General features: G+C 63.6%; 56 protein-coding genes (2 of these 56 cut by a window edge). 28 read left to right on the forward strand and 28 right to left on the reverse strand.

Annotated elements, in window-relative coordinates; genetic code table 11:
• Both ugpA and ugpB read right to left on the reverse strand, forming a co-directional pair.
• Positions 1-697, reverse strand: the 5' portion of a protein-coding gene (ugpA, locus tag DT070_RS10625) for a sn-glycerol-3-phosphate ABC transporter permease UgpA (protein WP_122955370.1). It extends 185 nt beyond the left edge of the window; only the first 697 of its 882 coding nucleotides appear in the window; its start codon is at positions 695-697; its stop codon lies beyond the left edge, outside the window.
• Positions 698-841: 144 nt separating this feature from the next.
• Positions 842-2,155 (reverse strand): sn-glycerol-3-phosphate ABC transporter substrate-binding protein UgpB, encoded by a 1,314-nt coding sequence (ugpB, locus tag DT070_RS10630; RefSeq protein ID WP_122955371.1) that lies wholly within the window; start codon positions 2,153-2,155, stop codon positions 842-844.
• A 234-nt stretch (positions 2,156-2,389) separates the two neighbouring features.
• Between ugpB and DT070_RS10635 the strand changes: the two genes are divergently transcribed.
• The 17 genes from DT070_RS10635 (at position 2,390) to DT070_RS10720 (ending at position 20,457) form a co-directional block, all read left to right on the forward strand.
• Positions 2,390-6,322 carry a DUF3683 domain-containing protein gene (locus DT070_RS10635; protein WP_194965931.1) on the forward strand — a complete coding sequence of 1,311 codons (3,933 nt, stop codon included), beginning with the start codon at positions 2,390-2,392 and terminating at the stop codon, positions 6,320-6,322.
• 101 nt (positions 6,323-6,423) lie between these two features.
• Entirely contained in the window at positions 6,424-6,837 is a 414-nt protein-coding gene (locus DT070_RS10640; RefSeq protein ID WP_122955372.1) for a gamma-butyrobetaine hydroxylase-like domain-containing protein, read from the forward strand.
• 167 nt (positions 6,838-7,004) lie between these two features.
• Positions 7,005-7,736: a bifunctional demethylmenaquinone methyltransferase/2-methoxy-6-polyprenyl-1,4-benzoquinol methylase UbiE gene (gene ubiE / locus DT070_RS10650; RefSeq protein WP_122955374.1), complete on the forward strand. Its 732-nt coding sequence runs from the start codon at positions 7,005-7,007 to the stop codon at positions 7,734-7,736.
• 58 nt (positions 7,737-7,794) lie between these two features.
• Positions 7,795-8,790: a Tim44 domain-containing protein gene (locus DT070_RS10655; protein ID WP_122955375.1), complete on the forward strand. Its 996-nt coding sequence runs from the start codon at positions 7,795-7,797 to the stop codon at positions 8,788-8,790.
• 338 nt (positions 8,791-9,128) lie between these two features.
• Positions 9,129-9,749, forward strand: coding sequence for a hypothetical protein (locus tag DT070_RS10660; protein WP_122955376.1), 621 nt, complete (start codon positions 9,129-9,131; stop codon positions 9,747-9,749).
• Positions 9,746-11,299 (forward strand): ubiquinone biosynthesis regulatory protein kinase UbiB, encoded by a 1,554-nt coding sequence (gene ubiB, locus DT070_RS10665; protein WP_122955377.1) that lies wholly within the window; start codon positions 9,746-9,748, stop codon positions 11,297-11,299. Before DT070_RS10660 ends, ubiB begins: the two co-directional genes overlap by 4 nt.
• A 127-nt stretch (positions 11,300-11,426) precedes the next feature.
• Positions 11,427-11,795 (forward strand): FmdB family zinc ribbon protein, encoded by a 369-nt coding sequence (locus DT070_RS10670; protein WP_122955378.1) that lies wholly within the window; start codon positions 11,427-11,429, stop codon positions 11,793-11,795.
• Positions 11,795-12,424, forward strand: coding sequence for a DUF502 domain-containing protein (locus DT070_RS10675; RefSeq protein WP_122955379.1), 630 nt, complete (start codon positions 11,795-11,797; stop codon positions 12,422-12,424). The genes DT070_RS10670 and DT070_RS10675 overlap by 1 nt, the downstream gene beginning before the upstream one ends.
• 52 nt (positions 12,425-12,476) lie before the next feature.
• The gene (gene aspS / locus DT070_RS10680) at positions 12,477-14,282 is read left to right on the forward strand and encodes an aspartate--tRNA ligase (RefSeq protein ID WP_122955380.1); all 1,806 of its coding nucleotides are present in this window, start codon (positions 12,477-12,479) and stop codon (positions 14,280-14,282) included.
• 40 nt (positions 14,283-14,322) lie between these two features.
• Positions 14,323-14,769, forward strand: a complete 447-nt coding sequence (nudB, locus tag DT070_RS10685) for a dihydroneopterin triphosphate diphosphatase (protein ID WP_122955381.1) — start codon at positions 14,323-14,325, stop codon at positions 14,767-14,769.
• A gap of 134 nt (positions 14,770-14,903) precedes the next feature.
• Positions 14,904-16,130 carry a cardiolipin synthase ClsB gene (gene clsB / locus DT070_RS10690; protein WP_122955382.1) on the forward strand — a complete coding sequence of 409 codons (1,227 nt, stop codon included), beginning with the start codon at positions 14,904-14,906 and terminating at the stop codon, positions 16,128-16,130.
• 98 nt (positions 16,131-16,228) lie between these two features.
• On the forward strand, positions 16,229-16,951 hold the full coding sequence (gene folE, locus DT070_RS10695) for a GTP cyclohydrolase I (protein WP_122955383.1): 723 nt from the start codon (positions 16,229-16,231) through the stop codon (positions 16,949-16,951).
• Positions 16,952-16,953: 2 nt separating this feature from the next.
• Positions 16,954-17,376 (forward strand): BLUF domain-containing protein, encoded by a 423-nt coding sequence (locus DT070_RS10700; protein WP_092129065.1) that lies wholly within the window; start codon positions 16,954-16,956, stop codon positions 17,374-17,376.
• Between the two features lie 26 nt (positions 17,377-17,402).
• Entirely contained in the window at positions 17,403-18,284 is an 882-nt protein-coding gene (locus tag DT070_RS10705; protein ID WP_122955384.1) for an EamA family transporter, read from the forward strand.
• A 7-nt stretch (positions 18,285-18,291) separates the two neighbouring features.
• A complete protein-coding gene (locus DT070_RS10710) occupies positions 18,292-19,113 on the forward strand; it encodes a DUF429 domain-containing protein (RefSeq protein ID WP_122955385.1) in 822 nt (273 codons plus the stop codon).
• Between the two features lie 188 nt (positions 19,114-19,301).
• Entirely contained in the window at positions 19,302-19,799 is a 498-nt protein-coding gene (locus tag DT070_RS10715; RefSeq protein WP_240642545.1) for a thermonuclease family protein, read from the forward strand.
• Between the two features lie 151 nt (positions 19,800-19,950).
• Positions 19,951-20,457, forward strand: a complete 507-nt coding sequence (locus DT070_RS10720; protein WP_122955387.1) for a BON domain-containing protein — start codon at positions 19,951-19,953, stop codon at positions 20,455-20,457.
• Between the two features lie 209 nt (positions 20,458-20,666).
• Here the strand turns inward: DT070_RS10720 and DT070_RS10725 are convergent, their stop codons facing one another.
• The 6 genes from DT070_RS10725 to DT070_RS10750 all read right to left on the reverse strand — a co-directional run bounded on the left by DT070_RS10725 (position 20,667) and on the right by DT070_RS10750 (position 24,267).
• On the reverse strand, positions 20,667-20,981 hold the full coding sequence (locus DT070_RS10725; RefSeq protein WP_122955388.1) for a BON domain-containing protein: 315 nt from the start codon (positions 20,979-20,981) through the stop codon (positions 20,667-20,669).
• A gap of 126 nt (positions 20,982-21,107) precedes the next feature.
• On the reverse strand, positions 21,108-21,557 hold the full coding sequence (locus tag DT070_RS10730; RefSeq protein WP_122955389.1) for a hypothetical protein: 450 nt from the start codon (positions 21,555-21,557) through the stop codon (positions 21,108-21,110).
• A 39-nt stretch (positions 21,558-21,596) separates the two neighbouring features.
• Positions 21,597-21,962, reverse strand: coding sequence for a hypothetical protein (locus DT070_RS10735; protein ID WP_122955390.1), 366 nt, complete (start codon positions 21,960-21,962; stop codon positions 21,597-21,599).
• A 35-nt stretch (positions 21,963-21,997) separates the two neighbouring features.
• A complete protein-coding gene (locus tag DT070_RS10740; RefSeq protein ID WP_122955391.1) occupies positions 21,998-22,381 on the reverse strand; it encodes a hypothetical protein in 384 nt (127 codons plus the stop codon).
• Between the two features lie 132 nt (positions 22,382-22,513).
• On the reverse strand, positions 22,514-22,678 hold the full coding sequence (locus tag DT070_RS10745) for a DUF1328 domain-containing protein (protein WP_092129048.1): 165 nt from the start codon (positions 22,676-22,678) through the stop codon (positions 22,514-22,516).
• Between the two features lie 248 nt (positions 22,679-22,926).
• Positions 22,927-24,267, reverse strand: coding sequence for a CHASE3 domain-containing protein (locus tag DT070_RS10750; RefSeq protein WP_228778524.1), 1,341 nt, complete (start codon positions 24,265-24,267; stop codon positions 22,927-22,929).
• Positions 24,268-24,404: 137 nt separating this feature from the next.
• Here DT070_RS10750 and DT070_RS10755 point away from each other — a divergent pair, with 137 nt between their 5' ends.
• Positions 24,405-25,037: a response regulator transcription factor gene (locus DT070_RS10755; RefSeq protein ID WP_007867910.1), complete on the forward strand. Its 633-nt coding sequence runs from the start codon at positions 24,405-24,407 to the stop codon at positions 25,035-25,037.
• 2 nt (positions 25,038-25,039) lie between these two features.
• On the opposite strand, the gene DT070_RS10760 is transcribed toward DT070_RS10755, so the two are convergent.
• Complete coding sequence (locus DT070_RS10760; RefSeq protein WP_122955393.1) at positions 25,040-25,420, reverse strand: response regulator; 381 nt, start codon at positions 25,418-25,420, stop codon at positions 25,040-25,042.
• A 246-nt stretch (positions 25,421-25,666) separates the two neighbouring features.
• Between DT070_RS10760 and DT070_RS10765 the strand changes: the two genes are divergently transcribed.
• Entirely contained in the window at positions 25,667-27,805 is a 2,139-nt protein-coding gene (locus tag DT070_RS10765; protein ID WP_228778523.1) for an AsmA family protein, read from the forward strand.
• 15 nt (positions 27,806-27,820) lie between these two features.
• On the opposite strand, the gene DT070_RS10770 is transcribed toward DT070_RS10765, so the two are convergent.
• The 3 genes from DT070_RS10770 to gpmA all read right to left on the reverse strand — a co-directional run bounded on the left by DT070_RS10770 (position 27,821) and on the right by gpmA (position 31,011).
• Positions 27,821-28,594: a HesA/MoeB/ThiF family protein gene (locus DT070_RS10770; protein WP_122955395.1), complete on the reverse strand. Its 774-nt coding sequence runs from the start codon at positions 28,592-28,594 to the stop codon at positions 27,821-27,823.
• Between the two features lie 61 nt (positions 28,595-28,655).
• Positions 28,656-30,095, reverse strand: a complete 1,440-nt coding sequence (locus DT070_RS10775; protein ID WP_122955396.1) for a S41 family peptidase — start codon at positions 30,093-30,095, stop codon at positions 28,656-28,658.
• A 172-nt stretch (positions 30,096-30,267) separates the two neighbouring features.
• Positions 30,268-31,011 (reverse strand): 2,3-diphosphoglycerate-dependent phosphoglycerate mutase, encoded by a 744-nt coding sequence (gene gpmA, locus DT070_RS10780; protein WP_122955397.1) that lies wholly within the window; start codon positions 31,009-31,011, stop codon positions 30,268-30,270.
• 146 nt (positions 31,012-31,157) lie between these two features.
• Between gpmA and DT070_RS10785 the strand changes: the two genes are divergently transcribed.
• From DT070_RS10785 to DT070_RS10800, 4 genes are all read left to right on the forward strand, one after another.
• Positions 31,158-31,568: a rhodanese-like domain-containing protein gene (locus tag DT070_RS10785; protein WP_122957354.1), complete on the forward strand. Its 411-nt coding sequence runs from the start codon at positions 31,158-31,160 to the stop codon at positions 31,566-31,568.
• 121 nt (positions 31,569-31,689) lie between these two features.
• Positions 31,690-31,953: a glutaredoxin 3 gene (grxC, locus tag DT070_RS10790; protein WP_122955398.1), complete on the forward strand. Its 264-nt coding sequence runs from the start codon at positions 31,690-31,692 to the stop codon at positions 31,951-31,953.
• A 209-nt stretch (positions 31,954-32,162) separates the two neighbouring features.
• Positions 32,163-32,633 carry a protein-export chaperone SecB gene (gene secB, locus DT070_RS10795; RefSeq protein WP_122955399.1) on the forward strand — a complete coding sequence of 157 codons (471 nt, stop codon included), beginning with the start codon at positions 32,163-32,165 and terminating at the stop codon, positions 32,631-32,633.
• A 55-nt stretch (positions 32,634-32,688) separates the two neighbouring features.
• Positions 32,689-33,714 (forward strand): NAD(P)H-dependent glycerol-3-phosphate dehydrogenase, encoded by a 1,026-nt coding sequence (locus tag DT070_RS10800; protein WP_122955400.1) that lies wholly within the window; start codon positions 32,689-32,691, stop codon positions 33,712-33,714.
• A 141-nt stretch (positions 33,715-33,855) separates the two neighbouring features.
• On the opposite strand, the gene DT070_RS10805 is transcribed toward DT070_RS10800, so the two are convergent.
• The 4 genes from DT070_RS10805 to panC all read right to left on the reverse strand — a co-directional run bounded on the left by DT070_RS10805 (position 33,856) and on the right by panC (position 36,127).
• The gene (locus DT070_RS10805; RefSeq protein WP_092129515.1) at positions 33,856-34,185 is read right to left on the reverse strand and encodes a cupin domain-containing protein; all 330 of its coding nucleotides are present in this window, start codon (positions 34,183-34,185) and stop codon (positions 33,856-33,858) included.
• A gap of 79 nt (positions 34,186-34,264) precedes the next feature.
• Positions 34,265-34,723 carry a GNAT family N-acetyltransferase gene (locus DT070_RS10810; protein ID WP_122955401.1) on the reverse strand — a complete coding sequence of 153 codons (459 nt, stop codon included), beginning with the start codon at positions 34,721-34,723 and terminating at the stop codon, positions 34,265-34,267.
• Between the two features lie 25 nt (positions 34,724-34,748).
• Positions 34,749-35,171, reverse strand: coding sequence for a GNAT family N-acetyltransferase (locus tag DT070_RS10815; RefSeq protein WP_228778522.1), 423 nt, complete (start codon positions 35,169-35,171; stop codon positions 34,749-34,751).
• Between the two features lie 107 nt (positions 35,172-35,278).
• Complete coding sequence (gene panC, locus DT070_RS10820) at positions 35,279-36,127, reverse strand: pantoate--beta-alanine ligase (protein ID WP_122957355.1); 849 nt, start codon at positions 36,125-36,127, stop codon at positions 35,279-35,281.
• Between the two features lie 256 nt (positions 36,128-36,383).
• On the opposite strand from panC, the gene DT070_RS10825 reads away from it, so the two are divergent.
• Positions 36,384-38,030 carry an inverse autotransporter beta domain-containing protein gene (locus DT070_RS10825; RefSeq protein ID WP_122955402.1) on the forward strand — a complete coding sequence of 549 codons (1,647 nt, stop codon included), beginning with the start codon at positions 36,384-36,386 and terminating at the stop codon, positions 38,028-38,030.
• 60 nt (positions 38,031-38,090) lie between these two features.
• Here the strand turns inward: DT070_RS10825 and panB are convergent, their stop codons facing one another.
• The 6 genes from panB to panD form a co-directional block, all read right to left on the reverse strand.
• Complete coding sequence (gene panB / locus DT070_RS10830; protein ID WP_122955403.1) at positions 38,091-39,005, reverse strand: 3-methyl-2-oxobutanoate hydroxymethyltransferase; 915 nt, start codon at positions 39,003-39,005, stop codon at positions 38,091-38,093.
• Between the two features lie 87 nt (positions 39,006-39,092).
• Complete coding sequence (bioB, locus tag DT070_RS10835; protein ID WP_122955404.1) at positions 39,093-40,124, reverse strand: biotin synthase BioB; 1,032 nt, start codon at positions 40,122-40,124, stop codon at positions 39,093-39,095.
• 59 nt (positions 40,125-40,183) lie between these two features.
• Complete coding sequence (bioF, locus tag DT070_RS10840; RefSeq protein ID WP_369973855.1) at positions 40,184-41,422, reverse strand: 8-amino-7-oxononanoate synthase; 1,239 nt, start codon at positions 41,420-41,422, stop codon at positions 40,184-40,186.
• Positions 41,413-42,105 carry a dethiobiotin synthase gene (gene bioD / locus DT070_RS10845; protein ID WP_122955406.1) on the reverse strand — a complete coding sequence of 231 codons (693 nt, stop codon included), beginning with the start codon at positions 42,103-42,105 and terminating at the stop codon, positions 41,413-41,415. Before bioD ends, bioF begins: the two co-directional genes overlap by 10 nt.
• Entirely contained in the window at positions 42,098-43,432 is a 1,335-nt protein-coding gene (locus DT070_RS10850; RefSeq protein WP_228778521.1) for an adenosylmethionine--8-amino-7-oxononanoate transaminase, read from the reverse strand. The genes bioD and DT070_RS10850 overlap by 8 nt, the downstream gene beginning before the upstream one ends.
• 64 nt (positions 43,433-43,496) lie before the next feature.
• Positions 43,497-43,877 (reverse strand): aspartate 1-decarboxylase, encoded by a 381-nt coding sequence (panD, locus tag DT070_RS10855; protein ID WP_007867856.1) that lies wholly within the window; start codon positions 43,875-43,877, stop codon positions 43,497-43,499.
• 160 nt (positions 43,878-44,037) lie between these two features.
• Here panD and nadC point away from each other — a divergent pair, with 160 nt between their 5' ends.
• From nadC to pabB, 3 genes are read left to right on the forward strand one after another with little or no spacing between them, the layout of a single operon-like run.
• A complete protein-coding gene (gene nadC / locus DT070_RS10860) occupies positions 44,038-44,904 on the forward strand; it encodes a carboxylating nicotinate-nucleotide diphosphorylase (protein WP_122955407.1) in 867 nt (288 codons plus the stop codon).
• Positions 44,905-44,917: 13 nt separating this feature from the next.
• The gene (gene nadA, locus DT070_RS10865; protein ID WP_122955408.1) at positions 44,918-46,042 is read left to right on the forward strand and encodes a quinolinate synthase NadA; all 1,125 of its coding nucleotides are present in this window, start codon (positions 44,918-44,920) and stop codon (positions 46,040-46,042) included.
• Between the two features lie 13 nt (positions 46,043-46,055).
• The gene (gene pabB / locus DT070_RS10870) at positions 46,056-47,831 is read left to right on the forward strand and encodes an aminodeoxychorismate synthase component I (RefSeq protein WP_122955409.1); all 1,776 of its coding nucleotides are present in this window, start codon (positions 46,056-46,058) and stop codon (positions 47,829-47,831) included.
• Here the strand turns inward: pabB and nadB are convergent, their stop codons facing one another.
• The 6 genes from nadB to DT070_RS10900 form a co-directional block, all read right to left on the reverse strand.
• Positions 47,832-49,523: an L-aspartate oxidase gene (nadB, locus tag DT070_RS10875; RefSeq protein ID WP_122955410.1), complete on the reverse strand. Its 1,692-nt coding sequence runs from the start codon at positions 49,521-49,523 to the stop codon at positions 47,832-47,834. It abuts the gene before it with no gap.
• A gap of 169 nt (positions 49,524-49,692) precedes the next feature.
• Positions 49,693-50,232, reverse strand: a complete 540-nt coding sequence (locus DT070_RS10880; protein WP_194965930.1) for a L,D-transpeptidase — start codon at positions 50,230-50,232, stop codon at positions 49,693-49,695.
• 275 nt (positions 50,233-50,507) lie between these two features.
• Complete coding sequence (locus tag DT070_RS10885) at positions 50,508-52,745, reverse strand: filamentous hemagglutinin N-terminal domain-containing protein (protein ID WP_122955411.1); 2,238 nt, start codon at positions 52,743-52,745, stop codon at positions 50,508-50,510.
• A 50-nt stretch (positions 52,746-52,795) separates the two neighbouring features.
• Positions 52,796-54,457 (reverse strand): ShlB/FhaC/HecB family hemolysin secretion/activation protein, encoded by a 1,662-nt coding sequence (locus DT070_RS10890; protein ID WP_228778520.1) that lies wholly within the window; start codon positions 54,455-54,457, stop codon positions 52,796-52,798.
• A 222-nt stretch (positions 54,458-54,679) separates the two neighbouring features.
• Positions 54,680-55,561: a ScpA family protein gene (locus tag DT070_RS10895; protein WP_122955413.1), complete on the reverse strand. Its 882-nt coding sequence runs from the start codon at positions 55,559-55,561 to the stop codon at positions 54,680-54,682.
• Between the two features lie 92 nt (positions 55,562-55,653).
• The gene (locus DT070_RS10900) at positions 55,654-55,881 is read right to left on the reverse strand and encodes a DUF3460 family protein (RefSeq protein WP_122955414.1); all 228 of its coding nucleotides are present in this window, start codon (positions 55,879-55,881) and stop codon (positions 55,654-55,656) included.
• A gap of 117 nt (positions 55,882-55,998) precedes the next feature.
• Between DT070_RS10900 and bamE the strand changes: the two genes are divergently transcribed.
• A protein-coding gene (gene bamE / locus DT070_RS10905) for an outer membrane protein assembly factor BamE (protein WP_122955415.1) crosses the window boundary here: on the forward strand, positions 55,999-56,152 show its 5' portion. 368 nt of this gene lie beyond the right edge of the window; 154 of the gene's 522 nt are visible here — the first part of the coding sequence; it begins with the start codon at positions 55,999-56,001; its stop codon lies off the right edge, out of view.

Consider the following 56,152-nt stretch of genomic DNA (forward strand, 5'->3'; position numbering starts at 1 on the left):
CGATGGCAAAGGTGTCGAAGAAGGCATAAACCACGTTGATGACCAGCAGGAAGAAGGTCGTGGGCGAGAGCAGCGGGAACTGGATGCTCCAGAAGCGGCGCCAGGGTTTGGCACCGTCAATCGCGGCGGCTTCAATCAGCGACTTGGGAATTGACTGCAGCCCTGCCAGGAAGAACAGGAAGTTGTACGAGATCTGCTTCCACACCGAAGCCATCACGATCAGCGTCATGGCGTGGCCCGAATCGAGCAAATGGTTCCAGTTGATGCCTATCTTGCCCAGCGCATAGGCGACCACGCCCAGTGAAGGCGAGAACATGAACACCCACAACACGGCCGCCACGGCGGGGGCCACGGCGTAGGGCAGCACCAGCATGGTCTTGTAGAACATGCCGCCGCGCACGATGCGGTCGGCAAAAACGGCCAGCACCAGCGACAGGCTGATGCCAATGCCGGCGACCATCACCGAGAAAAACGCGGTGGTCTTGAAAGACTCCACATAGCTCGGGTCGTCCAGCAATTGCCTGAAGTTGGCCAGCCCGACAAATTCGACGGAGGTGCCGAAAGGGTCTTGCTGCTGCAGCGACTGCAGCAGGGCCTGCGCCGCCGGCCAGAAGAAGAACACCAGAATGACCGCCATTTGCGGCAGCAGCAGCAGCCAGGGCAGCCAGCTGGATCGAAAGACAACGCGTTTTTCCATAGGGCCTTCGTTGGGCAAAATTCAGTGGCAGAAACGGGTGAGTGCTAAAACATAAAAACCCGCCGGGCCGTCCCCTTTGAGGGGGAGAGGGCGCAGCGGGCCGAGTTTAGCCCGCCGTGCGGGCCTGCTCTGTCTCGTGGGCGATCAGCCCTTGTTGGCTTTCTGGAAGCGCTCAAGCTGCTCGTTGCCGCGCTTGACGATGGACTCCAGCGCTTCCTTGGCGGTCTTCTTGCCGTTCCAGACCTGTTCGAGTTCTTCGTCCTCGATGGCGCGGATCTGCACGTAGTTGCCCAGGCGGATGCCGCGGCTCTTGTCGGTCACCTTGCGGATCATCTGCGTAACCGCGACGTCGGTGCCCGGGTTCTGTTTGTAGAAGCCGGATTTTTCGGTCAGGTCGTACGAAGCCATCGTCACAGGCAGGTAACCGGTGCGCTTGTGGCTGGCGGACTGCACTTCAGGGGTGGAGATGAAGCTGAAGAACTTGGCCACGCCCTTGTATTCAGCAGGCTTCTTGCCCGACATGACCCAGAGGCTGGCGCCGCCGATCACGGTGTTTTGCGGCGCGCCGGGCACGTCCTGGTAGTAAGGCAGCGGGGCCAGGCCGTAGGCGAACTTGGCATTCTTGGCCACGTTGCCGTAAAAGCCCGACGAGGTGTTGATCATGGCGCACTCGCCCGACACAAAGCTCGCTTCAGGCACGTTGCCGCGGCCCTTGTAGACAAAGAGGCCCTGTTTGGCCATGTTGGCCAGGTTCTCGATGTGGCGCACGTGCAGCGGCGAATCCACCTTCAGTCGCGCATCCATGCCCTGCAGGCCGTTGGCCTTGGTGGCGAACTCGACGTTGTGCCAGGCCGAGAAGCTCTCGACCTGCGTCCAGTTTTGCCAGGCCGTGGTGAAGGGGCACTTGTGGCCGGAGGCCTTCAGTTTGGCGGCGGCGTTGACGACTTCAGGCCAGGTGACGGGGGCCTTGTCGGTCGGCAGGCCGGCGGCCTTGAACGCGTCCTTGTTGAAATAGAAGATGGTGGTGGAACTGTTGAACGGGAAGCTCAGCATCTGGCCGTTCGGCGCGGTGTAGTAGCCGGCGACAGCGGGGATATAGGCCTTCGGGTCGAACTTTTCGCCCGCGTCCTGCATGATCTTGCCGACCGGGACGATGGCGCCCTTGCTGGCCTGCATCGTGGCGGTGCCCACTTCAAACACCTGCAGGATGTGCGGCGCATTGCCGGCGCGGAAGGCCGCGATGGAGGCGGTCATGGACTCGTCGTAGGTGCCCTTGAAAGTGGGGACGACCTTGTATTCCTTCTGGCTTTCGTTGAACTGCTTGGCCAGGTCGTTGACCCATTCGCCGTTGACGGCCGTCATGGAATGCCACCACTGGATCTCGGTCTGGGCCTGGCTGGCCAATGGCGCGCACAGGCCAAGGGCCGCAAAAGCGAACGCGGAAAGACGGTTTTTCATCAAAACTCCTGGGAATTGGACGTGCTCGTGGCGCGTCAAGTTAAACGGGACAGTCTAAAAACTGTTTGTGACAGGCCGATTTAATCGTTTTGCGGCACTGCCGACAAGCGGGATTTCCATAAGGGCACTTATGACCTGTTGCGGCACCTTGTGCCCCGGGCGCCCCAAATGGTGCGCTGCGGTAATATAGGGCAACAGCGCTGGACACAGGTCCGAAGCCGCTGGCTTTTCACGATGAACGCCCCTACTACACTTCAAGAACTCAACGTCTTTGCCGATGACGCCAAGACCGGCGAAGCCCGCATTCGCGAGATTCCGTACAACTACACCTCGTTTTCCGACCGTGAAGTCGTCATCCGCCTGCTCGGCGAGCGCGCCTGGGACCTGCTGAACCGCCTGCGCGACGAGCGCCGCACCGGCCGCTCCGCCCGCATGCTGTACGAAGTGCTGGGCGATGTCTGGGTCGTGCAGCGCAACCCCTATTTGCAGGACGACCTGCTGGACAACCCCAAGCGGCGCAAGCTGCTGGTCGATGCCTTGCAGCACCGCCTGACCGAGGTGGAAAAACGCCGCACGCCCGATGTGGACCCGCAGCGCGACGCCATCGTGGGCGAATTGCTGGACGCGGCCCGCGGCGCCGTCGCCCGCTTCTACACCTCCTTCAGCGAGATCTACGACCTGCGCCGCCTGACCGAGCGCAAGCTGCGCAAGCTCACGCTCAAAGACAACATCAAGTTCGACGGCCTTTCGCGCGTCTCGCATGTCACCGATGCGACCGACTGGCGTGTCGAGTACCCGTTTGTGGTGCTCACGCCCGACACTGAAGTCGAAATGGCCGGCCTGGTCAAGGCCTGTATCGAACTGGGCCTGACGATTGTTCCGCGCGGCGGCGGTACCGGTTACACCGGCGGGGCGATTCCGCTCACCTGGAAGTCGGCCGTCATCAACACCGAAAAGCTCGAAGCCATGACCGAGGTCGAAATGGTCTCGCTGCCGGGCGTTGAAAAGCCGGTGGCTACCGTGTGGACCGAGGCTGGTGTGGTCACCCAGCGTGTGGCCGACGCCGCCGAACGCGGCGGTTTTGTCTTCGCGGTTGATCCGACCTCTGCCGAAGCCTCCTGCATAGGCGGCAATATCGCGATGAACGCGGGCGGCAAGAAGGCCGTGCTATGGGGCACTGCGCTGGACAACCTCGCTTCATGGCGCATGGTCACCCCCGAGGCCCAGTGGCTGGAAGTCACGCGCGTGGGCCACAACCTCGGCAAGATCCACGACGCCGAGATGGCCAGCTTTGAGCTGCAGTACTTCGAAGCCGACGGCAAGACCCCCATCCGCACCGAGCGGCTGGACATTCCCGGCAAGACCTTCCGCAAGGAAGGCTTGGGCAAAGACGTCACCGACAAGTTCCTGAGCGGCCTGCCCGGCATCCAGAAAGAAGGCTGTGACGGCCTCATCACCAGCGCACGCTGGATCGTGCACCGCATGCCGGCGCACACCCGCACGGTCTGCCTGGAGTTCTTCGGCAACGCCAAGGACGCGGTGCCCAGCATCGTCGAGATCAAGGATTTCATGTTCGCCGAGCAAAAGCGCGGCGGCGCCATCCTGGCGGGTCTCGAGCACCTGGACGACCGCTACCTGAAGGCGGTCGGCTACGCGACCAAATCGAAAAAGCACGGCGGCCTGCCGAAGATGGTGCTGTTTGGCGACATTGCGGGCGACGACGCCGATGCCGTGGCGCGCGCCACGTCGGAAGTCGTGCGCATTGCCAACTCGCGCCACGGCGAAGGTTTTATTGCCATCAGCCCCGATGCCCGCAAGAAATTCTGGCTGGACCGCAAACGCACCGCGGCGATCTCCAAGCACACCAACGCCTTCAAGATCAATGAAGACGTGGTGATCCCTTTGCCCCGCATGGCCGAGTACACCGACGGCATCGAGCAGATCAATATCGAGCTCAGCCTGGCCAACAAGATTCGCCTGTGCGACGAGCTGGAGGCTTTTTTCCTCAAGGGCAACCTGCCGCTGGGCAAATCGGACGATGCCAACGACATTCCCTCGGCCGAGCTGCTGGAAGACCGCGTGGGCCAGGCGCTGGCGCTGATCGCTGAGGTGCGTACGCTCTGGTCCGGCTGGCTGGCCGGTGTGGCAACGCTGTTCCCGCAGCTGCAGGACCACTCGCTGCGCGCCAGCTGGAAAACCGATATCCGCGCCAAACTGCAGGCGATTTTTTCGGGCGGCGCGTTCTTGCCGATTCTTGAAGAATGCAATGCCATCCACAAGCGCGTGCTCAAGGGCCGCGTCTGGGCGGCGCTGCACATGCATGCCGGCGACGGTAATGTGCACACCAACCTGCCCGTCAACAGCGACGATTACGAGATGCTGCAGACCGCGCATGTGGCCGTGGCGCGCATCATGGTGCTGGCCCGCTCGCTGGACGGCGTGATCTCCGGCGAACACGGCATCGGCATCACCAAGCTCGAATTCCTGACCGACGAAGAGCTGCGGCCCTTCACCGAATACAAACAAAAGGTGGATCCGGAAGGGCGCTTCAACAAAGGCAAGTTGCTACGAAATCAGGAGCAACATGCTCATGAAGGACGTGGGCTGCAGGCCAAAAACACTGAAAAATCAGTTTTGCACGCCGACCTGACCAACGCCTACACACCCAGCTTCGGCCTGATGGGGCACGAGTCGCTGATCATGCAGCAGTCCGATATCGGCGCCATCGCCGACAGCGTGAAAGACTGCCTGCGATGCGGCAAGTGCAAACCGGTGTGCGCCACCCACGTGCCGCGCGCCAACCTGCTCTACAGCCCGCGCAACAAGATTCTTGCCACCTCGCTTCTGGTCGAAGCTTTCCTGTACGAGGAGCAAACCCGCCGCGGCGTGAGCATCAAGCACTGGGAAGAGTTCGAGGACGTGGCTGACCACTGCACGGTCTGCCACAAGTGCCTGACGCCTTGCCCGGTGGACATCGACTTCGGCGAAGTCTCGATGAACATGCGCAACCTGCTGCGCAAGATGGGGCAAAAGTCCTTCAGGCCCGGCAACGCCGCCGCCATGATTTTCCTGAACGCCACCAGCCCGCAGACCATCAAGTTCATGCGCGGCGCCATGGTGGACGTGGGCTTCAAGGCGCAGCGCCTGGCCAACGACCTGATGCGCCGGCTGGCGCGCAAGCAGACATCGCTGCCGCCGGCCACCGTCGGCAAGGCGCCCGTGAAAGAACAGGTGATCCACTTCATCAACAAGAAGATGCCGGGCGGCCTGCCCAAGAAGACCGCGCGCGCGCTGCTGGACATCGAGGACAAGGATTACGTTCCCATCATCCGCAACCCCAAGACCACCACGTCCGAGACCGAGGCCGTGTTTTATTTCCCCGGCTGCGGCTCCGAGCGCCTCTTCAGCCAGGTGGGGCTGGCGACGCAGGCCATGCTCTGGCACGCGGGCGTGCAGACCGTGCTGCCGCCGGGTTACCTGTGCTGCGGTTATCCGCAGCGCGGCAGCGGCCAGTTCGACAAGGCCGAAAAAATCATCACCGACAACCGGGTGCTGTTCCATCGCGTGGCCAACACGCTGAACTACCTGGACATCAAGACGGTGGTGGTCAGCTGCGGCACCTGCTACGACCAGCTGCAGGGCTACGAGTTCGACAAGATATTCCCGGGCTGCCGCATCATCGACATCCACGAATACCTGCTCGAAAAAGGCATCACCCTGCGCACCGACCAGCCCGGCGCGGGTTACCTCTATCACGACCCCTGCCACAGCCCGATGAAGCTGCAGGAGCCGATGAAGACCGTCAAGGCGCTGATGGGCGACAACGTGCTCAAGAACGACCGCTGCTGCGGCGAATCCGGCACCTTGGGCGTCACCCGGCCCGACATCTCCACGCAGATCCGCTTTCGCAAGGAAGAAGAACTGCGCAAGGGCGAGGCCGCCTTGCGGCAGGCCGGCGCCGTGGCCGAAAGCGGCAACGTCAAGATCCTCACCAGCTGCCCGAGCTGCCTTCAGGGGCTCTCGCGCTACGGCGACGACCTGAATAACGGCCTGCTGGAGGCGGACTACATCGTGGTGGAAATGGCCAACCAGATTCTCGGCAAGGAATGGCTGCCCACGTATGTCGAAGCGGCCAACCACGGCGGCATCGAACGGGTGCTGGTCTAGATCGGCCGTCGTTTCGATGTCAACGGGCTTATTGCCAAAATGCCGAACTCTCAAGAAGGCTTGACGCGTCCGGCCTTTTCTTTCCAGAAAGCAACAACCCCATGGCAGGCCTTCAACCCGGATCACCCACCCCCACTGCGCTGACGGTTCACAGCCAGTCGCGCGTTCTTGAAATCGCGTTTTCCGACGGCGCCGGGTTCCGGATTCCGTTTGAGCTGATGCGTGTCTATTCGCCCTCGGCAGAAGTGCAGGGCCACGGCCCGGGCCAGGAAATCCTGCAAACCGGCAAGCGCGAAGTGACCGTGGTCGAGCTGGAGCCCATTGGCAATTACGCAGTCAAGCCGGTGTTTTCCGACGGCCATGACACCGGGATCTTCTCGTGGGACTACCTCTACAAGCTGGGCGCCGACCAGGCCCAGCTCTGGGACGAGTACCAGCGGCGCCTGCAGGCGGCCGGTGTGGATCGCGATGCGGCGATGCCGGTAGCCGGCGGTCACGGCTGCTCAAGCCACTGATTCGGCGAGCGCGCGAAGTCCGCCGTCTCATCGCGCCGATGCGGCCAAAAGCCCGCATCGCCGCACTGTTGTTTTTCCAGCATAAAAGCGGGCAATAAGCCCGCAATGCCCCGCGTCAGCTCAGGGTTGTCGGGATCAATGGCGCCTTTGCCCTCTAGCATTGATGCATGAGCAGTACCCATTTCGGTTTTGAATCCGTCGACGAACAGGACAAGGCACGCCGCGTGCGCAGCGTGTTTGACTCCGTCGCCCCCAAATACGACGTGATGAACGACCTGATGTCCATGGGCCTGCACCGCGCCTGGAAGGCCTACACGGTGCTGGTCGCCAACGTCAAGGAAGGCCACCACGTGCTGGACATCGCCGGCGGCACCGGCGACCTGGCGCTGGCCTTTGCCCCCAAGGTGGGCAGCACCGGGCGTGTCGTCCACACCGACATCAACGAAGCCATGCTGCGCGAAGGCCGCAATCGCCTGCTGGACGCCGGCGTCAGCCTGCCGACGCTGGTGTGCGACGCCGAACACCTGCCGTTCCCCGATGCCAGCTTCGACGTGGTGACCGTCGCCTTCGGCCTGCGCAACATGACGCACAAGGAAGACGCACTGCGTGAAATGAACCGTGTGCTCAAGCCCGGCGGCAAGTTGCTGGTGCTGGAGTTCTCCAAAGTGGCCAAGCCGCTGGAAAAAATTTACGACTGGTATTCCTTCAAGGTACTGCCCCGGCTCGGTAAGCTGGTGGCCAATGACGACTCAAGCTACCAATACCTCGCGGAGTCGATCCGCATGCATCCGGGCCAGGACGAATTGAAAGCCCTCATGCATAAAGGTGGTTTTGGCCATGTGGACTATCACAACATGACGGGCGGCGTAGTGGCATTGCATGTTGGAATCAAGTGTTGAGAAAAGTATTGATATTGAAAAAGTCAGGCGGCCTGAAAACCGCGATAAAGGAGACGGTATGAAAATCTGGTCGGCAATTTTTTCCGCGACGCTCGCAATTACCCTGGCCATGGCGGGCACGGCGGCGGATGCCAAGCGCCTGGGCGGTGGTTCTTCATTCGGCAAGCAGTCGTCCAACGTGACCAAGCGCGAAGCAGCGCCTGGCGGCACCAACTCGGCCGCCAAGCCGGCGGCGCCTGCGGCAACGCCGGCGGCTGCTGCGCCCAAGAGGCCTTGGGGCGCCATGCTGGGCGGCCTGGCGGCGGGCCTGGGCCTGGCCTGGCTGGCTTCTTCGCTGGGTTTGGGTGAGGCTTTCGGCCAGATCATCATGTTTGCCCTGCTGGCACTGGTGGTCATGGTGGTGATCGGCTTCATCATGCGCAAGCTCAAGGGCGGTGCGGCGAACGCGCAAGGTTCCGCGCCGGGGCAAACGCCGTTTGCCTTCCAGGGAGCCGGCAACGCCACCACCCCCAAGAACTACAGCCCTGAAAACGTCGGCAACGACGCATCTGCGCGCCCGTGGGAGCGCAGCAGCATGGCTTTTGATTCCAACAAATACGATGCAGCCGCACCTGCCGCGGGTGGCTCCATGATCGGCTCAGCCCTGCTGGGCGCGCAGTCCTGGGGTGTCCCCGCCGGCTTTGACGCGGAAGGCTTCCTCAAGGCCAGCAAAACCAACTTCGTGACTTTGCAGGATGCCTGGGACCGCTCCGACATCCAGAGCCTGCGCGCCATGATGACGGACGACATGCTCGAGCAGATCAAGACCCAGCTGGCCGACCGCGAGTCGCATACCGGCGGTGTGGTCAACAAGACCGAAGTCGTCATGCTGAACGCCCAGTTGCTCGGCATTGAAGAGCTGAGCGACGTCTACATGGCCAGCGTCGAGTTCTCCGGCATGATCCGCGAAGACGCCTCCGCAGGCGCCAGCCCCTTCCGCGAAGTCTGGAACATGACCAAGCCCCGCAGTGGTGGCAGCGGCTGGCTGGTGGCCGGCGTACAGGCTCTCCAATAACCCCCGTTCAGGCTCACTTCGTGTAGCCTGCTCCCCCCTTAAAAGGGGGCGGCGCCTTGGGCTGGCAAAGCCGGAAAATTGGCACACCCCTATCGGCCTCACTTCGTGTAGCCCTTTTCCCCTTGCAGGGGACGGTGCTTGCGGCCCGGCAAAGCCGGTTCCGCTGCACCCACTGATGAATACCCCGCACGGGTCGTGCCCAAAGAATTCTCCAACCCAGCATGAGCCCGCGGAACTGGCTTTGCCAGGCCGCAGGGCGGGCGGCCCCCTCGGGGGGCAGGGAGCCACACGCAGTGAGCGACCGTGGGGGCGATATTTCGGTCAAAATCGGAAGACGTATGAATACCACCCCGTCCCCCTTTGCTTTCCTGGAATCCATTGCCACCCGCTTTCAGCCGCCTGCCTGGGTGGTGGATGAAGGGCAGCAGCGATTGGTGCTTTTTCTCAACCATGTCCTGATGCAGGAAAAGCAGGCGCAAGACCGGCTGCTGCGGCAAAAAGGGCGTGTGGTTCATCTCCAGTGGGGTCTCTTCTCCATCGATCTGGTGGTGACGCCGGCAGGGCTTGTCGATCGCGCATCGCCTTCTGCCAAACCTGATCTTTCACTGGCAGTGGCCACCGAATCACCGTTGGTCGCCTTGCAGTCTGTCATGGCCGGCAAGCCGCCGCCAGTCAAGATCGAAGGCGATGTGCAACTGGCCGCCGAGCTTGGCTGGCTGGCAGAAAACCTGCGCTGGGATGCAGAAGAGGACCTCTCCCGCCTGATCGGCGATGCGCCCGCCCATACGGTGGCCGATATCGGACGCAAGCTGTTTGAAGGACTCAAGCAGTTCCTGGCAAAGACACCGTTGTCTCCTTCGGCCTCTTTCTCCTCTGCGGTGGCCAACCCCCCGGCATCGGCCCCGGCAGGTCCCGCAGTGCCAGGTGAGGGCGCCGCGCCTGCGAAGGCGCCTGCATGACCCGCCTCTTTCGGGGTATTTTTATTGTCTGGACCGTGCTTCGGTTCGGCCTGGACGAGTTGGTGCTGTCCAGCTTCCAGCGACCCTGGATACGCCTGCTGACCCGCATTGTTTCCGTCGGCCGCAACCTGAAGGCGCCGCGCGGTGAGCGTCTGCGCGAAGCGCTTGAAGGGCTGGGTCCGATTTTTGTGAAGTTCGGCCAGGTCATGTCGACGCGCCGCGACCTGCTGCCGCCCGACATCGCCGACGAGCTGGCGCGCCTGCAAGACCGCGTGCCGCCTTTCGATTCGGCGATCGCCGTCGCCATCATCGAAAAAGCTTTCGGCCGGCCGCTGGACCGGATTTTTGCAAGCTTCGAGCACACGCCGGTGGCCAGCGCCTCGATTGCCCAGGTCCACTTCGCCACCTTGCCCAATGGCCGTGAGGTGGCCGTCAAGGTGCTGCGGCCCAATATGCTGCCCGCCATCGAGAAAGACCTGGCGCTGATGCACATGATGGCCGGCTGGGTGGAAGGCGCGTCGGCCGACGGCAAACGGCTCAAGCCCCGCGAAGTGGTCGGTGAGTTCGACAAATACCTTCACGATGAGCTGGACCTGCTGCGCGAGGCGGCCAACGCGGCGCAACTCCGCCGCAACATGCAGGATCTCGACCTGGTGATGATCCCCGAGATGGTCTGGGACTTCTGCATGCCCGACGTCATGGTGATGGAACGCATGAAGGGTGTTCCCATCAGCCAGGTGCAGCGCCTGCGCGACGCCGGTGTGGACATGAAAAAGCTGGCGCGCGACGGCGTCACGATTTTCTTCACCCAGGTGTTCCGCGACGGTTTTTTCCATGCCGACATGCACCCGGGCAACATCCAGGTCAGCCTGGCGCCGGAGACCTTCGGCCGCTATATCTCGCTGGATTTCGGGATCGTGGGCACCCTGACCGAGGTCGACAAGGAATACCTGGCGCAGAATTTCAGCGCGTTTTTCCAGCGCGACTACAAACGCGTGGCCGAGCTGCACCTCGAGTCCGGCTGGGTCCCGCCCGAAACGCGGGTCGACGAGCTGGAAGCCGCCATCCGGGCCTGCTGCGAGCCTTATTTCGACCGGCCCCTCCGGGAAATTTCCCTCGGCCTCGTGCTGATGCGGCTGTTCCAGACCTCGCGCCGTTTCCACGTCGAGATCCAGCCCCAACTGGTGCTGCTGCAAAAAACCCTGCTCAATATCGAAGGCCTGGGCCGCGAACTGGACCCCGACCTCGATCTCTGGAGCACGGCCAAGCCCTTCCTCGAAAAATGGATGCTGGAGCAGGTCGGCCCCGAAAAACTGATGGCGCAGCTCAAGGCCGAAGCGCCCGCTTACGCCAAGCTGCTGCCCGGCCTGCCGCGCCTGCTGTCGCAATACCTGAAGTCGCCCCCCGGCATCAACCGCCGGGAGCTTGAAGAACTGCTGTACGAGCAAAAACGCACCAACAAGCTGTTGCAAAGCCTGATTTACGGCGGTTTGGGCTTTGTTTTGGGCCTGATTGCGATGCAGTTCTTCCTGCGAATCCGGGTCTTCTGAAGCCGCAGGGAAGGCCTTCAACGGCCTATAATTGAGGGTTTTGCATCTGGAAGCCTTTTCCAGGCAATTTCCCGGGGAAATTTCCGGACGACGTCCGGACAAAGCCCCCCTCAAAGTCTCAAGCACTATGCCAATCTACGCCTACAAATGCGAGTCCTGCGGGCATGCCAAGGACGTTCTGCAAAAAATCTCGGATGCACCGCTCACGGTGTGTCCGCAATGCGGTGAGCCCGCGTTCAAAAAGCAGGTCACGGCTGCGGGCTTCCAGCTCAAGGGCTCCGGCTGGTACGTGACGGATTTCCGCGGCGGTAACAGCACCGGAGTGCCCGCACCCAAGACCGACGGCGGTGAATCGGGCGGCAGCGGTGGCGACAGCAAGCCTGCAGACACCGCAGCAGCACCGGCCAGCACAGCCGCAGCCCCTTCTCCCGCCCCCGCACCGGCAGCGCCCGCCAAGGCGTCTGGCGGCGACTCCTCTTCCAAGACCTCCTCGTGATGGCTTCCATTCGCCGATGGCTTCTGGCCGGACTGCTGGTGCTGGTGCCCCTGGCGATCACGCTGTGGGTGCTCGACTGGATCGTCGGCACGCTGGACCAGACTCTGCTGATCCTGCCGGGCTCCTGGCATCCGGACAAGCTGCTGGGCTTTCATATCCCCGGTTTTGGCGTGCTGCTCACCTTGCTCATCGTGCTGCTGATGGGCGCCATCGCCAGCAACTTCTTCGGCAAAAAACTGGTTCGCTGGGGCAATTCTTTTTTAAGCCGCATCCCCATCGTGCGCTCCATCTATTCCAGTGTGAAGCAGGTGTCCGACACCGTGTTTTCGGAAAACGGCAACGCCTTTCGCAAGGCGCTGCTGGTGCAATGGCCGCGTGAAGGCGTCTGGACGATCGGCTTTCTCACGGGCACGCCCGGCGGCGATGTGGTCAACCACTTGCCGGGCGAATACCTGAGTGTTTACGTGCCGACCACGCCCAACCCGACCGGCGGCTATTTCGTCATGCTGAAGAAAAGCGACTGCATTGAACTCAGGATGAGCGTCGATGAAGCCTTGACCTACGTGATTTCGATGGGCGTCGTGGTTCCTGCCCGAACCGTCCCGCCACCCCTGACCCCACCTCTTTAAACAGCCAAGCTGCAAACCCCGCGCGTGAGGCGCTGAAAGTCCGAGAATTTTTATGGCCATCGTTTCCCAAATGCGTTCCAACTATTGCGGTCTGGTGACCGAGGGCCTCATGGGCCAAACCGTGAGCCTGTGCGGCTGGGTCAATCGCCGGCGCGACCATGGCGGCGTGATCTTCATCGACCTGCGTGACCGCGAAGGCTATGTGCAGGTGGTTTGCGACCCGGACCGCGCCGACATGTTCAAGACCGCCGAAGGCGTGCGCAACGAATTCTGCGTGCAGGTCAAAGGCGTGGTGCGCGCCCGCCCGGAAGGCACGACCAACGACAACCTCAAGAGCGGCAAGGTCGAGGTGCTGTGCCACGAACTGATCGTGCTGAACCCCAGCGTCACGCCGCCGTTCCAGCTGGACGACGACAACCTGTCGGAGACGACCCGCCTCACGCACCGCGTGCTGGACCTGCGCCGCCCCTACATGCAGAACAACCTGATGCTGCGTTACCGCGTGGCGATGGAAACGCGCAAGTTCCTCGATGCCAACGGCTTCATCGACATCGAAACCCCGATGCTGACCAAGAGCACGCCCGAAGGCGCGCGAGATTACCTGGTGCCCAGCCGCGTCAACGAAGGCATGTTCTTCGCGCTGCCGCAAAGCCCGCAGCTGTTCAAGCAGTTGCTGATGGTGGCGGGCTTCGACCGCTACTACCAGATCACCAAGTGCTTTCGCGACGAAGACCTGCGCGCCGACCGCCAGCCTGAATTCACCCAGATCGATATCGAGACGTCCTTCATGGCCGAGCAGGACATCCGCGACATGTTCCAGGGCATGATCAGCAACATCTTCAAGACCGTGCTGAACACCGACCTGGGCGAGTTCCCCGTCATGGCTTACGCCGACGCGATGCACCGCTTCGGCTCCGACAAACCCGACCTGCGTGTGAACCTGGAGTTCACCGAGCTGACCGACGTCATGGCGGCGGTGGACTTCAAGGTCTTCAGCACGCCTGCCACCACCGCCGGCGGCCGCGTGGTCGCCTTGCGCGTGCCCGGCGGCTCCGAGATGAGCCGCGGCGAGATCGACGGCTACACCGAGTTCGTCAAGATTTACGGCGCCAAGGGCCTGGCCTGGATCAAGGTCAACGACGTGAGCAAGGGCCGCGAAGGCCTGCAAAGCCCCATCGTCAAGAACATCCATGATGCGGCCCTCACCGAAATCCTCAAGCGCACCGGCGCGCAAAACGGCGACATCATTTTCTTCGGCGCCGACAAGGCCAAGATCGTCAACGACAGCATAGGCGCGCTGCGCCTGAAAGTCGGCCACAGCGAGTTCGGCAAAAAAACCGGGCTCTTCACCAAGGGCTGGAAACCGCTGTGGGTGGTCGACTTCCCGATGTTCGAGTTCGACGAAGACGGCCAGCGCTGGAGCGCCGTGCACCATCCCTTCACCGCCCCCAAAGACGGGCACGAAGACTGGATGGACACCGACCCGGGCCGTTGCATCGCAAAGGCCTACGACATGGTCCTCAACGGCTGGGAGCTGGGCGGCGGCTCGGTCCGTATCCACCGCGCCGACGTGCAGAGCAAGGTGTTCAGCGCGCTGAAGATCGGCCCTGAAGAGGCGCAAGAGAAGTTTGGCTTCCTGCTGGACGCGCTGCAGTACGGCGCGCCTCCGCACGGCGGCCTGGCCTTCGGCCTGGACCGCATCGTCACCATGATGACCGGCGCCGAGTCGATTCGCGACGTGATTGCTTTCCCCAAGACGCAGCGCGCGCAGGACTTGCTCACGCATGCCCCAAGCCCGGTCGACGAAAAGCAACTGCGCGAACTCCACATCCGCCTGCGCAATCCGCAACCAGCCTGATCAGCCGCTGGATATCACCCGCTGATGAGGAGGGGACACCTTGAAGCCTTTCAAGATCCCCGAATCCGTGCTGGTGGTCATCCACACGCCGCAGCTCGATGTGCTGCTGATCGAGCGCGCCGACAACCCCGGCTTCTGGCAAAGCGTCACCGGCTCCAAAGATGCGGTGGACGAACCCTTGTTGCAAACCGCAGCGCGTGAGGTGCTGGAAGAAACCGGCATAGATGCGGCGCCTGAACAGTTTCGCGACTGGGGTCTTGCGAATGTGTATGAGATCTACCCGGTCTGGCGCCATCGCTATGCGCCCGGCGTCACCCGCAACACCGAGCATGTCTTTAGCCTGTGCCTGCCTCACGCGCGCGAGGTGAAGCTCAACCCTCGGGAGCACATCGCCTCGCAATGGCTGCCGCACCACGCGGCGGCGGATCTTTGCTTCTCGCCTTCGAATGCTGAGGCTGTGCTTCTCCTGCCGAAATTCACCGACTGATCCTGCAGCGCAGGGCAGAGGCGCAACACTTTGTGAGTTTGGGTTCCACCGGATTGGCAAAGACGAGGCGCTCGGTTCAAATGGGATGGACCTTCCCGCCACCCTCGCCACTTCCAGGAAAAGAGCCGCCGGCCATGTTTCCACTCCACAAGTCCGGTGCGTTGCAACTGCTCCAGGGCGGGCGGGAATTTTTTCCTGCGCTCATCAATGCCCTCGACGCGGCGCACACCTGGATCCAGCTGGAAACCTATATTTTTGATTTCCACGGTGCCGGTGCCGAAGTGGCCGAGGCGCTGATCCGCGCGGCCCGGCGCGGCGTGACGGTGCAGGTGCTGGTTGATGGCATAGGCACCAGCCCCTTGCCGGCAAAGTGGCGCGATCAATTTGCGGCCGCCCAGGTCGACTGGTGTGTGTACTCACCCTTAGGCACGGGCTTGAGCGGGCTCGGCCTGCTGGTGCCCGAACGGTGGCGCAGGCTGCACCGCAAGCTCTGCGTGGTGGACCAGCACACGATGTTTTGCGGCGGCATCAATGTGCTTGACGATTTTTACGATCCCAACCATGGCGAGTTGCAGGCCCCGCGCGTTGATTTTTCCGTGGTGGTGACCGGCCCCCTGGCCGTGGAGGCGGCCGATGCCATGGCGTTGCTCTGGTGGCGCGTGCAGGCCGGCTACAGCGCGCGGCAGCGCCACATGGCCGCCGCATGGGAGAAGTTCAAGGAGGCGGGCTACGGCGGGCGCACCGGCACCACGCCGCTGGCCGCGGCCAACGGTGCGGGCGCCAGCGGACCCAAGGCAGCGCTCATCCTGCGCGACAACCTGCGCAACCGCAGCAGCATCGAGCGCGCCTACCGCAAGGCCATCGGCAAGGCGCACCAGGAAATCATCATTGCCAACGCCTACTTCCTGCCCGGTGGCAAGCTGCGGCGAGCCCTCGTCGGCGCGGCCAAACGCGGGGTACGCGTCACCTTGCTGCTGCAGGGGCGCTACGAATACTTCATGCAGTACCACGCGGCGCGCCCGGTTTACGGCGCGCTGCTGGCGGCGGGTGTGGAGATCCATGAATACGAAGCAGGCTTCCTGCACGCCAAGGTGGCGGTGGTGGACGGGCACTGGGCGACGGTGGGCTCTTCCAACCTCGACCCCTTGAGCCTGCTGCTGGCGCGCGAAGCCAATGTGGTGGTAGAAGACAAGGCCTTCGCCGAAGGCCTGGCGGGCATTTTGCGTGAAGCCATGGTCAGCCACGGCCGGCGCATGGAGCCGGCCGACCACAGCCACCGCCCCCTCGGACGGCGCCTGCAGGGCTGGGTCGCCTACGCCCTGGTGCGGCTGGCTTTGCTGGTGGCCGGTCAGCGCTATTAAATTGATAGCTGGTTGCCCAGATGGAATATGGGCTGGAGGCTAAAAACCTTGTCAAACTACGGACAAGACGATTTGGGGGCAGGCTGGTAATATCTGGCATGCTTATGAAATCAGACACGCCCCTGCAGGACGCGACCGACGAGGGGACACCCGTCTCCGTCAAGATCCGCGAACGCCTGGCCCAGGCACGCAAACGCTTCAACGCCAACGACAACATTGCCAGGTTCATTGAGCCGGGCGAGCTGGAAAAGCTGCTCGACGAAGTGACCGGCAAGATGCAAGGCGTGCTCGACAGCCTGGTGATCGACACCGAAGGCGACCACAACACCCACAACACCGCGCGCCGCGTGGCCAAGATGTACCTCAACGAGGTCTTCAAGGGCCGCTATGTGGCGCCGCCCACCATCACCGAGTTCCCGAACGCCGAGCACCTGAACGAGCTGATGATCGTCGGCCCCATCACCGTGCGCAGCGCCTGCTCCCACCATTTCTGCCCGGTCATCGGCAAGATCTGGATCGGCGTGCTGCCCAACGAGCACACCAACGTGATCGGCCTGTCCAAATACGCACGCCTGGCCGAATGGGTCATGGGCCGCCCGCAGATCCAGGAAGAAGCCGTGGTGCAACTGGCCGACCTCATCATGGAAAAAACCCAGCCCGACGGCCTGGCCATCGTGATGGAAGCCAGCCACTACTGCATGGCCTGGCGCGGCGTGAAGGACATGGACAGCAAGATGATCAACTCTGTGATGCGCGGTGTGTTCCTGAAAGATTCGACATTGCGCCGTGAATTCCTCGCACTGATTCCCCAAAAAGGCTAACCATGCTCGTCCGTTTACTCTATGCAAGCCGCGCGGTCGACACCAGCCCGGAGGCCATCGAAGGCATCCTGTCGCAGTCGCGCCAGCACAACCCTTCTTCCGGCATCACCGGCATCCTCTGCTACGGCGGCGGCATCTTCCTGCAGGCGATTGAAGGCGGCCGCATGGCGGTCAGCGAACTCTTCGGCCACATCCAGCATGACGCCCGCCACAAAGACGTGGTGCTGCTGCACTTCGAGGAAATCTCCGAGCGGCGCTTCGGCGGCTGGACCATGGGCCAGGTCAACCTGTCCAAGCTCAACCATTCGATTTTGCTCAAGTACTCCGAAAAAGCCGAGCTCGACCCGTACTCGGTCTCCGGCAAGGTCTCGTTCGCGCTGCTCGAAGACCTGATGGCCACCGCCTCTATCTGCGGCCGCGTTTGAGGCCTGCGTACCGCCAGGCCTGACGCGTGTCTCCAGGCGCCCTGGCCCTCGTACTCCTCGCCGGACTGATTCACGCCAGCTGGAACATCGCCGCCAAGAAGGCCGGCGGTGATTCCCGCTTTGCCGCTTTTACCGGACTGGTGCTGCTGGTGGCGTGGGCGCCGCTGGGCATCTGGTTCGGCATTGCCGAGCTCCCGCGCTGGGGTTGGCCTGAATGGCTGCTGCTGTGTGCCAGCGCCTTGCTGCACACCGTCTATTACATCGTCCTGCTGCGCGGCTACCGCAAGGCGGACCTCACCGTGGTCTATCCGCTGGCGCGGGGCTCAGGGCCGCTGCTGTCGTCGCTGGCCGCCATCGTGCTGCTGGGCGAGCAGATTTCCGCGCTCGGTGTGGCCGGTATCGCGGGCGTCGTGGGCGGCGTGTTTCTGGTCGCCGGCGGGCCGGGCCTGTGGCGCGCCTCGCACGACCCGGCGCAGCGCCAGCGGGTGCGCAAGGGCATGGTCTACGGCTTGTTGAGCGGCGCCTTTATCGCCGGCTACACCGTCGTCGATGGCTATGCGGTCAAGATCCTGCTGATGTCGCCGATCCTGGTGGATTACATGGGCAGCCTGCTGCGCATGGTGGTGCTGGCGCCCGCCCTGCTGCGCGACCCGGCTGAAACCAGGGTGGTGTGGAAGCGGCAATGGAAGTACGCGGTGTTTGTCGGCGTCGTCAGCCCCGTGTCCTATGTGCTGGTGCTGTACGCCATGCAGACGGCGCCGCTGTCGCATGTGGCGCCTGCGCGCGAGGTGTCCATGTTGTTTGCCGCGCTGCTGGGCGGCCACCTGCTGGGCGAGGGCGACCGTGCCTTGCGCCTGGCCGGCGCCGCCTGCATTGCGGCGGGCGTGATGGCGCTGGCGCTGGGTTGAGGCGGCGATGACGGTGCCCTTGCTGCTCCTCGGCTGCGATTTCTCCAGCAGCCCGACCCGGAAAAAAACCATTGTTTTAGCCCTGGGGGCCATGCTCCACGGGCGCTGTGTGCTATCAAAAATAGAGCGACTGGAATCGCTGGCGGCATTTGGGAACTGGCTGCAGCAGCCCCAGTCCTGGCTGGGCGCGTTTGATTTTCCGTTTGGCCTGCCGCGTGAACTGGTGGCGCATCTGGGCTGGCCGCTGCAGTGGGAAGCCTGCATGCGCCACTATGCGGCCTTGAGCCGCGAAGACATCCGCGCCACCTTTTCCGCCTTTTGCGACGCGCGGCCCGTGGGTGGCAAGTTCGCCCATCGCGCCGCCGACGGCCCTGCCGGCTCCAGCCCCTCGATGAAATGGGTCAACCCGCCGGTTGCCTACATGCTGCACGCCGGTGTGCCGCGTTTGCTCGCGGCCGGTGTGCACCTGCCCGGCCTGCATGACGGCGACACCCAACGCGTGGCACTCGAGGGTTACCCTGGCCTGTTGGCGCGCGAAGTGCTCGGCAGCCGTTCATACAAAAGCGACGACAAGGCCAAACAGACGCCTGAGCGGCTGATCGCCCGCAAGGACCTGATCACCGCGCTGGAGAACGGGCAAACGCGGCTGGGCCTGCGTCTCAAAGTCAGTCATGCGCAGCGCGACCTGCTCGCCGACGACGCCAGCGGCGACAGCCTGGATGCCGTGCTGTGCCTCCTGCAGGCGGCCTGGGCGGCGCAACAGGGCGCGCCCCGCTATGGCCTGCCGCCGGAGATGGACGCCCTTGAAGGCTGGATCGTTACCGCCTGAATTTGCCGGAAAGCTGTCTGTACATACAGTACATTGAGAGGCCTTCTCTGCTCCATGATCCGCCCTATCCCCGTGGGTCTTCACCCATAAAGTTCAGCATGTTTTATGCCTCCAGCCCAATCACTGTATTGGCTGATAGCTATCAATTTGGTAGCAAATACTGCCCGCTGAAGGCCTGTTTCCTGGCCTTGCTTCTGCTGGCCGCCGCCCCTTTTTCCGCCTTCGCAGCCCCGCGCGCCAAAGCGGCCTGGTCCGGCGTGGTCACCTATGTGGTCGACGGCGACACGGTTCGTGTCAGGCCGCCTGGCGGCGGCAAGCCGGTCGCCATCCGCCTGGAGGGCATTGATGCGCCGGAAATCTGCCAGGCCTTTGGCACCGCTTCGCGCGATGCACTCATGCGGCAGGTGCTGGGCAAGCGCGTACAGGTCTACGGCAAACGCCATGACGACTACGGCCGCCTGCTGGCAAGGCTTGAGTTTCAGGGGGAAGACACCGGCAAATGGATGGTCGCGCGCGGCCTGGCCTGGTCTTACCGTTTCCGTTCCAGCCCCGGCCCCTATGCGTCGCAGCAGCGGCGCGCCAGGTCCGCGGGTTTGGGCCTGTTTTCGCCCGCGCATGGCACGCCGCCGGTGTACCCGGCGCAGTTTCGCCGGCAGCACGGCTCTTGCCATCCTGCGGGCAAATAAGCGCTGTCGCTTGTCCTACGGGCGTTTCAGCCGGCGCCGATGGGCGTCAACGGCCTTGCTGGCTAGAGTGAATGTGCGCGAATTTAACGTCGCCCCCCGCGTGTCGCCCAGCGTCCCGGGCATTTGCACACTCACTCTCAAAGGAGCCATCATGATCCACACCCCCTTGTATTCTTCGTCGGCCCGCGGCGCCCTGCGGCCCCTGGCCATCGCCAGTGCCGTCGCCCTTGCGCTGGCCCTGTCTGCCTGCGGCAAGCAGGATGACGGCAAAACAGCCGGCCAGCAACTCGACTCCGCCATTGCCAAGACGGAAGCCGCCGCCGCCCAGGCCAAGGCCAAAGCCGAAAGCGAAATGGCCAGCGCCGGCGCCGCGATGAAAAACGCGACCCAAGGCGCCGAATCCTCCGGCAAGGACATGGCCGCCAAAGCCGGTGAAAAAATTGACGACCTGACCATCACCACCACCGTCACCGCGGGCCTTGCCAAAGACCCCGACCTGAGCGCGCTCAAGATCAATGTCGACACCCGAAACGGCGCTGTGACGCTCAATGGCTCGGCCCCGACAGAGGCAGCCCGCGACAAAGCCGCCACGCTGGCAAAAGCTGTCAAAGGCGTCAGTTCCGTGGACAACAAGCTGGTCGTGAAAGCCGCCAGCTAACCGCCGCGCCGCTTTCTGCGGCCCCACCCAAACGCCCCCGGTTCCATGAATCGGGGGCGTTTCTTCTTGTGTGCATGGCCTTCATAAACCAGGCGGACAAACGACACAAGAAAAACGACAAACTGCAAACGACAAAAGGCAGGCCATGGAATGAATCCATGCCTGCCTTTTGCAGCCACCCTTGCGGATGGCCGGACGGTAAAAACCGTTTACGGGCGAACGATGATGTCGTTGCGCACGGCCTTGACGTTCTTCGTGTTGCGGGCGATGTTTTCAGCCTGCGCTTTTTCAGCGCTGGACTTGGCAAAGCCGGACAGTTGAACCGTGCCGTTCAGGGTTTCGACCTTGATGGCCATTGCCCCGACGGTCTTGTCTTCAACGAACTTGGCCTTCACAGCGGTGGTGATGGCGGCGTCATCGACATATTCACCGGCGGTGGACTGACCACGCCCGACAGCGCAGCCGCTGCCGATGATGGTGATGCCTGCCAGGGCTGCGAAAGCGATTGCGCGAGCGTATTTCATATTGTTTTCCTCTAGAGTTGATTTAATGGTTTGGTGCAAGGTTAAAAAAGCCTGTCGATAGGCGGCACCACGCCAGTCGACTTGCGGTAATCATTGTTCGGAACGGCCAGAGCGCTCATATGGACCTCATTTGGACTTCTGGGCCTGTTCGGAATGAGGGGATGCACTGGACAGCATCGACAGCAAGGCGCCGGAAATTTCCGACGACTTGAAGGCCGCCAGCAGCAAGCTGCCGACGGATACCAGCCGCCACGGGCGGATCAGCACCGTCGCGGCGCCGGCTGCGGCAGCGATGCCCAGCAACTGCAGCGGTTTTTCTTCAGCGTAGTGCTGCAGCGTCGGTTTGGCCAGCCCGAACGCCACGCTCACGGGATGGTGATGCCACCAGGCGCCCAGTGCGTGCTTGAGGATGCCCCAGGTGCCGCCTTCGAAATGGCCCGAGCCGTTTTCGCCGTCTTGCCCGGCGCCGGCTTCTTCATCGTGCTCGTCATGGGCATCACGGCTCATGTGCCGCACGATCGCCTTGCGGCTGCTGGCCAGGCGTTCTTGCGGGGTGGGGGCGGTGAGGGAGGTCATGGTGCGTCTTGGTGATCAGGTGTTTGCATCGGCAAGCCGTCAGGCGGCCATGCGCAGGGCGCGGGCGTCGCTGTCGATTTGCGCCTTGAGTTCGGGAAAGCGTTCATTCACGAAAGGCTTTCGCGCCTTCAGCACCGCCACGATCAAAATCACCAGCGCAACGCCCGGAACACCCACCAGCGCCCAGTGGAACTGGTTTTGCAATGCGCCCAGCATCACGGCCGTTCCGGCCAGGCCCAGAAATACCACCGCCGCCAGCACCGCAACAATCCAGGCCACGGCGCGCGCCAGCAATTCGGCGCCCGCGTTGGAGGCCTCGTCGTGGAACAGTGCCGCATAGGCCGACAGGTGATCCACGACCAGGTCCGGCCGTTGCACGATGGTTGAGAAGAGGGGGTGAAGCATTGGAGGGCTTGGTCAGGAAATCAGGGGGCCGTAGATCAGTAGCGGTTCTGGTTGCGATGGCGTGCCGAGGACACGAGCAGTGCAATGCCTGCGCCGACGGCTGCGGCGATCAGCACGGAGCGCAGTGGTTGCTCCGAGACATAACGTGTGGTGGCGCCGGCCGCGTTTGACAGCGACTGCTGTGCACGGTCTTTGGCTTCCGATGCGATGTCCAGGCTCTGGCGGGCCAGGCGCTGGGCTTTGGAGGCCAGCATGTCGACCACGGGGTCGACGCTGCCGCGCAAATCGCGAACCTTGCTCTCGGCTTTGTCGAGCGCATCGTTGGCATAGCTGCGTGTGGTGTCAACGGCCTTCTCGGCGGTGTTGAGCACCTGGTCGGAAGCCTGGCGAGCAGTTTGGGCGGCGGTTTGGGTGTTCATGTTGAATCCTTGAAGAGAAGTGGATGAAATGGGCGATTCGAAAAAGGGGGCGTGGCCGTTAACCGGTGAAAAAAGCGCGGCCGGGGAAAAGGGCCGCGCTGTTATGCAGGATTGAATGAAAGCGCAGCGCCGTCATCCCTTCCTGATCAGGCTGACGACAAAACTCACGATGGCCATGATGGCGAAGATGAAGAAGAGGATCTTGGCGATCTCGACGGCGCCCGCTGCAATACCGCCGAAGCCGAACACGGCTGCGATCAATGCGATGACCAGGAAAACGACGGAATAGTGCAACATCTCGGGCTCCTTGCTGTGACTGGGTGATGGCGCTTTCTCTTTCGAAACGCCTGTAGCCTAGGTTAAGCAAGAGCCGCGATTCCCCTCATCGGCTGCCAGCGTGTGCCACTGTCAGCTCCAGCGGCGGGGCCCTGTAGGAGGGGGCCGACAGTTTGTTACGCGAGGGCGTGCGCGGGCGCCGGTGTGGTACAGCGCCGTGAAGGCATTGCATCCCCACGGATGTGCGCGGCCGGCGCCGTGTCAGAGCGTCAGATCGTCTTGGGCAGCACCGCGGAAATCCGTGTGCCGCTGCCCTCGGTGCTGGCCACGGTCAGGCGGCCGCCGGCGGCTTCGACCCGATGCCGCATGCCGGCCAGGCCATGGCTGCCCGGTCCGACGTTTTCCACCTTGAAGCCCCGGCCGTTGTCCTTGACCTCGACAGCGATGTAGCTGTCGAAGTTGTGCAGGCTGATCTCGGCCTGCTTGGCTTCCGCGTACTTGCCCATGTTGGTCAGAGACTCCTGCACGAGCCGGTAGACCGTCAGTTGCGCGGAGCCGCCGAGCTCGACCTGTTCCAGGTCGGTGGTGATGGCGATGCCCGAGCGCTCCTCGAACTCGTGCGCCAGGATTTCAAGCGACGCCACCAGGCCCAGGTGCGACAGCGAGGACGGCCGCAAGTCCTCGACAATGCGGCGCTTCAGGGCGATCCCGCTGTTGAGCGTGTTGGTCAGGTGCGCCAGCCGCTCGGCGGCTTCCGGCAGGTTGCCCGCCAGGCGCGACTTCAGACGCGCGACGTCCAGTTTGGCGGCGGTTAAAAGGGCGCCCAGTTCGTCATGCAGCTCGCGCGCCAGGTGGCCGCGTTCGTCTTCGCGCACATTCTGCAAGTGGGTGGCCAGCTCGGCCAGGTTGGCGGTCCGCTCGCGGACCTGTGTCTCGAGAAAATCGCGCTCTCGCTGCAGCGACTCCTGCTCGCGCCGGCCGGAGGCAAGCAGCGCCTTGGTTTGCAGCAGGTACATATAGAACGCCAGCAAGCCGGCCAGCGCCATGGTGGCAACGCCGATGCGGGACAGCTGCAGCGTGCTCTTGATCTGGACCTGCCCCTGCGCCATTTTGTCGATGCTGCTGGCCGAGAGCTTGGCCGCCTGCTCGCGGATGGCGTCCATGTGCTCTTTCCCGACGTCCGTGGTCAGCACGAACTTCCAGGCGTCCTCGTTGCCTTCCTTGCGCATGCGCACGCTGAGGTCCATTTCGGCCAGCTTGCGCGAGACATGCCGGGACATCTGGCCGAACTCCGTGAGCTGCTCCGGGTAAGGCGTGAACAGCTGGCGCAGGGTGTCGAGGTTCTGGTCGATATCGGCCAGGGCGGTGCTGTAAGGCTCCAGGTACCTTGTGTCGCCCGTCAGCAGGTAGCCGCGCTGCCCGGTCTCGGCGTCCAGCACATGCTGCAGCAGTTTGTTGATGGCGCCGCGGGTCAGCTGGGCCTCTTCAATGGCGGCCGCCGCATCGGTAGACTTGCGAAAACTTGCCTCGTTGATGAAGATAAGGATTGCCGCGGCCAGCACTGCCAGGGGCAGGCTGATGGCCATTTTGGGGATCGCAAATCGTTTCACGGCAAACTCCGTTTGGTACTTCGATGAAGAATTCGTCAATAATGGATGCTGAAAATTAAAGCAGATACCCGTCGGGGTATCTCTTTTCGCGGCATTGCCCGCTTGTGTTTATGCAGGCTTTATAGAAAGACAGCGACATGATCAAAATTGGAATTGTGGACGACCATGCCATTGTGCGTTCGGGGCTCAAGCAATTTTTCTCCGACCAGGTCGACTTGCGCGTGGTCGGCGAGGCAGGCAGCGGCCGCGAGGCCATAGACCTGGTTCGCAATGTCGAGCTGGACATCCTGGTGATGGACTTGTCCATGCCCGGCCAGAGCGGCATTGATGCGCTGGCCATGATCCGGGCGAAAGCGCCCGACGTCGGAATCCTCATCCTGAGCGGGTACCCCGAAGAGCACTACGCGGTCAACCTGATTCGCCAGGGCGCCAGCGGCTACCTCAACAAGGAATGCGACCCCTCCGAAATCGTCGACGCGATCCGCGTGATCTCGCTGGGCAAACGTTACATCACGCCGGCCGTCGCCGAACTGCTGGCGCAGCAATTGAACCGGCCCAACGATGTGGCGTCGCATGAGCAGCTGTCCGAGCGGGAGTTCCAGGTGTTCCTCAAACTGGCCAAGGGCGAAACCGCAGGCGACATTGCCAAGGCGCTTTCGCTGAGCGTGAAAACCGTGAGCACCTACCGCACGCGCGTGATGGAAAAAATGAGTCTTTCGTCCAACAGCGATTTGACCTACTACGCGCTCAAGAACAAGCTGATCGACTGATTTCAAACGGAAGTGCCGCTCTGCTGGATGCAGTAATCCACCAGGGCGTCAATCTCATTGGATTTATCGAACACGGCATCAACGCCCAGCTGGGCGCAGCGTTGCCTGATGTCCGCCGTCGCGTAATTGCTCAGCACCACCACCTTCTGCCGCGCGGGGCGGTCCCTGCAGGCGGCCAGCACACCCAGGCCGCTTCCCTGCTTTAAAAACAGGTCAACAATCGCCAGATCCCAGTTGTCGCGGTTTTCCGTCAGCCAGGCCTTGCCTTCGTTTTCGGTTTCGGCGGTTCCTACGGCATCAATGCGTGCCAGTTCCTCAAGCGTCCCGATCAGGTTTTCACGAATGGTGGGATTGTCTTCTACGATGTACGTTTTCAGTCTCACTGCTCAGGTCCAGGTAGGAGGCCGCTTGGCTTTCGAAGTATTACGAAAGTCCCAAAAGCTCAAATGTCTCTTGTCACTTAATGTATCTTTCCGTTGGGCTTATTCTGCCAGCGGCAACGGGCGGCACTTGTAGGAGGACTCCTACGGTGTGAGCCAGGTATGCATACAAATGCACGGATATGGCGTTGTAGGCACATGCTCACAGCATGTCATGGTGCCTGCCGACTGCCCTGAATGGTTTGTTCGGTGGATATTCAAGGCTCTGCAATTCAGAGCATGTGCGCGGCCGTGAAGCGGTCTTGGCCCACGCCGGCGATTGGAGAGCAAGTCCCTCAGAGCGGGCTTGAACCATCAGAACGCCAACCCATGACCAACTCCTCCTCCCGGCCAGTCCTTCTCAAGAGAATTCTTGCCGGTGTGGCGGCCTTGCTTGTTGTATTGGTGTTGGTAATCGCCTTTTTCCCGTGGGACGCCATGCGCGGGCCCATCAACCGTTATGTATCCGACCAGCTTGGTCGGCGGTTTGAAATCACGCGCCATCTGTCGGTAGACCTGGGGCGAACCGTAACGGTCCGGGCCGATGGAATCGAGCTTGCCAATCCCGAGTGGGCGCGCAAGCCATATCTTGTCAAGGCGACCGCCGCCGAATTTGATATCAAGCTCTTTCCTCTTCTGGCAGGGCGCGTTGAGATTCCCCGTATTGCACTGACTGAGCCGGAGATCGGCTTGCAGATAGAGCCCGACGGCAGGCGTACCTGGGCGTTGTCGCGCGACACCTCGGATGAGGGAGCCGTTCCGCGAATCGATGCCCTGCTGATCGACCGGGGCACGCTTGACTACGAAGCCGCCGCCCAGGGCGCGAACATCAATGTGCAGTTTTCCCTTGCACAGGAAGCCAAGGGCGAGTTGCCCTTGAGCTACAAGGCGAACGGTAAATGGAAGAACGAACCCTTCAGCGCCAGCGGGCGCACCGGCGGCGTATTGCAGTTGAGCAAGGATCTCGAAGCGCCTTTTCCGATAGAAGTGAGTGCCGTTGCCGGAAGAACGAGCCTGAAAGCCAAAGGAACGATTGCGAATTTGGCCGACCTTGCCGGCATCGATGCAACCTTCGATTTGCAGGGCCGCAACCTGGAAGAGCTTTACAAATTGCTGGGCGTTGTGCTGCCGTCGACGCCGCCCTACAAGCTGCGCGGCAAGCTGGCCAGGCACGGCAAGGTGTGGGCCGCCAGCCAGATACAGGGAACGCTGGGCAGTTCCGACCTCAGCGGTGCACTGAGCTACGACCAGTCGGCCGCCATACCTCTTTTGTCGGGCAAGGTGCAATCCCGCCTGCTCGATTTCGCCGATCTCGCGCCGGTGATCGGCCTGCCGCCTCCGGCGGGGCCCACGCAGACAAGTGGCTCGGCAGCTTCAACGGGCGGCAGCCAAGCCGCACCGGTGAAGAAGGTCAAGGCGGCACCGTCCACGCGCAAGGTGCTGCCGGTCGCAACACTGGATGTCACGCGGCTCAAGGCCATGAATGCCGATGTTGTCTATTCGGCGGCTGACATTCGCCATGTGGAAGTTCTGCCGCTGGACAAGGGTAGCGTTCACGTCAAGATCAATGCCGGTGTGATGCAGCTCGAGCCGATTTCGCTGGGGATTGCGGGCGGCACGGTAGCGGGCAGCATCCGTGTTGATGCCAATGTGATGCCGGCGGCCTTCACCACGCGGCTGGATGTGCGCGCCGTGCAACTCAACAAGCTGTTCCCGGCGGTGGAAACCAGCAAGAGCAGCCTTGGCAAAATCAGCGGGCAGTTTGACCTGAAAGGCCGGGGAAATTCCGTGGCGCAAATGCTGGGGTCCGCCTCCGGCGACATGGCTGTCTTGATGGGCAAGGGAGAGATGAGCAACATCCTTCTCGAATTCATGGGCCTGGATGGCGGCGAGGTCATCAAATTCCTGGTGCGGGGCGACCGCAACGTGCGTTTGCGCTGCGCTGCTGCCGCTTTTGGTGTGAACCAGGGGTTGATGACAAGCAAGACCATCGTGCTCGACACCGCCGACACCGTGATCAATGGGCGCGGAACCATCAGCCTGGCCAACGAAACACTGGACCTGATCCTGGATCCGGCGCCCAAGGATCAAAGCATCCTGAGCTTCAGGTCGCCGCTGAGGATTAGCGGTACTTTTGCCTCCCCGAGCGCCGGCCCCGACAAGGGAGCCCTGGCCGGCCGGGCCGGTGTGGCGATAGCGTTGGGAATCCTGAACCCCTTGCTCGCACTTGCCGCCACGATCGAAACCGGGCCGGGTCAGGATGAAAATTGTTCGGCCATTCTGGCCAAGGCGACATCGGCCGGTGTGTCGGGTGTGGCTTCTCGCATCCCTGCATCGGCCACGCGCTAGAGCTTGCGGCGCGGGTCAGCCCGCGTGTGGATGTCCGGCGTGGCCGCTGCCGCAGACGGCGCATGCCGTGTTCCGCGTCAGCCTCATCTCGCTCCACTCCATGCTTTTGGCTTCGAGCATCAGCAGCCGGCCGGCCAGGGATGGTTCCACGCCGCAGATCAGCTTGAGGGCCTCCGCCGCCTGTGTGCTTCCGATGATGCCGACCAGGGGCGCAAACACACCCATGGTGGCGCACTGCGTTTCTTCCAGCAGGTCCGACTCCGGAAATACGCATGCATAGCACGGTGACTCTTCTCTAGATGCGTCGTAGACCGACACCTGGCCGTCAAAACGGATGGCGGCGCCCGAGACCAGCGGTTTGCAATGCTTCACGCAGGCGCGATTGATCGCGTGGCGGGTGGCAAAGTTGTCGGTGCAGTCGAGCACCAGGTCGGCGCCTTGGACCAAGCGGTCCAGCAGGGCGTTTTCGGCGCGTTCTGTCACGGCGGTTACCTTAACGTCAGGATTGATCGCTGCGATAGCCTGCCGCGCCGAGTCGGCCTTGTATTCATTGACGCGGGCCAGGTTGTGGGCGATTTGCCGCTGGAGGTTGGTCGCATCCACCCGATCGTGGTCGACGAGGGTGATGTGGCCGACGCCGGCGCTGCCAAGGTAGAGCGCGACAGGTGAGCCGAGCCCACCCGCACCGACGATCAGCACATGCGCGTTGAGGAGTTTTTCCTGGCCTTCAATGCCGACCTCGTCGAGCAGGATGTGCCGGGAATAGCGAAGCAGCTGGTCGTCGTTCATGAAGGAAAAGCGGGGCGGCCGCGCAAGGCGGGCGCCCCGGGGGCTTGGGCGCTATCGCGGCCTAGTTTTCTTTTTTCTCGTTTTTGGGCTCAACCACGGCGGTCTTGCTGACCAGCACGGGCCGGCCCTTGAGCTTGTTGATCGCCTGGGCCAACTGAAAGTCCTTGTCGCTGCCCAGCTCAGGCGGACGGCGTTGTTCAGGCGTCTTCTTGGCTTCTTCTTCCAGCCGCTTCAAGGCTTCCTCGCGGGCCTTTTCACGGCCGGCGTCCTTGACTTCGGCGCCCTGGCCGCTGTTGAGGTGTTTCTCAAGATCGGCTTCACGGGTGCGCAGGGCGGCAAAAGGGCTGCCCTCGGCGGTTTCGTCCACCATCACGTCGGGCACAATGCCGCGCGCCTGGATGGATTTTCCGCTGGGCGTGAAGTAACGCGCTGTGGTGAGCTTCAGGCCGGTGTCCGGGCCCAGCGGCCGCACGGTCTGCACCGAGCCCTTGCCGAAGGTCTGGTTGCCCATGATGGTGGCGCGCTTGTAATCCTGCAGCGCGCCCGCCACGATCTCGCTGGCCGAGGCCGAGCCTTCGTTGACCAGCACGACCAGGGGAACGTTCTTCACCGCTGCCGGCAGGCGCTTGAGCGGGTCGGCGCCGTTGCGGCGCAGGTAGAACTCGGGCGCAGCCTTGTAGGTGAACTTGCTTTCAGCCAGCTGGCCGTTGGTCGACACCACGGTGACGTTTTCAGGCAAGAAGACAGCCGACACCGCGACAGCCGCATCCAGCAGGCCGCCCGGGTCATTGCGCAGGTCCAGCACCAAGCCCTTGAGGTTCGGCTCCTGCTTGTAAATCTGCTCAAGCTTGGTGACGAAGTCCTCGACGGTGCGTTCCTGGAACTGGCTCAGGCGGACCCAGGCATAACCGGGCTCGACCACCTTGCTGCGCACCGACTGCGTGCGGATTTCTTCGCGCGTGATCGTGACGGGGAAAGTGCGGTTCTCGTCCTTGCGGAAGATGGTGAGCGTCACCTTGGCCTTGGGCTCGCCGCGCATTCTCTTGACGGCTTCGTTGAGCGTGAGGCCCTTGACGGGGGTGTCGTCAATGCGGGTGATCAGGTCGTTGGGCTTGAGGCCGGCGCGGTCGGCCGGGGAGCCTTCGATCGGCGAGACGACCTTGACCAGGCCGTCTTCCTGGGTGATTTCGATGCCGACGCCGACAAAACGGCCGCTCGTGCCTTCGCGGAATTCCTTGTAGGACTTCTTGTCGAAGTAGACCGAGTGCGGATCCAGGCTGGCCACCATGCCGGAAATGGCGTCGGTGATGAGCTTTTTCTCGTCCACCGGTTCGACATAGTCGGTTTTAACCATGCCGAAAACGGCGGCGAGCTGCTGCAGCTCTTCCAGCGGCAGCGGCGCAAGACCGGCGCGGGCCACGGCTTGCAGCTGCACAGTGGTGAGGGCTCCCGCCACGGCACCGATTGAAATCCAGCCTGCTATCTTGAGCTTCTGACCCATAGAAAATACCTTCGTTAACCTGTTGGGGAACCCTTGCTCCCCCTATGTGAAGCAATATACACCTTGGAGAAAGGCCAAGTGCCACAGTTCCGCCAATCGGCGCCGCTTGTGCCGCAAATGCGCCAAAAGCTGCTGTTTTTACAGCACCTTTACAGAAAAAGCAGGGGATCGCTCAAGCCTTGCCCTGTGCGCCGACGGCGGCAGCCGCCTTGGCCGCGGCTTCGCTGTCGCCCAGGTAGTAATGGCGCAGCGGTTTGAGGTCCGCGTCCAGTTCATAGACCAGCGGAATGCCGTTGGGGATATTCAGGCCGACGATGTCCTGGTCCGAGATGTTGTCCAGGTACTTCACCAGGGCCCGGATGGAGTTGCCGTGGGCTGCCACCACGATGCGCTTGCCGGCCTTGATGGCGGGCGCCATCGACTCGTTCCAGAAGGGCAGGACGCGGTCCACGGTGTCTTTGAGGCACTCGGTCAGCGGCACCTCGCCGGGCTGCAATTTGGCATATCGCGGGTCGCCGCGTTCGCTGCGCGCGTCGTTGGCGTCCAGCGGCGGGGGCGGGGTGTCGTAGCTGCGGCGCCAGACCAGCACCTGCTCGTCGCCGAATTTTTTGGCCGTTTCGGCCTTGTTCAGCCCTTGCAGGGCGCCGTAATGCCGCTCGTTGAGGCGCCAGCTGTGCACCACGGGCAGCCAGGTGCGGTCCATTTCGTCCAGCGTGTGCCAGAGCGTACGGGTCGCGCGCTTGAGCACGCTGGTGTAGGCCACATCAAAGTCATACCCCTCGGCTTTGAGCAGTTTCCCGGCATTTTTGGCCTGGGTGACGCCGGTTTCCGTCAGGTCGACATCCGTCCAGCCGGTGAAGCGGTTTTCAAGGTTCCAGGTCGATTCGCCGTGGCGGATAAGCACGAGTTTGTACATGATGGGGAAGGAGGAGAGTGGAAAAAAAGGAGGAAAAAGGGAGAAAAAAGGGGAATAGGGAGGGGCGCCGGCGGGGCGTTTTCTCCCGCCATTCTAAAATCATGGGTTCGCTGAAAAAGCGCTCCAAGACACACAAAGGGTATACCGTGAAATTTCTGATCGACAACTGGATGCTGATTTCGATAGCGATCGCCTCGGGCGGCATGCTGATTTGGCCCATGGTTTCGGGCGCCATGAACGCCGGCGCGCTCACGGCCAGCGGCGCCGTGCAGCTGATCAACCGCGAAAAAGCCGTGGTGGTGGATGTCAGCGAGGCTGACGAATTTGCCGCCGGCCACGTGACGGGCGCCAAAAACGTGCCTTTCAGCGAGCTGGAAGGCAAACTCCCCGCCACCGTCAAAAACAAGGCTTTGCCGCTGATTTTGGTGTGCGCCACGGGTGCGCGCGCCGGCCGCGCCGTCGCCGTGGCCAAAAAGCTCGGCTACGAGCAGGCCCAATCACTGGGCGGCGGGCTTAAAGCCTGGAAAGAGGCTAACCTGCCTCTTGAGAAGGCCTGATCCGGCCTTTGCCACTGATTCGGCACTGGCCGGGCCCGGCGGGCATGAAAGCTGCTGGTTCTCGCGTCACCTGCCTTCCGCGCCGGGCTTTATGCCGGGCCGGCCCCCCCCGGAGAACCCCATGCAAACCGTCAAGATCTACACCACCGGCACCTGCCCTTACTGCATCCAGGCCAAACAGTTGCTCAAGCAGCGCGGCGTCACCGAACTCGATGAAATCCGCGTCGACATGGAACCCGGCGAGCGCCAGAAGATGATGGAAATCACCGGCCGGCGCACCGTGCCGCAAATCTTCATCGGCGAAACCCACGTCGGCGGCTGCGACGACCTGATGGCCCTGGACGGCCGCGGCGGCCTGATGCCCCTTCTGAACCCCGCCGCTTGAGCTGGCTGCGGGGCCATATCTCTTCGCCAGCATGAGCCGCGGGACTGGCTTTGCCAGACCGCAGGCGGGCGGCCCCCTCGGGGGGGCAGGGAGCTACACAAAGTGAGCGACCGTGGGGGCCACATACACGGCTCCCTATAATTCGTTGGTTGCCCGCCCGCCGGTGCATCCAAACCCGTATCCAACCTTCCCCGACCCGAAAGAGCACCATGGCTGAAGCCAATCTTGACCCCGTATTCCAGATCCAGCGCGTCTACCTCAAGGACGTCTCGCTCGAGCAGCCCAATTCGCCTGAAATCCTGCTGAACCCCGAGCAGCCTGCCGTGGACATCCAGCTGGGTGTGGACGCCACCCCCGTGGCGGACGGCCTGTTTGAGGTGGCTGTGACGGCCACGGTGCAGACCAAGATTGCCGACAAGACCGTCTTCCTGGTCGAAGCCAAGCAGGCCGGCATTTTTGAAATCCGCAACATTCCCGCCGACCAGATGGGTGCGATCCTGGGCATCGCCTGCCCGCAGATCGTGTACCCCTACCTGCGCGGCAACGTGGCCGACGTGATCCAGCGCGGCGGTTTCCCGCCCGTGCACATGGCGGAAATCAACTTCCAGGCCATGTACGAGCAGCAGCAGGCCCAGGCCGCCGCAGCCGCCGAGCCTGCCGCACCGCAGATCATCGTTTGATGAACCGCCGGGTCTACAGCCCGGCTTTTTTTTGTGATTCCTTCGTGATCCCTTCATGAAAATACTGGTCATCGGTGCGGGCGCCTGGGGTACGGCCATCGCCGTCAGCAGCGCGGTCCGCCACCAGGTCACACTCTGGGCGCGCGACGCTGCCCTGGTCAAAAACCTGCGGGCCAGCCGCACCAACCACCGCTACCTGCCCGGTGTGGCGCTGCCTGAAGGCCTGCGGCTGCAAGGCGGCGACGTGCCGCTGGCGCAGGCCGTGGCCGGGCAAGACCTCATCATCCTGGCCACGCCGGTGTCTGCGGCCCGCATCATGCTGCAAAGCCTGGAGCACGCCAGCGTGCCGGTGGCCTGGCTGAGCAAGGGGTTCGAAGCGCCCCTGGATACAGCTCCGTCTACCGATTCTTCTGCATCGTTTGGGCTGATGGTCCATGAAATACGTGCGCAGGCTGCTATCAATTTAAGAGCGGGCGTGCTCAGCGGGCCCAGCTTTGCGCTGGAAGTCGCCCGCGGCCAGCCGACGGCGCTGGTAGCCGCCAGCGAGCACGCCGAGGTGCGCGACGCGCTGGTCGCTGCGTTTCACAGCGCCACGCTGCGCGTCTATGCCAACGACGACGTGATCGGCGTGGAAGTGGGCGGCGCCGTGAAGAACGTGCTGGCGATTGCCACCGGGCTGTGCGACGGCCTGCAACTGGGCCTGAATGCGCGCGCTGCGCTCATCACGCGCGGCCTGGCCGAAATGACGCGCCTGGGCGTGGCGCTGGGCGCCCGCGCCGAAACCTTCACGGGTTTGTCCGGCCTGGGCGACCTGGTGCTGACCGCCACCGGCGACCTGAGCCGCAACCGCAAGGTGGGGCTGCTGCTGGCCGAGGGCAAAACGCTGGCGCAAGCCGTTGATTCGCTGGGCCACGTGGCCGAGGGCGTGTACTGCGCCCGCACCGTGGTGCAGCGCGCCGCAGGGCTGGGCATCGAGATGCCGATTGCGCAGGCCGTGGTCGCCTTGCTGGACGGCAAACTCAAGCCCGCCGAAGCGGTGGCGGCGCTGATGGGCCGTGAGCCGACGGCCGAACTGGCCTGAGCGCTTGTTCGCCGCTTTCTGCCTCCGCTTCTTTCCGCTTCTTCTTTTGCTATTGAATTGATAGCTGTATGCCCAGGCGGCGCCTGGGCTGGAGCCCTAAAAAATCATGATGGGGCTGGCCGGCGGCACGACGGCAGCCGGCTACTTGCGCAAATGCAGCGTCACCAGCAGCGAAGCGTCCTGCACCGCCGTCAGCCCGTGCGGCACGCCGCCCGCCAGCCACAGCAACTGGCCGGCTTTCATGGGCTGGGTCTGCCCGTTGGCGGTGAAGGCCACCTCGCCTTCCAGGCATTGCACGGTGATTTCGCCTTTGACCTGGTGCGAAGGCACGGTCTTGCCGGCCGGCACGATCAGGCGCATCACTTCCAGTTCTTCGCTTTTGAACAGCGCGACGGTACGGCCCTCGGACAGCTTGCCGGCCAGCGGCTGGACGTCGATGAGTTGCCCGGAGGCGGCGTGGGGGATGGCCATGGTGGAACTCCTGCGAACATGGCGACAGCACATCGCCTGCAAACTTTATACCCCAAGGGCTGCGCCGGCGAAACGGTCCCTATACCGTCTTGTTGTAGGCCAGGAAGACGTCGTCGCGCACCCAGCCCAGCGATTCGTAAAGCGCCTGCGCCGCGTGGTTGGTCCGGGCGGTGGTGAGGTCCAGCCGCGCAAAGCCGGTGGCCTGCGCGTGCGCATGGGCCGCCAGCATCAGCGCGCGGCCGGCGCCGCTTTTGCGGGCTTCGGGCGCCACATACAGGTCGTACAGCGTGTAAATCGGCTGGGCGATCACCGAGCAGAAACCGGGGTACAGCTGGCAGAAGCCGACGAGCGAACCTTCAGTGCCGGCAGTTTGCGCCACCAGGATCACCGACTCCCGGTTGCGCATGCGGTCACCGATGAATTGCAGCGCCAGCGCCGGATCGGCCGGCTGCTCGTAAAACTGCCGGTAGGCGTCAAACAGCGCGGCGGCTTGCGGCAGGTCGTGCAGGCCGGTCAGGCGGACGGCGACAGCGCTCATGCCAGCGTTTTTTCCATGAAGACGCTCAAGGGTCGTGCACATACGCGCCGAAAGGCTCTCGCAGCACGTAACCCAGCCGCGCATACAGGCCCAGCGCCTCGGGCTGGTGAATGCCCGTCTCCAGCCGGGCCAGCCGCACGCCGGTGGCCTGCAGGTGCTCCTCCAGCGTTTGCATGATGGCCTTTGAAAGCCCTTTGCCGCGGTGCTGCTCAAGAACAAAGACACGTTTGATTTCCCCGTAGCGCCCGTCGTTGTCCAGCGTTTTGACGGCGCCGCAAGCAACCAGCTCGCCTTCAATGTGCGCGCCGACAAACAGCACGTTGGGCTGGCTGAGCGCCGAGAGGCTTTCGAGGTGGTTGCTCTCGGCCGGGTAAAGCGCCGCCATGTAAGCGTCCGACAGCGCGATCAGCGCGGCGGCCGATGGCGGGTCTACAGGGGTGATGTGCATGGATTAGTGATCAAATTGGCCTCTAGCCCAGACGCCGTCTGGGCTTTCAGCTATCAAAAAAGGAGCAACCCGGGTTTCGGCACACACAGGTGGTGCCCAGGGGGCGGCTAGATTTCCAGGTTGTCGATCAGCCGTGTGCTGCCCAGCTTGGCGGCGCCCAGCACCACCAGCGGCACATCAGCCAGCGGGCCGTGCGGCACCAGCAGGTCGGCGCGGCGGCGCACGGTGAGGTAGTCGGGCTTCCAGCCGCGGCGGGCCAGCGCCTGCATGGCCTGCGCTTCAAGGGCGGGCAGGTCGGGCGTGCCGCCGGCGCGGGCGGCTTCGCCCAATGCGCGTATCGCTTTGGACAGCTCCACCGCTTCGGCGCGCTGGGTGGCGTTGAGGTAGCCGTTGCGCGACGACAGCGCCAGGCCGTCTTCGGCGCGCTGGGTTTCGCCGGCCAGGATTTCGATCGGCAGCGCAAACTGCTGCACCATGCGGCGCACCACCATCACCTGCTGGTAGTCCTTCTTGCCGAAAGCCGCCACGCCCGTGGGCATGCCGGCAAACACGCAGGAAAAGAGCTTGAGCACCACTGTGCTCACACCGATGAAAAAGCCGGGCCTGAAGTGGCCTTCAAGGATGTCGCTGATGTCGGTGGCCGGGTGCACCTTGTAGCTTTGCGGCTCGGGGTAGAGGTGTTTTTCGAGCGGGGCAAACAGCACGTTGCAGCCGGCTTCTTTCAGCCGCTCGGCATCGGCGTCCAGCGTGCGCGGGTAGCTGTCGAAGTCTTCGTGCGGCGCGAACTGCAGGCGGTTCACAAAGATGCTGGAGACACTCACGTCGCCCAGCGGCTTGGCCTGTTTGACGAGGGCGATGTGGCCGTCGTGCAGGTTGCCCATGGTGGGCACAAAAGACGGGCGCTTGAACGGGCTGAGGGCCTCGCGCAGCTCCGGGATGGTGTGGACGATTTTCATGAGTAGGCAAAAAGATGTCAGTTCAAAAGGGCACAGGCCCGCCACGGCTGATATTACCGTCTCCAGCGCGCCGTGCAGGCGGCTGTTTGCGATGACTGCCTGGCGTCGCGACCGTTGCAGCGGGGGCGAATCATGCAAAAACCGCTTGTGCGGCCGCAAATGGTGATGGTCAAATTCGCCTCTGGGGCTGGCGCCCGGAATTTCTGGAGCGGCTTCCCTAAATAACCAGAATGCAGCAAAAAAAAGAGGAGCAAACATGCGTTGGCTAGCAATGACTTTTTTGGCGGTGCTGGCCGGCGCCGCCCCCGCTGCACACGCGCAGACGGCCCCGGGCATGAAGTGGAGCCCCTACATCGACTTCGAAGCCAAGCCCGGCAACAAGCGTGACATCGGTGAGGCCAATGTGTTTGTCCCGCTCGCGCAAACCGACCGCACACTGTTTTTTGGCGACCTGCGTGGCCGTTTTGACGGCAACAGCAACCGCGAGGGCAATTTCGGCCTGGGCGTGCGCCACATGCTGGCGAACGGCTGGAACATAGGCGGCTACGGCTACTTTGACCGCCGCCGCACCGAGACCGGCAATTTTTTCAACCAGACCACGCTGGGTGCCGAGGCGCTGGGCCCCGACTGGGACTTGCGCGCCAATTTTTATCTGCCGAACGGCAGCCGCACGCGCGACCTGGGCACGACGGGCGGCGGCGCGCCGACGGCCGCCATCTCCGGCAACACCGTGCAAATCACCACCCCGGGTTTGATCACACGCGAAGAGCGCGCCCTCAAGGGCTATGACGCGGAAGTGGGCTGGCGCGCGCCGCTGTTCGATGCCCAGGACAAGCGCCAGTTGCGGCTCTTCCTGGGGGGTTATCACTTCAGCGACGCCGGCATCCGTGTGTCCGGGCCCCGCCTGCGTGCGGAGTTTGTGACGGCCGAAGTGCCAGGGCTGTGGAAGGGCGCCAGGCTGGCCTTGGGCGCGGAGCTCCAGCACGACCACGCGCGCGGCCGCCAGGCTTTTGTGTCGCTGCGCCTGCGCATCCCCTTTGGCGGCGGCAGCGGTGAACGTGCCGGCGCACTCAATGCCCAGGAAAGGCGCATGACCGAGCCGGTGATGCGCGATGTGGACATCGTCACCCAAAGCCGGGTATCCGGCTCGACCGCCCCATTGGTGGAGACGGCCAGCCTGACCGGCGCCGGGCAAAGCTTCAGCCTGATTTCAAGCGCCAACACCACGGGCGCCGCCCTGCCGGGCGCGGTGGCCGCCGCCGGCCCCAACAGCCTGGTCGTGCTGTCGGGCACCTTCAACACCAGTGCCATCACGACGCTGCAAACCGGGCAGACGCTGATGGGCGCGGGGTCTGTCACCGTGCGCGCACCCAGCGGTGCGACCGCGACCCTGGTGACGCCGGGCGCGACCATCACCGGGGCGGTGGCCGGCAACAACCCGGCCGTCTTCATGGGCGACAACAGCACGTTGACGGGAATGACGGTCAGCAACCTGTCCACGGGGGGCGGCACGCCCAACCCGTTTGCCGTGCGCGCCACCGGCGTGACCGGGGCGGTCGTCTCCAACAATACGCTGACGGGGCTGGAAAACCTGGTGGGTGGAACCGCGCAGGGCCTGCTGATCAGCAGCTCCAGCAACATCACCGTGAGCGGCAACACCATGACCGGCACAGGAACCGGCATTGCGGTGGGCCTCAATGTCGTGAATTCGACCGGCATCCTGGTCACGGGCAACACCATGAGTGCCACCGGAAGCAGCGCCGGGAACAGCCGGGCCATCGTGATCAACAACGGCAGCTTCGCAGCGGGCTCGACGGGCAATACCATCCTGACCGGCATCTGCAGTGTCGCCGCTGCCGGAACCGGCTCGATCGGATTGACCGGCGGCGGGACTTGCCCCTGATGCTTGGCGATGCGCCGGCTCGGGCCGGTGCCTCTGCCGCCTCTACAGCCTCTACAGCCTCTACCAGGCGTGCTGGGCGTTGACCGGAAAGCTGCCGTCCTTCACGGCACGCACGTACGCTTCCATGGCGCCGCGCACGCTGGCGGTCTTGTTGTCCGGGCCTTCCATGAAGTTGCGCACAAACTTCGGCATCTTGCCCAGGTTCATGCCCAGCATGTCGTGCAGCACCAGCACCTGGCCGGCGGTGCCGTTGCCCGCGCCAATGCCGATGGTGGCGCAATGTGTGAGCTCCTGCGTGAGCGTGGCCGACAGCGCGGCGGGCACCATCTCCAGCACCAGCATGGCGGCGCCGGCGTCCTGCAGTTCGCGCGCGTGGCGCGTCATCGTGGCGGCGGCTTCGTCACCCTTGCCCTGCACGCGGTAGCCGCCCAGGGCATGCACGGTCTGAGGCGTCAGGCCCAGGTGGGCGCAAACAGGGATGCCGCGCTCAACCAGGAAGCGCACGGTCTCGGCCGTCCAGCCGCCGCCTTCGAGCTTGACCATGTGGGCGCCGGCCTGCATCAGCACGGTGGCGCTGCGCAGCGCCTGCTCTTTGGACTCGTGGTAACTGCCGAAGGGCAAATCGCCAATCAGCCAGGCCGTGGCCTGTGAGCGGCGCAGGCCGTTGGCCACACATTCGGTGTGGTGGCGCATGGTCTCCAGCGTCACGCCGACGGTGCTGGTCAGGCCCTGGCAGACCATGCCCAGCGAGTCGCCCACCAGGATGCACTCCACACCCGCAGCGTCGGCCACGGCGGCAAAGGTCGCGTCGTAGGCCGTCAGCATGGTGATTTTTTCGCCATGCGCCTGCATCTCGCGCAGGCGCGGCAGGCTCACCGGTTTGCGCGCAGGTGGGGCGGATGGCGTGGACGACGGCGGCAGTGTGCCGTAAGGCGTGGCGGATGCTGGAGGGGTGGTGTCGGCAGGGGTCGTCATGGGTGGGTCCGGAATTTAGCGAGAGTCTAACCAGCTTCAGTGTGCTTTTTTGTGCCTCGTCTAGAGAGGCCAGACAAGGCGTGCGCCTTAACGCGCTTCGGGCGCAGACCGGCTCATGCCCAGGCGCTCGAGCAGCTTCACGTCGGCTTCGGTGTCGGGGTTGCCGGTGGTCAGCAGCTTGTCACCGTAAAAGATCGAATTCGCGCCGGCCAGGAAGCACAGCGCCTGAACGCCGTCGCCCATTTGCTGGCGGCCGGCCGACAGGCGCACGCGCGCCGTCGGCATGGTGATGCGGGCCACGGCAATCGTGCGCACAAATTCAAACGGGTCCAGGTCGGCCTGGTGGGCCAGCGGCGTGCCTTCGACCTTCACCAGGTTGTTGATGGGCACCGACTCGGGGTAGGGCGTGAGGTTGGCCAGCTCGGCCACGAGGCCTGCGCGCTGGCGGCGCGTCTCGCCCATGCCGACAATGCCGCCGCAGCAGACCTTGACGCCGGCGCTGCGCACGCGCGCCAGTGTGTCCAGGCGGTCCTGGTAGTCGCGCGTGGTGATGATGTCGCCGTAAAAATCCGGCGCGCTGTCGAGATTGTGGTTGTAGTAATCGAGGCCCGCGCTTTGCAGCGTTTGCGCATGGCCGTCTTCCAGCATGCCCAGCGTGGCGCAGGTTTCCAGGCCCAGCGCCTTCACGGTGCGCACCAGCTCGGCAACTTTTTCAATGTCGCGGTCTTTGGGCGAGCGCCAGGCGGCGCCCATGCAAAAACGTGTGGCGCCTGCGGCCTGCGCGCGCTGGGCAGCGGCCAGCACCTCGGCGGGCTCCATCAGCTTGCTGGCTTCCACGCCGGTGTCGTAGCGCGCGGCCTGCGGGCAGTAGCCGCAGTCTTCGGCGCAGCCGCCGGTTTTGACCGACAGCAGCGTGGCGAACTCGACGCGCGTCGGGTCGAAGTTTTCGCGGTGCACGGTTTGCGCGCGGTGCATCAGTTCCGGAAAAGGCAGGTTGAACAAGGACTCGATGGCGTCCACGCTCCAGCGCTGTTCACCTGCTTGTGCCGCCTGTTCGGTTTGTGAAACCTGGGGGCGCGGGCGGTGGAGCGTGATGATTTGTTCTGCGACGTGGGACATGGTCTCTTTCCTTTCGGGGATTGGTTTTTGAGTCTAGCTGAAGCGTTCTTGTGAAGCGCTCAGTGCGTGGGTTCTGCTTGTTGCAGTGTTTGTGTGTGCTTCGTCGCCAAGGCGGTCAGGGCCTCGACCAGCAGGTCGATGTCGGCCTCGGTGTGCGCAGCCGACAGCGCAATGCGCAGGCGGGCCGTGCCCTCAGCCACGGTAGGCGGGCGAATCGCCGGCACCCAGATGCCGCGTGCGCGCAGGCCTTCCATGACGGCAAGGGCTTCATCATTGCGGCCGATCAGCAGGGGCTGGATGGCGGTCTGTGAAGGCGGCAATTGCCAGTGGCTGTTCGTCAGGCCCGCTGCGAGGCCGCTGCGCAATCGCGCAATCAGTTTTTGCAAATGTGTGCGGCGCCATTCATCCTGCTCAATGATTTCAAGGCTGACGCGCAGCGCGCTGGCCAGCAGCGCGGGCGCGGCGGTGGCAAAAATATAGCTGCGGGTTTTCTGCAGCAGCCATTCGACCAGCGCTGCATCGCCCGCCACAAAAGCCCCGGCCACGCCGGCCGCCTTGCCCAGCGTGGCCATGTAGAGCACGCGGCGCGAAGCCTTGGCGCCATACAGGCCTGCGGCGGCGAGGCTGCCGCGCCCCCGCGGGCCCAGCACGCCAAAGCCGTGTGCGTCATCGAGCAGCAGCAGCGCGTCATGACGTTCGCACAGCGCCACCAGCGCGGGGATGTCGGCGATGTCGCCGTCCATGCTGAACACCGCGTCGCTGATCACCAGCTTGCGCGGTGCATCGCTTTGCGCGAGTTCGCGGCCCAATGCTTCCAGGTCGGCATGGGCGTAGCGGTGGATGTTGGCGCGTGACAGGCGCGCGCCGTCAATCAGGCAGGCATGGTTGAGCGCATCCGAAAAAATCGCATCGCCCGCCCCCACCAGGGCCGGCACGATGCCGATGTTGGTGGCGTAGCCCGCATAAAAATACAGCGCGCGCGGCAGGCCGACGTAGGCGGCCAGGTCGCGCTCCAGCGCCTCGTTGGCGGCGCTATGGCCGCTGACCAGCGGCGAGGCGCCTGCGCCCACGCCATAGGCCTGGGCACCGTCGCAAGCCGCCTGTACCAGAGCCGGGTGCGTCGCCAGGCCCAGGTAGTCGTTGCTGCAAAACGCCAGCATGCTCTGCCCGTCGATCGAGAGGCGCGCGCCGCTGTCAGGCACGACCACGCGGCGCTGCCGGCGCAGGTGGGCACGGTCCAGTTCGGCCACGCGCGCCGGAAATTCATCGAGCCAGGAGGATGTGGTGTTCATTGCCATTCGGCGGGAAGGTGCAGGGTGATGTCGCGTGCGTCGATGCCGGGTTGCCAGGGCACAGTGGCCAGCAGGGGCGCCTGCAGTCGTTTTTGCAGGAAGGCGATGTTGTCGTCCTGCACCAGCATGCCGGGGTCGATATGGTTGGCGACCCAGCCGGCCAGCGTGAGGCCGCGCGCGCGGACCGCTTCGGCCGTGAGCAGCGCATGGTTCAGGCAGCCCAGGCGCAGGCCGACCACCAGCACCACGGGCAGGCCCAGCGCCAGGACCAGGTCGGCGCCCGTTTCTGTCGGCGAGAGCGGTACATGGAAACCGCCCGCCCCTTCCACCACCACCGCGTCGGCCAGCAGCGCCAGCCGGCGGTGGCAGGCGACGATGTGGGCGATGTCAATGCGCGCACCGGCGCGGGCAGCGGCGATGTGCGGCGATACCGGGTCGGGCAGCAGCACCGGGTTGTCGAGCTCGGGCGGCACGCGGCAGGTCGATGCGGCGCGCAGCGCGAGCACGTCTTCATTGGCCTCGACGCCGTCAACGGGCACTGTGCCCGCCGCCACCGGTTTCATGCCCACCACGCGCAAATGCCTTTTGGCCAACGCATGCAGCAGCGCGGCGCTGGCCAGGGTCTTGCCCACGCCGGTGTCGGTGCCGGTGACAAACAGCGAAACCGTTTTGTGTGCCGCTTCAGCCATGTGCATCGCCTTTGTCAGCCAGGGCTGCGTTGAGTGCCGCCAGCGCACCGCGTGCCAGGTGGTCCACCGCTTCTTTGTCCATCACATAGGGCGGCATGGCGTAGACCGTCTGGCCTATCGGGCGCAGCAGTACGCCCTCGGCCATGGCGTGGTGCGTGTAGCGGCGTGCGAAGTGGGGCACCGCCGTGGGTTCGATATCCCAGGCCCAGATCATGCCCAGCCTGCGTGCGTCGCGCACAGCGGCGTGCTGCGTCAGCGGCGCAAAGGCCTGGTCCATGGTGCGCGCCAACGCCGCGTTGTTCTCCAGCACATCGGTCTGCTCAAACAGCTCCAGCGTGGCCAGCGCGGCGCGGCAGGCCAGCGGGTTGCCGGTGTAAGAGTGCGAATGCAAAAAACCGCGCGCCACCTCATCGTCGTAAAACGCTCCGTACACCGCGTCGGTGGTCAGCACGGCAGACAGCGGCAGCGTGCCGCCCGTGAGGCCTTTGGAGAGGCAAATGAAGTCCGGCCGTATGCCCGCCTGCTGGTACGCAAACATCGTGCCGGTGCGGCCAAAGCCGGTGGCGATTTCATCGGCGATCAGGTGCACGCCATAGCGGTCGCACAGCGCGCGTGCTTCGCGCAGGTAGGCTGCGTCGTGCATCGCCATGCCGGCGGCGCACTGCACCATGGGCTCGACGATGAGTGCGGCGGTGTGCGCGTGGTGCTGCGCCAGCCAGGCCTGCAGGTTTGCGGCGGCGCGGTGTGCAACATCTGCCGCGCTCTCGCCGGCTTGCGCGCCGCGCGCGTCGGGGCTGGCCACGGTGGCGGCCAGCCGCACCAGCGGCGCATAGGCCTCGCGAAAGAGCGCGATGTCAGTCACGGCCAGTGCGCCCACGGTTTCGCCGTGATAACCGCCGGCCAGGCCGATGAAGCGGCTTTTCTCGGGCTTGCCGTTGTTGCGCCAGTAGTGCGCGCTCATCTTGAGCGCAATCTCGGTGGCGCTGGCGCCGTCGCTGCCGTAAAACGCGTGGCCCAGGCCGGTCAGCGCGCCCAGGCGCTCTGACAGCTCAACGACGGGCTCGTGCGTGAAGCCGGCCAGCATGACGTGGTCGAGGCGGTCCAGCTGGTCGCGCAGCGCGGCCTTGATGTGCGGGTGGCCGTGGCCAAACAGGTTGACCCACCATGAGCTGATGCCATCCAGGTAGCGCCGGCCTTCAAAGTCATGCAGCCACACGCCTTCGGCCCGCGCGATGGGCACGGGCGGGTGCGCCTCGTGCAGCTTCATCTGGGTGCAGGGGTGCCACACATGGCGCAGGCTGCGCCGGGTCATCAATGCGTTGTCCATGAGGCCCTGTGTGAAGAGAGGAAAGGAAAAGGATCGCGGCCCGCGCTTCGCAGGGCCGGAAGGCTCAGGGCTGCTGCACCGGGATGGTGGAGCGCTCTTCCTTGATGCGGTTGTCCGGGTTGACGAAGACCAGCTTGGGGCTGAAACCCGCGACGTGTTCTTCATGCACCTGCGCAAAGGCCGCGATGATCACCAGGTCGCCCACGGCCGCGCGGCGTGCCGCCGAGCCGTTGACCGAAATAATCCGGCTGCCGCGTTCGGCGCGAATCGCATAGGTGATGAAGCGTTCACCGTTGTTGATGTTCCAGATGTGCACCTGCTCGTTCTCGGCCAGGTTGGCGGCGTCCAGCAGGTCTTCGTCGATGGCGCAGGAACCCTCGTAGTTGAGTTCGCAGTGCGTGACGGCCGCGCGGTGGATTTTGGATTTGAGCAGGGTTCTGAACATGGTGGAGGGATTGAATCGGGCAAAACAGGAAGGCGCCATTTTGGGGTGCGAAGTCCCCACATCAGGCTGGCGGGCTGGTCGCTGTAACATTTGCGACAGTTTTTGAGTCTATTTAATAGTTTAGTGCACGGTATGGTGCGGTTTCTTTCTTAGATTGCTTATGAAAAAGTCATTTGATTTCTCTGCCGCCGCAGTGGCAGCGCTGGCCCAGGCCGATGCGGCGCGCGCGCTGGCGGAAGACGTGGGCGCCGGCGATTTGACCGCTGCGCTGATCGACCCGGCCCGCCAGGCGCGGGCGCAGGTGGTGGCACGCGAAAGCGCTGTGGTGTGCGGCAGCGCCTGGGTGGAGGCCACGGTGCGGCAGCTGGATTCGCAGGCCCAACTGGTCTGGCATGTGAAAGACGGCGAGCGCTGCGAAGCCAACCAGTTGGTGTTTGAGGTGCGCGGGCTGGCGCGCGCGCTGTTATCGGCCGAACGCACGGCGCTGAATTTTTTGCAACTGCTCAGCGCCGTCGCGACCAAGACGGCGATTTATGCCGACATCGTGAAAGGCACGCGCGCCGTGATTGTCGACACGCGCAAGACCTTGCCGGGCCTGCGGCTGGCGCAGAAATACGCTGTCGTCACCGGCGGCGGCACCAACCACCGCGTGGGCTTGTACGACGCCGTGCTCATCAAGGAAAACCATATCGCCGCGGCCGGCGGCATCCGCCAGGTGCTGGCACGTGCGGCCGAGTTCGTCTCGCAGGCCGACTTTGTGCAGATCGAAGTCGAGAACCTGGGCGAGCTCCATGAAGCGCTGGACGCCGGCGCCACCATGGTGCTGCTGGACAACATGAGCCTGCCGGATCTGAAAGAGGCGGTGCGCATCAACGCCGGGCGGGCGGTGCTGGAAATCTCCGGCGGCGTGACGCTGGACGGCCTGCGCACGCTGGCTGAAACCGGCGTGGACCGCATCTCCATCGGCACGCTGACCAAGGATGTGCGGGCGGTGGATTTTTCGATGCGCTTTGATGCCGCTGAGTAACCGGGTTTGAACCATGAATGCCGTGATGCCCACCATCCGCGTTGAATACGAGCAACCCCTTGTTGCCGCCGGCGCTGCCTGCAGCACGCACCAAGCCTGGGCCCGTGTTCCGGTGGAACCCACGCAGGCCGAACGCGCGGCGCTGAAAAGCCGCATCCGCGAGCTGCTCAAGGCGCGCAACGCGGTGATGGTGTCGCACTACTACGTGCATCCCGACCTGCAGGACCTGGCTGAAGAAACCGGTGGCATGGTGTCGGATTCACTGGAGATGGCGCGCTTTGGCCGCGACCATGCCGCCAAAACCGTGGTGGTGTGCGGGGTGCGCTTCATGGGCGAGACGGCCAAGATCCTCTCGCCCGAAAAGCGCGTGCTGATGCCCGACCTGGACGCGACCTGTTCGCTGGACCTGGGCTGCCCGCTGGATGCGTTCAGCGCGTTTTGCGATGCGCATCCCGACCGCACGGTGGTGGTGTACGCCAACACCAGCGCGGCCGTGAAGGCGCGCGCCGACTGGGTGGTGACCTCCAGTTGCGCGCTCGACATCGTGCGCGCGCTCAAGGCGCAGGGCCAGAAAATCCTCTGGGCGCCCGACCGCCACCTGGGCGGCTACATCCAGCGCGAGACCGGCGCCGACATGGTGTCTTGGCCCGGCGCCTGCATCGTGCACGATGAGTTCAAGGCGTTTGAGTTGCAGGCGTTGAAGGATGAACACCCCGGTGCGCGCGTGCTGGTGCACCCCGAGTCACCCGCCGATGTGGTGGCATTGGCCGATGCCGTGGGTTCCACCTCCGGCATCCTGAAAGCCGCGCGCGAGATGGACGCCAAAGAGTTCATCGTCGCCACCGACAACGGCATGCTGCACAAGCTGCGCACGCTCAACCCCGGCAAGGTGTTTATCGAGGCACCCACGGCCGGCAACAGCGCCACCTGCAAGAGCTGCGCACACTGCCCCTGGATGGCCATGAACGGGCTGGCCGGACTGGCGCATGTGCTGGAAACCGGTGCCAATGAAATCCATGTCGACGCCGCACTCGGCCTGCGCGCCCGCTTGCCGATTGACCGCATGCTGGCGTTCACCGAGGCTTTAAAAGCGGGGCGGCCGGTGACAGGCCTGGTGCCGCATATCGGCGCTGCCTGACGGGCGCTGCTGCGTGACGGACACCGTTTCAGCACTCATCGATTTCACCGACCCTCACCAGCCCGAGGGGCCGCGCCTTCGCCATGCCTTTGGTGCGCCGCGTGAGGTGCTGGTGGCGCATCGGCTTGAGGACGTGCGTGCGGTGCTGGACGCCGTGCAGGCCGCGGCGCAGCAAGGCGCCTGGTGCGTGGGTTACCTGCGTTATGAGGCCGCACCCGCTTTTGATGCCGCGCTCACGGTGCATGCGGCGGACGGGGCGCTAGCCTGGTTTGCCGTGCATGACAAACCCTTGCCCTGGCCGCAGCCCCTACAAGAGACTTCGCCCCAGGTGCACTGGCAGGACTTCTTGCCGCGCCCGGCGTTTGACACGGCGCTGGCTGAGCTGCAACGCGCCATTGACAATGGCGAGTACTACCAGGCCAACTTCACGGCGCAGATGAAGGGCGTGCTGGCAGGCGATGCGGGAAGCGCCGCGGCCCTGTCCCTGTTCCATGCCTTGCAACGTGCGCAACCCGGCGGTTATGCGGCCTTTCTGGATGCGGGTGACGAGCAACTGCTGTCGGTGTCACCCGAGCTGTTTTTTGACTGGCGTGACGGCCTTCTGCTGGCACGGCCGATGAAAGGCACGGCGCCCCGCGGTGCAAATCCGCAAGACGACGCGGCGCAGGCCGAAGCCCTGCGCAACTCGGCCAAAGAGCGCGCTGAAAACGTGATGGTCGTGGACCTGCTGCGCAACGATCTCTCGCGCATTGCAGAACCTTTCAGCGTGCGTGTGCCGCGCCTGTTTCACACCGAGGCCCTGCCCGCGGTGTGGCAGATGACGTCCGACGTTGAAGCGCGCACGCGCGCCGGTTGCAGCCTGGCGGGTGTTTTTGCGGCGCTGTTCCCCTGTGGATCGATCACCGGCGCACCCAAGGTGAACGCCATGCGGGCGATACGCGCGCTGGAGCACGAGCCGCGCGGTGTGTACTGCGGCGCCATCGGCGTGGTGCGACCTGGCGGTGCGGCCACCTTTAACGTGCCGATCCGCACCGTGACCTTGCGCGGCAATGCGGCGCGCTGCGGCATCGGCAGCGGCATTACCTCCGGCGCCACGGCCGACGGCGAGTGGCGTGAATGGACGCTCAAGCAGGCGTTTGTGCAACGCGCCAGTGCGCCCTTCGAATTGCTCGAAACGCTGGGCCTTGCGGAGGGTGAATTGCGCGATGCCGATGCGCACCTGGCGCGCATGTCCCAAGCCGCGCAGCACTTTGCCTATCCGTGGAATATGCAGCATGTGGAGGGCGCGCTGCAGTCGGTGGCCGATGCCCATGCGCAAGGCACGTGGCGCGTTCGCTTGCTGCTGGATGCGGCCGGGCGTGCGCGCGCCGAAGCCTACGCACTGCCGGCCTCACCTGCGCGTGTGCGCCTGCAATTGGCGCAGCGCCCGCTGGACGAAGCGCATGGCGAATTCGTTCGCTGCAAAACCACCCGGCGCGCGCACTACGACGCCTTCACGCCTACCGATCCGGAAGTGTTTGACACGCTGCTGTGGAACGCCGACGGCGAACTCACCGAGTGCACACGCGGCAACGTGGCCTTTCTGCTGGACGGCCGCTGGGTCACGCCGCCGCTGCGCTGCGGCCTGCTGGCCGGCGTGGGGCGTGCCCGTGCGCTGCAGGACGGGCGTATCCACGAAGAAGCCGTGGTGCGTGTGGAAGATTTGCCGCGTGTGGAGGCGCTGGCTTTTGTGAACAGCCTGCGTGGCTGGATACCTGCCGGGCTGGCGGTTATGCCGCAGGCAGCTTGACTAGCTTGCGTTTGAAGCCGCAGGCGGTGTGAGCACGGTAGGCACCGCGGACGCCGCCATCTCTGGATAGTCCCGGCTGAAATGCAAACCCCGGCTTTCATGCCGCCCCTGGGCCGAGCGCACGATCAAGTCGGCCACCTGCACCAGGTTGCGCAATTCAAGCAGGTCACGCGTGACACGGAAGCGGGCATAGAACTCGTCAATTTCCGACTGCAGCAGTGCAATGCGGTGAGCGGCGCGTTCCAGCCGCTTGTTGGTGCGCACGATGCCCACGTAGTTCCACATCAGGTGTCGCAGCTCGTCCCAGTTGTGGGCGATCACTACCTGCTCGTCGGCGTCGGTCACCTGGCTCTCGTCCCAGTCCGGCAGCGTGTTTTCCAGGTTTTTTGGGCTGCCAGCTATTGTCTGCTTTAGCTGACCTGCTACCAATTTAATAGCATCTGCAATCTCCTTCGCAAACACCACACACTCCACCAGTGAGTTGCTGGCCAGCCGGTTGGCGCCGTGCAGGCCCGTGCAGGCGGTTTCGCCTGCGGCGTAAAGATTGGCAATGTCTGTACGGCCGGCCAGGTCGGTGACCACTCCGCCGCAGGTGTAGTGGGCGGCCGGCACCACGGGAATCGGCTGCTGCGTGATGTCGATGCCTAGCGAGAGGCAACGCGCGTGAATGGTTGGGAAGTGCTCGCGCACAAACGCCTCGCCCTTGTGCGAGATGTCCAGGTAGACGCAATCCACGCCATGTTTTTTCATCTCAAAATCAATCGCTCGGGCCACCACGTCCCGCGGCGCCAGCTCGGCGCGTGAATCGTGCGCCGGCATGAAGCGCGCGCCCCCTGCCGATTCCGGCAAGCGCAGGATGCCGCCTTCGCCCCGCACCGCTTCGCTGATTAAAAAGGACTTGGCCTCTGGGTGGTACAGGCAGGTGGGGTGGAACTGGATGAACTCCATGTTGCCGATGCGGCAGCCGGCACGCCAGGCAGCGGCAATGCCGTCGCCGGTGGCTGTGTCGGGGTTGCTGGTGTAGAGGTAAACCTTGCCGGCGCCGCCGGTTGCCAGCAGGGTGTGGCGTGCGGCAAAGGTGCGCACGATACCGCCTCCAGTGCCTGGCGTGCCGTGATCGCGGCTGTCCAGTGCATACAGGCCGACGCAGCGCGGCTGTTCGGAGCCGGTGTCGTTTTCAACGATCAGGTCAACCAGCATGGTTTGCTCAAACACCTCGATCGCCGGATGCGCGCGTACTGCGGCAATCAGTTTTTCCTGCACGACGGCACCCGTCGCATCGGTCGCGTGCACGATGCGCCTGTGGCTGTGGCCGCCTTCGCGCGTGAGGTGCAGGGCCGCTGCGGCACCGGGTTCCTGCGTAAAAGCCACGCCCTGAGCCTGCAGCCAGGCGATGGCCGCCGGTGCGCCCTGCACGACCTGCGCCGTCGCCGCCTCGTCGGACAGCCAGGCTCCTGCCACCTGCGTGTCGGCGATGTGGGCGGCAAAGCTGTCGCCTTCCTCGCCTTGCGCCAGCACGGCCGCAATCCCGCCCTGGGCCCAGCCGCTCGCGCCGTCTGCCAGCTTGCCTTTGGTCAGCACGGCAACGCGAAGCGGGATGGCGTCCCCGGTGCCGCCCTCTACCAGTTTGAGCGCCGTGCTGAGTCCGGCCAGGCCGCTGCCGACGATGAGCACGTCAAAGGCGTGCTGCATGGGGGCATCGGCCTTGCCGGGTTGATCGGGGCTTGAGGCGGGAGGAACGTTCATGGGTGCGGTATGACCTTGTTGGATCAGGAGTGGCGCGGGCTGATGCCCGAGCTGCCCTGTGAGTCAGAAGACCGCAAATTATCAGCCAGGCGCCGGGTGTCCGGCTTTCAGGGCTCTATGGGGCCGGGCGTTGGACCACCGGGGCAGCGGAGGGCGTCGGCGCGGGCGGCAGTGTGCCTTCATCAACGTCATAGGATCCAAAAACTTCGCGTGCGGTCCGGGTCTCCGGGAGGATGTACACGATGCTGTTGGTACCGGTGAAAGCCGGGCTGACCACCCTGTCGTAAAAACTGACAGGGACATTGATGCAGCCGAAGGTGACACGGTTGTCTGCAGAAGTGGCGCTGCCCAGGCGCCGGGCGCGCTGTTCAGCTGGCGTTCCCTTGACCACCCTGTGCAGGGAGATGGAGGTGGCGTAGTCAATCCAGAGTATTTCTACGCCATGAAGGTTGCGGTCCAGCGAGGCGACAAAGCGGCCTGCCGGTGTGGTGCGTTCGTGCGCCAGAATGGCGGAGAGCTTGCGCTCGCCAATGCCGGGTGTGGAGTCGTCCCCGCGAGCCAGGCCAAGCAATGCCGGCGCCGCGCCTTGGAGTTGCCCGTCCTTGTCAAGCACCAGAACCTGCGCGTTGACCTTGTCGACAATCATGAAGGGCATGCCCTGGTTGTCGGCCGTATGAACGATCCACGCGGCCAGCGCGGAGACTTCCCTGGATACCTGTTGCTGCCCGAAACTGGCATGTTTGTGCGAAACGGGTAAGGAGGCTGAAGCTTCGCCCCCAGCCCAAGCGCCCTGCAGAGCCGACATGCCCAGCAGTGCGGCCAGGCACATTCCACGTGCGCACGTTGTTCCGGCGGCTTTTGCCGGGGACACGCAAGCGCTTGCAAGAAACGGAAGTGACATGTGGTGAGCCCGAACCTTGAATCTGCTGGTCAGTTGCGTTCTGGTTTGGGGGCGTAACGCCGTGCCACATAGGGTTTGGGCGGGATCAGCGGAATGGCCGTGGGAGCCACTTCTTTTTCCTCCGCAAGCGCCAGAAACACATCGTCGTTGCCGGCGTAAGGTGTTGGCATGAGGTCAAGAGGGAACGCCCCCTCCATTGCCACCACGGTCATGCCCCTGAAGGGCGTGGTGGCCCCAAGCGCTGAGAGAACCCCGGGAGGTACAAAAGCCGCAAGACTGATGGTCCCGGTGGTTTTGCTGACAATCGGCCCACAGCACGAAGTTGCCAGCGCGAATTGGCCGGCATTGGGCCCCGTCAGGCGGTAGCCGGTAAAGGTCACGGTTTTGCCGGTCCCCGGGTCTGCATTGTTGAACACGGCGGTGCTGCCCGGATCAGCGACCAGGCTGACCCCGGCCGGGTTGCCTTTGAGGGACACGAGGGTGGCCATTGTGGTTCCATCGTAGGTTTTGGTAACTTCAGGAAACACCAGCATGCGCTGGGTCAGCGTGCTGTCGACCAGTATGAACTTCGGCAAGTAATCTGTGGGCGCGGCGTACGAGACCGGGTTGTAGTGGATGGTGACCGGTGCAGCTGTCCCGGCTGTGCCCGTGACACTCGGGCGGCTGGCGCCACTGACGTTCATGTTCACGGTGCCGCCCGCGCCGCCCGGCCCCGTTCCGTCCGTATCGGCGATCAGGGTCAGGCCCAGGGGCAGGCCCAGGCTTCGGGTGATGTCGGCATTGCCGTTGGTCATCGCGATTTTCGCGTTGACGCTGACATCATTGGCCGCGCACATCTCCAGGTTGCCCCTGACCATGGTGATGGCCGCGTTCTGGTTCACGTTGCGGCCTGCGGACAGCAAGACGCTTCCGTCGGTCACTGAAATGGCCGCATTCACGTTGACGTCGCGTCCGCAGCACACGGCCAGGTTTCCGTTGGTGGCTGTTATCGTCGAATTGATGTTGACATCGCGGTCAGCATTGAGTCTCAAGGTGGTCGGTGCGCCGGCGGCGGCCCAGGTCACGGGGCCGTTGACAAAAATATCTCCCTCACCCGCCCCAGGCGGCGTGACGATGGTGATGTTGCTGTTGACGAGGTCCAACCCAAGCTGGAGATTGGAGTAATTTCCACCCAGGCCGATGATGAAGTTTTGAGGGTCTATGAGCCAGGTGCCAGTCAGGCCGAAAGGAGCGGCTGTCGTGCGCACTCCGCTCCCAATGCTTACTGCGGCGGCCGAGGTTTCGATGAAGCCGCCGTTACCTCCGTTCGGTGCGCTGGCATCCAGAGTGCCGGCCACGTTCATCGTCCCTGAATCCATATCGCCCAGCAGCAAAATGGTGCCATTGCGGTTTCCGATGGTCTGCGCCTGGATAACGCCGGTGTTGTTGACAGCCGTGTGCAGCAGGCTGCCCGCTGCCTGCGTGGTCATAAGCACCTTGCCGCCATCGGCGCGGACCATGCCGCCGTTTTCCACCAGCGCGTTGACCGCGCCTTGCGCCACGGACACACGCAGCATCCCGTCGCCGGCCAGGTCGAGTGTGGCCGCCTCCCCACCTGCAAGCGCCACGCTCCCCAGGCGAGCGGTAATGACCCCCCGGTTGATGACTGTTTTGCCCATCAGGGCCACATAGCCTCCGTCAGCGGCATTGATCGTGCCCTGGTTGACCACCGATCCGTTTGCGGCATGGGTGAAACTGTAGTCACCCGTCATGAATTTGGCGTCGCTCAGGCTCATGGTCGTGGCGACGAGGCCGCCAACGTTGACCTGGGAACCGGCGCCGAACAGGATCCCATTGGGATTGATCAGGAAGACCTTGCCGTTGGCCGACAGGTTGCCCAGAATGCTGGACGCGTCGGCCCCCAGCACGCGGTTGAGTGCGACGGCGTTGGCGCCAGGCTGGACAAACTGCACGCTCTGACCGGCTCCGATGCCAAAGCTTTGCCAGTTGATCACCGTGTTGGCGCTGGACTGGTTGATGGTGGTGGTAGAGGCCGTGCTGGAAATGGTGGCCGAGCCGGCTGCAACCATGCCATCCGTGGGCAGGGCAAGGGCGACGCCGCCACACGCGAGCATCACGCACGCTGACAGCAGCTTGACCGCAAACGAAGGGCGCGCGCCGCCCGTAGCGGTGCGCGGGTTTTGTTTCCCCTGGCCGCTGGCGCTTTCGGCGACTGCGACAAAGGCGCTGGAACTGGCGTTCCAGAGGGTTCTGTAGATGTGGTTCATGAGGCGTCTTTCAAAACTTGCTGGGGGCGGGGTGACTCGGTCTGCCGCGCTTAAAAATACTTGACGGCCTGAATCCAGAAACGGCCCGATTTGTCCGGCGCCGAGGTGGCCGCCGTGTCACGAAGCTTGCGTGCGTAGTAGGTCCGGATCGCAAAATTCCCAGGCTCGGCCCATGTCAATCCCACGCCATAAGCGCCGAGGTTGCGGTGGTTATCGCCTGCCGCCCACGGTTTTTTGTTGATGGTGGCGCTGCCTTCGTCTACGAAGCCGATCAGGTGAAACTGACCAGGCAGGCTTTGCGGTTTGGGTAGCAGCAGGCGGGCTTCCAGGGTGATGATGTATCCCTGGTCGCCGAAGGCTTCACCCTGCGGATAGGCCCTGACGCCGTCCATGCCGCCCAGTACCATCTTCTCGGAGGAGTCCAGGTTTTTGGAGGCCAGTTGCCCGTTGACACCCGCGTAGAAGGAAAGGGTGTCGGTGACGCGCTGCAGGCGGCTCGCACCGAAAGCAAGCTTGCCGTAGGAGCCGTTGGTGCGCGCACTGGCCGCGTCGGCGGCCAGCGCAGCAGGCGTTTCAATATCCAGGTTGCCGACAGACAGGCCTAGCGAAAAAGCGCTCGATCCACCACCGCCCAGATTGTCGAAGTGGCTCCCGTAGAGGCTTGCAGTGACCACGTTCGCCTTCTTGTCGACGACTGACGGGATCACGTCCACCCGGTCCTGAAAGGTCCGGTGGTCGTAGTTGAGGCCGGCGTTCAGGCTGGTATTGCGTGAGCGAATCAATGGATAGCTTGCGTAGACGCTCGCAATTTCCGCCGTGCCGTTGGCCTGCAGGGGGGCAAACTCCTTGCCCAGCGCATAGTGCAGACGGCTGTAGGCCACCCCCACTGTGGCTTTGCCCAGCTGAAGCTGGTAGGACGCGCGGCCATAGTTCAGCCCCTGGCCCGAGGTTACTGCCCGAAAACTGGCAACGTCGCCCTGGCCGAGCAGGTTGTTGATATTGACGGTGGCACCCAGGCGGTATTCCCCGGTATAGCGGTTTCCGGCGTTGTCCACGTCGACGCTGCCGCTGATGCGCTGGCCTGGCGTGATGTCAACCAACAGGTCGGAACTGCCGGGCGTTTCCCCGGGCACCAGTGTTGACTTGACGTGAACACCGGGGATGTCTGAGAGCAGCAGCAGCCGGTTCTCAAGCGTGTCGTTGGTGATGGGATCGCCGCTGTTGACGCCGCTCAGTGTGTTTCGGACCAGGTCATCCGACAGATGGGTCTGGTTGTTCAGGACGATCTTGCCGTATTGGCCTTCGCTGACTGCGATGGTGACGGCGTTGTCCGTGACGCTTTGCGCAGGCAGATAAGCCCGGGCGACAAAATAACCGTTTTTCCTGTAATGGTCGGTGATGCGGGCGGCCATGGCCTGCAACTCGGCCAATGTCATCTCGGTATTGGGAACAAAGCCTGTGAGGGCAAGCAACTCGGCCTCAGAAAAGACGCGGGAACCCGTGACTTGCAGGCTTTTGACCAGAATTTTGGCAGTACCGGGAGCGGCTTTTCCCGGCGTTGCGCCTTCCTGAATTCTGATTTCCGGCGCTGCTTTTTGCGGCACGGGAACGGGTGGAAGCTGCTGGATCTGGCTGCCGGCGCCTGGAAGCTGCTGGGCCAGAAGGCCTTGGCTCAGTGCCAGCATCGCCAGGGAAAGCAAGGTTTTATTCAAGCCCCGGGGTGTAGGGGTGCATCCTTGCTCAATTTTCATGGGGTCCTAAGTAGTCACCCATCTTCTGTGGCCGCTTCCTCAAGAACAGTAGGACGCCGCGCTGCACTTCAGCAAGTTAATCGCTAAAACCGCTAAATTTGAAAGTATTTTGATAAAAAAACCAGTTTGACGGGTCTGCCCCGCTGACCCTAGGGGAGTCGAAGCCACCGCCAGTGGGGGAGCTCAGGCCGGCGTGTAAGCCAGCCGCACGTAGATGGGCGCAAAGGCCTCGGCCTGCGTCACTTCCAGCAGGCCTTCTTTGGAGAGCTCCAGCAGCGCGATGAACGTCACCACCAGCACCGGCATGCCGCGCGTGGCGTCGAACAGCTCTTCGAACTCAAGGAACTTGCGGCCTTGCAGCTTGCGCAGCACGATGCTCATGTGCTCGCGCACCGAGAGCTCTTCGCGGCTGATGACGTGGTGCTGCACCAGGCGGGCGCGTTTGACGATGTCGCGCCAGGCTTCCTGCAGGTCGACCACGTTGACATCCGGGAAGCGCGGCTGCAGCGATTGCTCGACATACACCTGCGCGCGCAGGAAGTCGCGGCCGAACTGCGGCACTTCGTTGAGCTTGTGGGCGGCCAGCTTGATCTGCTCGTACTCGAGCAGGCGGCGCACCAGCTCGGCGCGCGGGTCTTCGGGCTCCTGGCCCTCGGCGACCTTTTTGGGCGGCAGCAGCATGCGCGACTTGATCTCGATCAGCATGGCCGCCATCAAGAGGTACTCGGCCGCCAGTTCCAGGTTGGTGCTGCGGATTTCGTCGACATAGGTGAGGTACTGGCGGGTGACCGCCGCCATCGGGATGTCGAGGATGTTGAAGTTCTGCTTGCGGATCAGGTAGAGCAGCAAATCCAGCGGGCCCTCAAACGCTTCGAGGAAGACCTGCAGCGCATCCGGCGGGATGTACAGGTCTTGCGGCATCGCAAAGAGCGGCTCGCCGTACAGGCGCGCCAGCGCAACCTGGTCGATCACGGCGGGCATGTCCGGGCTCACCACAACCGACAGGTCCTGGGCGTCTGCCGGCGGCAGTTCCTGGGGGGATGGGGGAAAAGAGGTTTGGGACATGAAGGGCCGTGGGGACGTGGAGCGCTTGAATTTGCTATAAAAAATATAGCTACAAGCCTATGTCCTGATTGGGTTGCAAACCGATTTAGCGCTTATTTCCCGTTGGGGTGGCTGCTGGTGCCGTAGACATACGGCTGCTGGGCCACGCGGGCTTCCCCGTATTCGGCCTGCTCGGCGCGGCTCAGGTTTTTGTCCCACAACAGGGCGCGCCCTGCGCGCTGCTCGGCTTCCAGCGTGGGCTTGGCCGCCTTGAGCTGGTCGATAAACTGCGTCGTATCGGAGGTGTAGTCGGAGCGGCGGAAGAAGTTGAGGAGGGACATGGGTCTAAACTGCCTGAATCGTGTAGTTGCCTGATTTTACCGGGGTCTGCCTTGCGTCCACTATTACCTGCCTCCAGGGGCTTCTCATTCCCCTTTTCCATAAGGACGATCGCCTGTATGGGTTTGCTGTCATTTGTCCTGGGCCTGGTCGGTTGCGACCCGCAGCGCATCGCCGAGCTGGAAGAGGGCGTGGCGACCGAAGCCGATGTGCGCGCCCGCTTCGGCGAGCCGGAAAAGATCTGGGAGGCGGCCGACATGGCCGAGACTCCCT

It is taken from the genome of Polaromonas sp. SP1, from assembly GCF_003711205.1.
Classification (GTDB): Bacteria; Pseudomonadota; Gammaproteobacteria; order Burkholderiales; family Burkholderiaceae_C; genus Polaromonas.

Excerpts from the sequence above, each read along its gene's own strand:
- DT070_RS10800 (WP_122955400.1), top strand. The coding sequence starts at position 32,689 with ATGAAAATACTGGTCATCGGTGCGGGCGCCTGGGGTACGGCCATCGCC.
- DT070_RS10710 (WP_122955385.1), top strand. The coding sequence starts at position 18,292 with ATGACGGTGCCCTTGCTGCTCCTCGGCTGCGATTTCTCCAGCAGCCCG.
- DT070_RS10720 (WP_122955387.1), top strand. The coding sequence starts at position 19,951 with ATGATCCACACCCCCTTGTATTCTTCGTCGGCCCGCGGCGCCCTGCGG.
- panC (WP_122957355.1), bottom strand. The coding sequence starts at position 36,127 with ATGAAAATCGTCCACACCATCCCGGAGCTGCGCGAGGCCCTCAGCCCG.
- DT070_RS10895 (WP_122955413.1), bottom strand. The coding sequence starts at position 55,561 with ATGTCCCAAACCTCTTTTCCCCCATCCCCCCAGGAACTGCCGCCGGCA.
- folE (WP_122955383.1), top strand. The coding sequence starts at position 16,229 with ATGCTTATGAAATCAGACACGCCCCTGCAGGACGCGACCGACGAGGGG.
- DT070_RS10745 (WP_092129048.1), bottom strand. The coding sequence starts at position 22,678 with ATGTTGCACTATTCCGTCGTTTTCCTGGTCATCGCATTGATCGCAGCC.
- ubiE (WP_122955374.1), top strand. The coding sequence starts at position 7,005 with ATGAGCAGTACCCATTTCGGTTTTGAATCCGTCGACGAACAGGACAAG.
- gpmA (WP_122955397.1), bottom strand. The coding sequence starts at position 31,011 with ATGTACAAACTCGTGCTTATCCGCCACGGCGAATCGACCTGGAACCTT.
- panD (WP_007867856.1), bottom strand. The coding sequence starts at position 43,877 with ATGTTCAGAACCCTGCTCAAATCCAAAATCCACCGCGCGGCCGTCACG.
- DT070_RS10730 (WP_122955389.1), bottom strand. The coding sequence starts at position 21,557 with ATGACCTCCCTCACCGCCCCCACCCCGCAAGAACGCCTGGCCAGCAGC.
- DT070_RS10735 (WP_122955390.1), bottom strand. The coding sequence starts at position 21,962 with ATGCTTCACCCCCTCTTCTCAACCATCGTGCAACGGCCGGACCTGGTC.
- panB (WP_122955403.1), bottom strand. The coding sequence starts at position 39,005 with ATGACGACCCCTGCCGACACCACCCCTCCAGCATCCGCCACGCCTTAC.
- ubiB (WP_122955377.1), top strand. The coding sequence starts at position 9,746 with ATGACCCGCCTCTTTCGGGGTATTTTTATTGTCTGGACCGTGCTTCGG.
- grxC (WP_122955398.1), top strand. The coding sequence starts at position 31,690 with ATGCAAACCGTCAAGATCTACACCACCGGCACCTGCCCTTACTGCATC.
- DT070_RS10660 (WP_122955376.1), top strand. The coding sequence starts at position 9,129 with ATGAATACCACCCCGTCCCCCTTTGCTTTCCTGGAATCCATTGCCACC.
- bioD (WP_122955406.1), bottom strand. The coding sequence starts at position 42,105 with ATGGCTGAAGCGGCACACAAAACGGTTTCGCTGTTTGTCACCGGCACC.
- DT070_RS10635 (WP_194965931.1), top strand. The coding sequence starts at position 2,390 with ATGAACGCCCCTACTACACTTCAAGAACTCAACGTCTTTGCCGATGAC.
- bioB (WP_122955404.1), bottom strand. The coding sequence starts at position 40,124 with ATGTCCCACGTCGCAGAACAAATCATCACGCTCCACCGCCCGCGCCCC.
- DT070_RS10825 (WP_122955402.1), top strand. The coding sequence starts at position 36,384 with ATGCGTTGGCTAGCAATGACTTTTTTGGCGGTGCTGGCCGGCGCCGCC.
- secB (WP_122955399.1), top strand. The coding sequence starts at position 32,163 with ATGGCTGAAGCCAATCTTGACCCCGTATTCCAGATCCAGCGCGTCTAC.
- ugpB (WP_122955371.1), bottom strand. The coding sequence starts at position 2,155 with ATGAAAAACCGTCTTTCCGCGTTCGCTTTTGCGGCCCTTGGCCTGTGC.
- DT070_RS10655 (WP_122955375.1), top strand. The coding sequence starts at position 7,795 with ATGAAAATCTGGTCGGCAATTTTTTCCGCGACGCTCGCAATTACCCTG.
- bioF (WP_369973855.1), bottom strand. The coding sequence starts at position 41,422 with ATGGCAATGAACACCACATCCTCCTGGCTCGATGAATTTCCGGCGCGC.
- DT070_RS10900 (WP_122955414.1), bottom strand. The coding sequence starts at position 55,881 with ATGTCCCTCCTCAACTTCTTCCGCCGCTCCGACTACACCTCCGATACG.
- DT070_RS10700 (WP_092129065.1), top strand. The coding sequence starts at position 16,954 with ATGCTCGTCCGTTTACTCTATGCAAGCCGCGCGGTCGACACCAGCCCG.
- DT070_RS10725 (WP_122955388.1), bottom strand. The coding sequence starts at position 20,981 with ATGAAATACGCTCGCGCAATCGCTTTCGCAGCCCTGGCAGGCATCACC.
- DT070_RS10885 (WP_122955411.1), bottom strand. The coding sequence starts at position 52,745 with ATGAACCACATCTACAGAACCCTCTGGAACGCCAGTTCCAGCGCCTTT.
- clsB (WP_122955382.1), top strand. The coding sequence starts at position 14,904 with ATGTTTCCACTCCACAAGTCCGGTGCGTTGCAACTGCTCCAGGGCGGG.
- DT070_RS10770 (WP_122955395.1), bottom strand. The coding sequence starts at position 28,594 with ATGAACGACGACCAGCTGCTTCGCTATTCCCGGCACATCCTGCTCGAC.
- nadA (WP_122955408.1), top strand. The coding sequence starts at position 44,918 with ATGAATGCCGTGATGCCCACCATCCGCGTTGAATACGAGCAACCCCTT.
- DT070_RS10675 (WP_122955379.1), top strand. The coding sequence starts at position 11,795 with ATGGCTTCCATTCGCCGATGGCTTCTGGCCGGACTGCTGGTGCTGGTG.
- DT070_RS10755 (WP_007867910.1), top strand. The coding sequence starts at position 24,405 with ATGATCAAAATTGGAATTGTGGACGACCATGCCATTGTGCGTTCGGGG.
- DT070_RS10640 (WP_122955372.1), top strand. The coding sequence starts at position 6,424 with ATGGCAGGCCTTCAACCCGGATCACCCACCCCCACTGCGCTGACGGTT.
- DT070_RS10740 (WP_122955391.1), bottom strand. The coding sequence starts at position 22,381 with ATGAACACCCAAACCGCCGCCCAAACTGCTCGCCAGGCTTCCGACCAG.
- DT070_RS10810 (WP_122955401.1), bottom strand. The coding sequence starts at position 34,723 with ATGAGCGCTGTCGCCGTCCGCCTGACCGGCCTGCACGACCTGCCGCAA.
- DT070_RS10850 (WP_228778521.1), bottom strand. The coding sequence starts at position 43,432 with ATGGACAACGCATTGATGACCCGGCGCAGCCTGCGCCATGTGTGGCAC.
- nadB (WP_122955410.1), bottom strand. The coding sequence starts at position 49,523 with ATGCAGCACGCCTTTGACGTGCTCATCGTCGGCAGCGGCCTGGCCGGA.
- DT070_RS10880 (WP_194965930.1), bottom strand. The coding sequence starts at position 50,232 with ATGCCCTTCATGATTGTCGACAAGGTCAACGCGCAGGTTCTGGTGCTT.
- DT070_RS10670 (WP_122955378.1), top strand. The coding sequence starts at position 11,427 with ATGCCAATCTACGCCTACAAATGCGAGTCCTGCGGGCATGCCAAGGAC.
- aspS (WP_122955380.1), top strand. The coding sequence starts at position 12,477 with ATGGCCATCGTTTCCCAAATGCGTTCCAACTATTGCGGTCTGGTGACC.
- nadC (WP_122955407.1), top strand. The coding sequence starts at position 44,038 with ATGAAAAAGTCATTTGATTTCTCTGCCGCCGCAGTGGCAGCGCTGGCC.
- DT070_RS10805 (WP_092129515.1), bottom strand. The coding sequence starts at position 34,185 with ATGGCCATCCCCCACGCCGCCTCCGGGCAACTCATCGACGTCCAGCCG.
- DT070_RS10775 (WP_122955396.1), bottom strand. The coding sequence starts at position 30,095 with ATGGGTCAGAAGCTCAAGATAGCAGGCTGGATTTCAATCGGTGCCGTG.
- DT070_RS10815 (WP_228778522.1), bottom strand. The coding sequence starts at position 35,171 with ATGCACATCACCCCTGTAGACCCGCCATCGGCCGCCGCGCTGATCGCG.